The 56893-nt window shown below is 61.4% G+C and carries 53 protein-coding genes, 1 tRNA gene and 1 riboswitch (1 of these 55 cut by a window edge); of the genes, 36 read left to right on the top strand and 18 right to left on the bottom strand.

The window, feature by feature from the left end:
• The 11 genes from phnK to phnN form a co-directional block, all read left to right on the top strand.
• Nucleotides 1-767, top strand: the 3' portion of a protein-coding gene (phnK, locus tag JTP94_RS03175; RefSeq protein ID WP_034512073.1) for a phosphonate C-P lyase system protein PhnK. Its footprint begins 10 nt before the window's first position; only the last 767 of its 777 coding nucleotides appear in the window; its start codon lies off the left edge, out of view; its stop codon occupies nucleotides 765-767.
• A 9-nt stretch (nucleotides 768-776) separates the two neighbouring features.
• The gene (gene phnL, locus JTP94_RS03170; RefSeq protein WP_204849116.1) at nucleotides 777-1484 is read left to right on the top strand and encodes a phosphonate C-P lyase system protein PhnL; all 708 of its coding nucleotides are present in this window, start codon (nucleotides 777-779) and stop codon (nucleotides 1482-1484) included.
• Nucleotides 1481-2098: a DapH/DapD/GlmU-related protein gene (locus tag JTP94_RS03165; protein ID WP_204849115.1), complete on the top strand. Its 618-nt coding sequence runs from the start codon at nucleotides 1481-1483 to the stop codon at nucleotides 2096-2098. Before phnL ends, JTP94_RS03165 begins: the two co-directional genes overlap by 4 nt.
• 92 nt (nucleotides 2099-2190) lie before the next feature.
• Nucleotides 2191-2745: a pyridoxamine 5'-phosphate oxidase family protein gene (locus JTP94_RS03160; RefSeq protein WP_204849114.1), complete on the top strand. Its 555-nt coding sequence runs from the start codon at nucleotides 2191-2193 to the stop codon at nucleotides 2743-2745.
• 226 nt (nucleotides 2746-2971) lie between these two features.
• Entirely contained in the window at nucleotides 2972-3826 is an 855-nt protein-coding gene (gene phnC / locus JTP94_RS03155) for a phosphonate ABC transporter ATP-binding protein (protein ID WP_204849113.1), read from the top strand.
• A gap of 93 nt (nucleotides 3827-3919) precedes the next feature.
• Nucleotides 3920-4825, top strand: a complete 906-nt coding sequence (gene phnD / locus JTP94_RS03150) for a phosphonate ABC transporter substrate-binding protein (protein WP_204849112.1) — start codon at nucleotides 3920-3922, stop codon at nucleotides 4823-4825.
• A gap of 64 nt (nucleotides 4826-4889) precedes the next feature.
• Nucleotides 4890-5870: a phosphonate ABC transporter, permease protein PhnE gene (gene phnE / locus JTP94_RS03145; RefSeq protein WP_204849111.1), complete on the top strand. Its 981-nt coding sequence runs from the start codon at nucleotides 4890-4892 to the stop codon at nucleotides 5868-5870.
• 7 nt (nucleotides 5871-5877) lie between these two features.
• Nucleotides 5878-7224 carry a phosphonate ABC transporter, permease protein PhnE gene (gene phnE / locus JTP94_RS03140; RefSeq protein ID WP_204849110.1) on the top strand — a complete coding sequence of 449 codons (1347 nt, stop codon included), beginning with the start codon at nucleotides 5878-5880 and terminating at the stop codon, nucleotides 7222-7224.
• 190 nt (nucleotides 7225-7414) lie between these two features.
• Nucleotides 7415-8101, top strand: a complete 687-nt coding sequence (locus tag JTP94_RS03135) for a DUF1045 domain-containing protein (protein ID WP_204849109.1) — start codon at nucleotides 7415-7417, stop codon at nucleotides 8099-8101.
• Nucleotides 8102-8117: 16 nt separating this feature from the next.
• The gene (locus tag JTP94_RS03130; RefSeq protein ID WP_204849108.1) at nucleotides 8118-9257 is read left to right on the top strand and encodes an alpha-D-ribose 1-methylphosphonate 5-triphosphate diphosphatase; all 1140 of its coding nucleotides are present in this window, start codon (nucleotides 8118-8120) and stop codon (nucleotides 9255-9257) included.
• A complete protein-coding gene (gene phnN / locus JTP94_RS03125) occupies nucleotides 9254-9859 on the top strand; it encodes a phosphonate metabolism protein/1,5-bisphosphokinase (PRPP-forming) PhnN (protein ID WP_204849107.1) in 606 nt (201 codons plus the stop codon). The genes JTP94_RS03130 and phnN overlap by 4 nt, the downstream gene beginning before the upstream one ends.
• 227 nt (nucleotides 9860-10086) lie before the next feature.
• Here the strand turns inward: phnN and polA are convergent, their stop codons facing one another.
• The gene (gene polA, locus JTP94_RS03120; RefSeq protein ID WP_204849106.1) at nucleotides 10087-13089 is read right to left on the bottom strand and encodes a DNA polymerase I; all 3003 of its coding nucleotides are present in this window, start codon (nucleotides 13087-13089) and stop codon (nucleotides 10087-10089) included.
• A gap of 435 nt (nucleotides 13090-13524) precedes the next feature.
• Here polA and JTP94_RS03115 point away from each other — a divergent pair, with 435 nt between their 5' ends.
• The gene (locus JTP94_RS03115) at nucleotides 13525-13941 is read left to right on the top strand and encodes a MarR family winged helix-turn-helix transcriptional regulator (protein WP_204849105.1); all 417 of its coding nucleotides are present in this window, start codon (nucleotides 13525-13527) and stop codon (nucleotides 13939-13941) included.
• Here the strand turns inward: JTP94_RS03115 and JTP94_RS03110 are convergent.
• Nucleotides 13938-16280 (bottom strand): EAL domain-containing protein, encoded by a 2343-nt coding sequence (locus tag JTP94_RS03110; RefSeq protein ID WP_204849104.1) that lies wholly within the window; start codon nucleotides 16278-16280, stop codon nucleotides 13938-13940. The genes JTP94_RS03115 and JTP94_RS03110 overlap by 4 nt on opposite strands.
• Before the next feature lie 197 nt (nucleotides 16281-16477).
• Here JTP94_RS03110 and JTP94_RS03105 point away from each other — a divergent pair, with 197 nt between their 5' ends.
• The 8 genes from JTP94_RS03105 to JTP94_RS03070 all read left to right on the top strand — a co-directional run bounded on the left by JTP94_RS03105 (nucleotide 16478) and on the right by JTP94_RS03070 (nucleotide 25585).
• The gene (locus tag JTP94_RS03105; RefSeq protein WP_204849103.1) at nucleotides 16478-17866 is read left to right on the top strand and encodes a dipeptidase; all 1389 of its coding nucleotides are present in this window, start codon (nucleotides 16478-16480) and stop codon (nucleotides 17864-17866) included.
• A gap of 199 nt (nucleotides 17867-18065) precedes the next feature.
• A complete protein-coding gene (locus JTP94_RS03100; protein WP_204849102.1) occupies nucleotides 18066-19136 on the top strand; it encodes a LacI family DNA-binding transcriptional regulator in 1071 nt (356 codons plus the stop codon).
• Between the two features lies 1 nt (nucleotide 19137).
• Nucleotides 19138-20160, top strand: a complete 1023-nt coding sequence (locus JTP94_RS03095) for a polyamine ABC transporter substrate-binding protein (RefSeq protein WP_204849101.1) — start codon at nucleotides 19138-19140, stop codon at nucleotides 20158-20160.
• Between the two features lie 85 nt (nucleotides 20161-20245).
• Nucleotides 20246-21076: an ABC transporter permease gene (locus JTP94_RS03090; RefSeq protein ID WP_204849100.1), complete on the top strand. Its 831-nt coding sequence runs from the start codon at nucleotides 20246-20248 to the stop codon at nucleotides 21074-21076.
• Complete coding sequence (locus JTP94_RS03085; protein ID WP_204849099.1) at nucleotides 21073-21852, top strand: ABC transporter permease; 780 nt, start codon at nucleotides 21073-21075, stop codon at nucleotides 21850-21852. Before JTP94_RS03090 ends, JTP94_RS03085 begins: the two co-directional genes overlap by 4 nt.
• Nucleotides 21845-22873: an ABC transporter ATP-binding protein gene (locus tag JTP94_RS03080; protein WP_204849098.1), complete on the top strand. Its 1029-nt coding sequence runs from the start codon at nucleotides 21845-21847 to the stop codon at nucleotides 22871-22873. The genes JTP94_RS03085 and JTP94_RS03080 overlap by 8 nt, the downstream gene beginning before the upstream one ends.
• A 4-nt stretch (nucleotides 22874-22877) precedes the next feature.
• A complete protein-coding gene (locus JTP94_RS03075; protein ID WP_204849097.1) occupies nucleotides 22878-23801 on the top strand; it encodes a nucleoside hydrolase in 924 nt (307 codons plus the stop codon).
• A complete protein-coding gene (locus tag JTP94_RS03070) occupies nucleotides 23798-25585 on the top strand; it encodes an adenine deaminase (protein ID WP_204849096.1) in 1788 nt (595 codons plus the stop codon). Before JTP94_RS03075 ends, JTP94_RS03070 begins: the two co-directional genes overlap by 4 nt.
• A 113-nt stretch (nucleotides 25586-25698) precedes the next feature.
• Here JTP94_RS03070 and JTP94_RS03065 read toward each other — a convergent pair whose 3' ends face one another.
• The 5 genes from JTP94_RS03065 to JTP94_RS03045 all read right to left on the bottom strand — a co-directional run bounded on the left by JTP94_RS03065 (nucleotide 25699) and on the right by JTP94_RS03045 (nucleotide 31821).
• Nucleotides 25699-26874, bottom strand: a complete 1176-nt coding sequence (locus JTP94_RS03065; protein WP_204849095.1) for a M20 aminoacylase family protein — start codon at nucleotides 26872-26874, stop codon at nucleotides 25699-25701.
• 82 nt (nucleotides 26875-26956) lie between these two features.
• Nucleotides 26957-28018: an ABC transporter ATP-binding protein gene (locus tag JTP94_RS03060; protein WP_204849094.1), complete on the bottom strand. Its 1062-nt coding sequence runs from the start codon at nucleotides 28016-28018 to the stop codon at nucleotides 26957-26959.
• Nucleotides 28015-29568 carry an iron ABC transporter permease gene (locus JTP94_RS03055; protein ID WP_204849550.1) on the bottom strand — a complete coding sequence of 518 codons (1554 nt, stop codon included), beginning with the start codon at nucleotides 29566-29568 and terminating at the stop codon, nucleotides 28015-28017. The genes JTP94_RS03060 and JTP94_RS03055 overlap by 4 nt, the downstream gene beginning before the upstream one ends.
• A 232-nt stretch (nucleotides 29569-29800) precedes the next feature.
• Nucleotides 29801-30817: an iron ABC transporter substrate-binding protein gene (locus JTP94_RS03050; protein WP_204849093.1), complete on the bottom strand. Its 1017-nt coding sequence runs from the start codon at nucleotides 30815-30817 to the stop codon at nucleotides 29801-29803.
• 119 nt (nucleotides 30818-30936) lie between these two features.
• The gene (locus JTP94_RS03045) at nucleotides 30937-31821 is read right to left on the bottom strand and encodes a LysR family transcriptional regulator (protein ID WP_204849092.1); all 885 of its coding nucleotides are present in this window, start codon (nucleotides 31819-31821) and stop codon (nucleotides 30937-30939) included.
• A gap of 100 nt (nucleotides 31822-31921) precedes the next feature.
• On the opposite strand from JTP94_RS03045, the gene JTP94_RS03040 reads away from it, so the two are divergent.
• Nucleotides 31922-32329 (top strand): CidA/LrgA family protein, encoded by a 408-nt coding sequence (locus JTP94_RS03040; protein WP_204849091.1) that lies wholly within the window; start codon nucleotides 31922-31924, stop codon nucleotides 32327-32329.
• On the top strand, nucleotides 32316-33020 hold the full coding sequence (locus tag JTP94_RS03035; RefSeq protein WP_034512119.1) for an LrgB family protein: 705 nt from the start codon (nucleotides 32316-32318) through the stop codon (nucleotides 33018-33020). The genes JTP94_RS03040 and JTP94_RS03035 overlap by 14 nt, the downstream gene beginning before the upstream one ends.
• A 57-nt stretch (nucleotides 33021-33077) precedes the next feature.
• Here the strand turns inward: JTP94_RS03035 and JTP94_RS03030 are convergent, their stop codons facing one another.
• Entirely contained in the window at nucleotides 33078-34415 is a 1338-nt protein-coding gene (locus JTP94_RS03030; RefSeq protein WP_204849090.1) for an MFS transporter, read from the bottom strand.
• 392 nt (nucleotides 34416-34807) lie between these two features.
• Between JTP94_RS03030 and cyoA the strand changes: the two genes are divergently transcribed.
• The 5 genes from cyoA (at nucleotide 34808) to JTP94_RS03005 (ending at nucleotide 39970) form a co-directional block, all read left to right on the top strand.
• Nucleotides 34808-35926 carry a ubiquinol oxidase subunit II gene (gene cyoA, locus JTP94_RS03025; RefSeq protein WP_204849089.1) on the top strand — a complete coding sequence of 373 codons (1119 nt, stop codon included), beginning with the start codon at nucleotides 34808-34810 and terminating at the stop codon, nucleotides 35924-35926.
• 46 nt (nucleotides 35927-35972) lie between these two features.
• Complete coding sequence (gene cyoB, locus JTP94_RS03020; RefSeq protein WP_204849088.1) at nucleotides 35973-37976, top strand: cytochrome o ubiquinol oxidase subunit I; 2004 nt, start codon at nucleotides 35973-35975, stop codon at nucleotides 37974-37976.
• Nucleotides 37977-37981: 5 nt separating this feature from the next.
• On the top strand, nucleotides 37982-38611 hold the full coding sequence (gene cyoC, locus JTP94_RS03015; protein ID WP_204849087.1) for a cytochrome o ubiquinol oxidase subunit III: 630 nt from the start codon (nucleotides 37982-37984) through the stop codon (nucleotides 38609-38611).
• Nucleotides 38608-39012, top strand: coding sequence for a cytochrome o ubiquinol oxidase subunit IV (gene cyoD, locus JTP94_RS03010; RefSeq protein ID WP_037200882.1), 405 nt, complete (start codon nucleotides 38608-38610; stop codon nucleotides 39010-39012). The genes cyoC and cyoD overlap by 4 nt, the downstream gene beginning before the upstream one ends.
• A gap of 193 nt (nucleotides 39013-39205) precedes the next feature.
• Nucleotides 39206-39970 (top strand): SURF1 family protein, encoded by a 765-nt coding sequence (locus JTP94_RS03005; RefSeq protein WP_204849086.1) that lies wholly within the window; start codon nucleotides 39206-39208, stop codon nucleotides 39968-39970.
• A 3-nt stretch (nucleotides 39971-39973) separates the two neighbouring features.
• On the opposite strand, the gene JTP94_RS03000 is transcribed toward JTP94_RS03005, so the two are convergent.
• On the bottom strand, nucleotides 39974-40540 hold the full coding sequence (locus JTP94_RS03000) for a histidine phosphatase family protein (protein WP_204849085.1): 567 nt from the start codon (nucleotides 40538-40540) through the stop codon (nucleotides 39974-39976).
• Between the two features lie 100 nt (nucleotides 40541-40640).
• Nucleotides 40641-40713: riboswitch (cobalamin riboswitch) on the top strand.
• Between the two features lie 59 nt (nucleotides 40714-40772).
• Between JTP94_RS03000 and JTP94_RS02995 the strand changes: the two genes are divergently transcribed.
• From JTP94_RS02995 to JTP94_RS02985, 3 genes are read left to right on the top strand one after another with little or no spacing between them, the layout of a single operon-like run.
• Nucleotides 40773-40982 carry a CbtB-domain containing protein gene (locus JTP94_RS02995; RefSeq protein ID WP_204849084.1) on the top strand — a complete coding sequence of 70 codons (210 nt, stop codon included), beginning with the start codon at nucleotides 40773-40775 and terminating at the stop codon, nucleotides 40980-40982.
• A gap of 12 nt (nucleotides 40983-40994) precedes the next feature.
• Nucleotides 40995-41735 (top strand): CbtA family protein, encoded by a 741-nt coding sequence (locus tag JTP94_RS02990; protein ID WP_204849083.1) that lies wholly within the window; start codon nucleotides 40995-40997, stop codon nucleotides 41733-41735.
• Between the two features lies 1 nt (nucleotide 41736).
• Nucleotides 41737-42396, top strand: coding sequence for a hypothetical protein (locus JTP94_RS02985; protein WP_204849082.1), 660 nt, complete (start codon nucleotides 41737-41739; stop codon nucleotides 42394-42396).
• A gap of 140 nt (nucleotides 42397-42536) precedes the next feature.
• Here JTP94_RS02985 and JTP94_RS02980 read toward each other — a convergent pair whose 3' ends face one another.
• Nucleotides 42537-42839 (bottom strand): GCG_CRPN prefix-to-repeats domain-containing protein, encoded by a 303-nt coding sequence (locus JTP94_RS02980; protein ID WP_204849081.1) that lies wholly within the window; start codon nucleotides 42837-42839, stop codon nucleotides 42537-42539.
• 271 nt (nucleotides 42840-43110) lie between these two features.
• On the opposite strand from JTP94_RS02980, the gene JTP94_RS02975 reads away from it, so the two are divergent.
• Nucleotides 43111-44718: an inorganic phosphate transporter gene (locus tag JTP94_RS02975; protein WP_204849080.1), complete on the top strand. Its 1608-nt coding sequence runs from the start codon at nucleotides 43111-43113 to the stop codon at nucleotides 44716-44718.
• Nucleotides 44719-44885: 167 nt separating this feature from the next.
• Here JTP94_RS02975 and JTP94_RS02970 read toward each other — a convergent pair whose 3' ends face one another.
• The 5 genes from JTP94_RS02970 to JTP94_RS02950 all read right to left on the bottom strand — a co-directional run bounded on the left by JTP94_RS02970 (nucleotide 44886) and on the right by JTP94_RS02950 (nucleotide 50299).
• Entirely contained in the window at nucleotides 44886-45395 is a 510-nt protein-coding gene (locus JTP94_RS02970) for a MucR family transcriptional regulator (RefSeq protein ID WP_246754646.1), read from the bottom strand.
• 112 nt (nucleotides 45396-45507) lie between these two features.
• Nucleotides 45508-46098, bottom strand: coding sequence for a helix-turn-helix domain-containing protein (locus tag JTP94_RS02965; RefSeq protein WP_210384022.1), 591 nt, complete (start codon nucleotides 46096-46098; stop codon nucleotides 45508-45510).
• A 112-nt stretch (nucleotides 46099-46210) separates the two neighbouring features.
• Nucleotides 46211-46999 carry an EAL domain-containing protein gene (locus JTP94_RS02960; RefSeq protein WP_204849079.1) on the bottom strand — a complete coding sequence of 263 codons (789 nt, stop codon included), beginning with the start codon at nucleotides 46997-46999 and terminating at the stop codon, nucleotides 46211-46213.
• A gap of 335 nt (nucleotides 47000-47334) precedes the next feature.
• Entirely contained in the window at nucleotides 47335-48183 is an 849-nt protein-coding gene (locus JTP94_RS02955) for a sugar phosphate isomerase/epimerase family protein (protein WP_246754645.1), read from the bottom strand.
• Nucleotides 48184-48421: 238 nt separating this feature from the next.
• Entirely contained in the window at nucleotides 48422-50299 is a 1878-nt protein-coding gene (locus JTP94_RS02950) for an adenine deaminase (RefSeq protein WP_204849078.1), read from the bottom strand.
• A 268-nt stretch (nucleotides 50300-50567) separates the two neighbouring features.
• Between JTP94_RS02950 and JTP94_RS02945 the strand changes: the two genes are divergently transcribed.
• Genes JTP94_RS02945 through JTP94_RS02930 form a run of 4 tightly spaced genes read left to right on the top strand, consistent with a single transcriptional unit; the run spans nucleotide 50568 to nucleotide 54335 of the window.
• Nucleotides 50568-51605 carry an ABC transporter substrate-binding protein gene (locus JTP94_RS02945; RefSeq protein ID WP_204849077.1) on the top strand — a complete coding sequence of 346 codons (1038 nt, stop codon included), beginning with the start codon at nucleotides 50568-50570 and terminating at the stop codon, nucleotides 51603-51605.
• A gap of 47 nt (nucleotides 51606-51652) precedes the next feature.
• Complete coding sequence (locus JTP94_RS02940; RefSeq protein ID WP_204849076.1) at nucleotides 51653-52477, top strand: ABC transporter permease; 825 nt, start codon at nucleotides 51653-51655, stop codon at nucleotides 52475-52477.
• A 4-nt stretch (nucleotides 52478-52481) separates the two neighbouring features.
• On the top strand, nucleotides 52482-53270 hold the full coding sequence (locus JTP94_RS02935; protein WP_204849075.1) for an ABC transporter permease: 789 nt from the start codon (nucleotides 52482-52484) through the stop codon (nucleotides 53268-53270).
• Nucleotides 53271-53276: 6 nt separating this feature from the next.
• The gene (locus JTP94_RS02930; RefSeq protein ID WP_204849074.1) at nucleotides 53277-54335 is read left to right on the top strand and encodes an ABC transporter ATP-binding protein; all 1059 of its coding nucleotides are present in this window, start codon (nucleotides 53277-53279) and stop codon (nucleotides 54333-54335) included.
• 74 nt (nucleotides 54336-54409) lie between these two features.
• Here JTP94_RS02930 and JTP94_RS02925 read toward each other — a convergent pair whose 3' ends face one another.
• Entirely contained in the window at nucleotides 54410-54577 is a 168-nt protein-coding gene (locus JTP94_RS02925; RefSeq protein ID WP_204849073.1) for a XapX domain-containing protein, read from the bottom strand.
• A gap of 20 nt (nucleotides 54578-54597) precedes the next feature.
• Nucleotides 54598-55149 (bottom strand): NADPH-dependent FMN reductase, encoded by a 552-nt coding sequence (locus JTP94_RS02920; protein ID WP_204849072.1) that lies wholly within the window; start codon nucleotides 55147-55149, stop codon nucleotides 54598-54600.
• A gap of 129 nt (nucleotides 55150-55278) precedes the next feature.
• Between JTP94_RS02920 and JTP94_RS02915 the strand changes: the two genes are divergently transcribed.
• Nucleotides 55279-56025, top strand: coding sequence for a helix-turn-helix transcriptional regulator (locus JTP94_RS02915; protein WP_204849071.1), 747 nt, complete (start codon nucleotides 55279-55281; stop codon nucleotides 56023-56025).
• Nucleotides 56026-56315: 290 nt separating this feature from the next.
• Here the strand turns inward: JTP94_RS02915 and JTP94_RS02910 are convergent.
• A tRNA-Met gene (locus JTP94_RS02910) sits at nucleotides 56316-56392 on the bottom strand.
• Between the last annotated feature and the right edge of the window lie 501 nt (nucleotides 56393-56893).

Here is a 56893-nt window from a genome sequence, read left to right as displayed (position 1 = left end):
CACCGCTTCTCAAGGTCAAGGACATCTCGAAATTCTACGGCAGCCGTATCGGGTGCCGTGACGTATCCTTCGAGCTCTGGCCCGGCGAGGTTCTGGCCATCGTCGGCGAATCCGGCTCCGGCAAGACGACACTGCTCAACTGCATCTCGACCCGGCTGCTGCCAACGACCGGCAGCGTCGAATATCATATGCGCGACGAGACCTATCGCGAGCTGTTCCGCATGAGCGAGGCCGAGCGCCGCTTTCTGATGCGTACCGACTGGGGCTTCGTGCATCAAAACCCCGCCGACGGCCTGCGCATGACGGTTTCGGCTGGCGCCAATGTCGGCGAGCGGCTGATGGCGATCGGCAACCGCCACTATGGCAACATCCGCAACACCGCCATCGACTGGCTGGAGCGCGTCGAAATCGATGCCGACCGTATCGACGACCAGCCCCGCGCCTTCTCCGGTGGCATGCGCCAGCGCCTGCAGATCGCCCGCAATCTTGTGACCGGCCCGCGCCTGGTGTTCATGGACGAGCCGACCGGCGGCCTCGACGTGTCGGTACAGGCGCGCTTGCTCGACCTCGTGCGCGGTCTCGTCAATGATCTCGGCCTGTCGGCGATCATCGTCACGCATGATCTCGCCGTCGCCCGGCTTCTGTCGCATCGCATGATGGTGATGAAGGATGGATACGTCATCGAGCATGGTCTGACCGACCGCGTGCTCGACGATCCGCGCGAACCCTATACGCAACTGCTCGTCTCTTCGATCCTGCAGGTCTGAGGAAGTATCATGGCAACCCCACTCGTCGTTTCCGAAGTCTTCAAGAGCTTCACCATGCATCTGCGCGACGGCATCCGCCTGCCTGTCGTCGCCGACGTCTCGTTCTCCGTCGCCGCGGGCGAATGCGTCGTGCTCGGCGGTCCCTCCGGCATCGGCAAGAGCTCGCTGCTGAAAATGATCTATGGCAACTATGCCGTCGACAACGGCCAGATCCTCGTCACGCACAATGGCAAGATCGTCGATCTCGCCACCGCCGATCCCCGCACCGTGCTTGAGGTGCGCCGTCAGACCATGGGCTATGTCAGCCAGTTCCTGCGCACGGTGCCGCGCGTCCCCGCCCTCGATGTCGTCGCCGAGCCGCTGCTGGCCCGCGGCGTCGCACCCGCTGATGCCCGCGAAAAGGCGGCCGGGCTGCTTGCGCAGCTGAACCTGCCGAAAGAGCTTTGGCAATTGCCGCCCGCCACCTTCTCCGGCGGCGAGCAGCAGCGCGTCAATATCGCGCGCGGCTTCATTACCGACCACGCCATCCTCCTGCTCGACGAACCCACAGCATCGCTCGACGCCAAAAACCGTGCCGTCGTGGTCGACATGATCGAGCAGAAGAAGAGAGCCGGCGTCGCTCTTCTCGGCATTTTCCACGACGAAGAGGTGCGCGAAGCCGTCGGCAGCCGCATCCTCGACGTTTCGCAATTTTCGCCGAGAAAGGCCGCAGCATGAGCCGCAAACTGGGCGAAACGCCCTTCATCAGTGCCTCGGCGAGCGTCAACAATTCGACGCTCGGCCGCTATACCGAGGTGTCCGACCGCTGCCGCATCGACGAAACCGAAATCGGCGACTATTCCTACATCATGCAGGACGGCGCGGTCTGGTGCACGACCATCGGCAAGTTCGTCAACATCGCCGCTGCCGTGCGCATCAACGCCACCAACCACCCGACATGGCGGGCGACGCTGCACCACTTCACCTACCGTGCCGCCGACTATTGGCCGGATGCCGATATGGAAACGGACTTCTTCACCTGGCGGCGCGACCACCGCGTCATCATCGGCAACGACGTGTGGATCGGCCATGGCGCCACCATCCTGCCGGGCGTCAAGGTCGGCAACGGTGCCGTCATCGGCGCCGGTGCGGTGGTCTCGAAGGATGTCGCTCCCTATGCGATCGTCGGCGGCGTGCCAGCCAAGCTGATCCGCGAGCGCTTCACCGCCGAGGTCGGGGCACGCATGGATAGGCTGTCCTGGTGGGATTGGGATCATGATCGCCTGCGCACGGCGCTTGCCGACTTCCGCGCCCTTTCCGGCGAGGAATTTCTGGATCGCTACAGCGCCTGAGGACGTTTTCTGCCCAGATCGGGCTTGCATGGGGCCGATGGGCGATCCAACCTCGGGCGATCTGTCGAGCCCGGGATAAGGGAGGCCTGTTCATGGCAAAGCAGTTTTCCAGCATCGACGACCGGCTGCGCGATTTCATCGCGCGGCAACACATCTTCTTCACGGCATCCGCGACCGCCAATTCGCGCGTCAATATTTCGCCGCGCGAAACGCTGTGCCTGCGCATCATCTCCCCGAACACGGCCATCTACCTCGACCGCACCGGCAGCGGCAACGAAACATCGGCCCACATGAAGGCCGACGGCCGGCTGACCATCATGTTCTGCGCGGTCGAGGGGCCGCCGACGATCCTGCGTCTTTACGGCCGCGGCAGGATCATTCATCGGGCATTACCAGAATACCGGGAATTGCTGCATGGCCACTACGCCGGAGACGAGCCGCTGGGCGCACGGCAGATCGTTTGGCTGGACATCGATCTCGTGCAGACGTCATGCGGTTTCGGCGTGCCGCTCTTTTCCTATGAGGGCGAAAGACCGAGCCTCGATCAATGGGCCAAAGCCAAAGGTCCTCACGGTATTGAGGAATACAGGCGCGAGAAGAATGTGGTCAGCATGGATGGTTTGCCGACGGGTTTGTTTGACGGCTAAAAGCAACCAAAGCTCTCAGCCGGCTAATCGTACAGGATAGCCGGGGATTGTAACAGCACTTACACAAAACTGACATTGGAGCTTCACGAAGCGGGACTAATGCGTTGCCTTGTACTTGGCGTGTGCTCCTCTCGAAACTCCCTTCGAGGTAGGGGCGTGCGCCCGTTCATGGTGCCGGATCGGATGCATTTTTGCCGCTCCGGCGTAGCCGCGAAAGGGAAACTTCATGTTCGAACTCAGGAATGTCTCACGCCGGTTTGGAAACAAGCTCGCCGTCGATTCTGTGACTTTGGACATTCCGCAGGGACAGATGGTCGGCGTCATCGGCCGCTCCGGCGCTGGCAAGTCGACGCTGCTGCGCATGATCAACCGTCTGGCCGATCCGAGCTCCGGCTCCATCCATTTCTCCGGCGTCGAGGTCTCCAAGCTCAGAGGCCGCGCGCTGCGCAGCTGGCAGCGCGACTGCGCCATGATCTTCCAGCAGTTCAATCTCGTTCCCCGGCTCGACGTGCTCACCAACGTCATGCTCGGCCGCCTCAATCAGCGCTCGACCGTCATGAGCCTCCTTTCCGTCTTCACCCGCGAAGAGCGCATCGAAGCCATCGCCGCATTGGAGCGCCTCGGCATCGAGCAGACGGCATTGCAGATGGCCGGCACGCTTTCCGGCGGCCAGCAGCAGCGCGTCGCCATCTGCCGCGCCCTGATGCAGCAGCCGAAGATGATGCTCGCCGACGAGCCGATCGCCTCGCTCGATCCGCTCAACGCCAAGATCGTCATGGACGCACTGCGCGATATCAACGAGCGCGAAGGCATCACCGTCGTCACCAACCTGCACACGCTGGATACGGCCCGCAACTATTGCGAACGCATCATCGGCATGGCAGCCGGCCGCGTCGTCTTCGACGGCAAGGCGGCCGATCTGACGGCTGCAGCTGTCAAGGAAATCTACGGCACCGACAAGGACGGCGCCGGGATCGACGAAACCATGACGTCGACAGCTATCAATTTCGCCGATCCGGCCGCGCAAGCCGCGGCAATCGAATCTGCCGGCCCGCAACCGCTGGCACTGGCCGGTCTCTGAGAGGGACGGCCGGGATCGAGAGCCCGCGTCAAGGGCACATTTTTTCTAGACCGAAGGCATCCGGGGACACCGGTTAATCAGGAGACGAACCCAATGTTGAAGAAGACCCTTCTCGCTGCCACGGCGCTTCTCGCGCTTGCTGGCGGCGCTGTCGCTCAAGACCTCAAGGAATTCCGCGTCGGCATTCTCGGTGGCGAAAACGAAGCCGACCGCCTGCGCAACTATGCCTGCCTCTCCGACCACCTGAAAAAGGAATTCGGCTTCGAGAAAGTATCGCTGTTTCCGGCGGCCGACTATGACGGCGTTATCCAGGGCCTGCTCGGCGGCACGCTCGACTTCGCCGAACTCGGCGCTTCCGGCTATGCAGCCGTCGCCATCAAGGACCCGAAGGCCGTCACCCCGATCCTAACCACGCAGCAGGAAGACGGCTCGACCGGCTATTACTCGATCGGTCTCGCTCTAAAATCCTCCGGCATCAAGACCATCAAGGATGCCAAGGGCAAGAAGCTCGGCTACGCCGATCCGGACTCCACCTCGGGCTATCTCGTTCCGCTGACGCAGATCCCGAAGGACACGGGCATGCCCAACGACAAGTTCTTCGCCTCGACCCAGTTCAACGGCGGCCACGAAAACAACCTGCTCGCCGCCTATGACGGCAAGGTCGACGTTGCCGTGGACGATTCCTCGGGCCTCGGCGACTTCAAGGACGGCTACACCTCCGGTACCTTCCGCAAGGAAGTCGACAAGGGCGCCGTCGACCCGAACAAGCTCGTCGAAGTCTGGCGTTCGCCGCTGATCCCGAACGGCCCGCTCGTCGTCCGCAATGCGCTCGGCAGCGAATGGCAGACCAAGCTGACCGACTTCTTCATGAAGCTCCCGACGACCGACGCCAAGTGCTTCGCAGCCATCGAAGGCGGCGACTTCAAGGGTTACGTCAAGGTGAAGCCGGACTTCTACAACGCCGTTATCGACGTTCGTAAGGCTGCTATCGGCGGCTGATCCGCATTCTCAAGACAGGGCGGCCGGCAACGGCTGCCCTTTTGCTATCAAAAGGGCAGGATTCATGACGATTGCCGATACGCAGCTGAAGATGCACGGCGCGCCACAGAGCGCTGGGGATATCGGCGACGCCTGGAGCAAGATGGTGGCACGCCGCCGCCTCTATACGGGCATCGGCCTGCTCATTCTGCTTGTTGCCTTCGTCAGCTCCGTCCGCTTTGCCGACGAAAGCAATGCCGGCCACTTCTTCGACCGTCTGCCGCATCTCTTCGACTTCCTGAGCTGGCTCATCCCCAAGGACTGGGCCGACGTCTATCGCGCGCTTTTCGACCTGCCGAGCCCCAACGGTGCCAATGGCGTCGGCGGCGAGGAATTCAACTTCCCGCTCGGCCGCGTCTATGTCTGGGGCGATTTCTATATCCCCGAATATTTCGAGCTGATGATCATCACGATCAATGTAGCCCTGGTATCGACCATCGTCGGTTTCGTCTTCGCGCTGCCACTCAGCTTCCTTGCCGCGCGCAACCTGTCGCCTTCCAATCCTATCCGCCTGGTGGCGAAGCGCATCATGGAATTCCTGCGCGCCTTTCCGGAGATCGTCATCGCCGGCCTGTTTTCGGCGATCCTGTCGATCGGGCCGATCGCCGCCATCATCGCCGTCGGCCTGCACACGATCGGCGCGCTCGGCAAGCTGTTCTACGAAGTTGTCGAGAATATCGACATGAAACCCGACGAGGGCATGCGCGCCGTCGGTGCGAGCTGGACGGAGCGCGTCCGGTTCGGCGCCCTGCCGCAGGTGATGCCGAATTTCATGTCCTATGCACTGCTGCGCCTCGAGATCAACGTTCGCGCCTCCACCATCATCGGCGCCGTCGGCGGCGGCGGTATCGGCGAGGAGCTGAAACTCTCGATCTCGCGCGGCTTCGGCGCCAAGACCGTGGCGCTCGTGCTGCTCCTCTTCATCACCATCATCGCCGTCGACCAGTTTTCCGCATGGCTCCGCCGCCGTCTCGTCGGCGAGCATGCCTTCCTTTTGCAGCATTGAGGTTCCCATGTCCGTCATCGACGCCGGCCGTATGCAGGAAATCGAAGCGCGCTACCCGGAGATCCTTCACCGGTCCTTCCGCCAGCGCTTCGGCGCGCTGATGATCTTCATCGGCGTCATCCTCTATGGCTTCTATGCGGTGTGGTTCTTCGACCTGCCGAAAGTCATCGCGGAAGCGCATTGGGAACGCGTCGGCATCTATCTCAGCGAATGGATCAGCTATGATGTCCAGCCGGAATTCCGCATCTCCGGCGACAAGATCAGCATCAAATATCCACGCTTTTCGCCTCTGGGCGACAACCCCAACCCGGATTGGGTGAAGACCGCGCCTGATGGCAGCATGACCGTTTCGGTCAGCGGCACCAGCCGCATGGTCACAATCACCAAGACGCAGGCCATCCTGACGGCGCATGGCGTGACCATCCCGATCGACATCACCGGCGACATGCCGAAGATCGTCGGATCGCAGCCGGTGCCGAGCTGGATGACCGTCTATGACGACAATATCCTTGCCAATATGGGCTTTGCCGGCGATGTCAGCATTTCCACGGACCGCGTGAAGATCCGCAAGCGTTTCATCGGCTGGGCCAATTTCGTCTTCGACACGCACTCGCCCTTCTTCGACAAGCCGGCGGGCGAAGTCATAAGCCTGATCGTTTCCGGACCGCGGCTGGAGCCGGACCAGTCCAACCTCTCATTGGCCTTCGACAATATCTGGAACAACGGCGCGTGGCAGCATGGCGATGTCTGGACCAAGCTGTTCCAGACCATCGTCATGGCCTTCCTCGGCACGCTGCTCGGTTCGCTCGCCGCCTTCCCGCTCGCCTTCCTGGCCGCCCGTAACATCACGCCGAACCGGTTGCTCAATCAGGTGCTGAAGCGCTTCTTCGATTTCCTGCGCTCGGTCGATATGCTGATCTGGGCGCTGTTCCTGACCCGCGCCTTCGGCCCAGGCCCGCTCGCCGGCAGCGGCGCGATCTTCCTCACGGAAACCGGCACGCTCGGCAAGCTCTATTCCGAAGGTCTCGAGAACATCGACAACAAGCCGCGCGAAGGCGTGAAATCCACCGGCTCTTCAACGATCCTCGTGCATCGCTATGGGATCGTACCGCAGATCGTCCCCGTCATCGTCAGCCAGACGCTCTATCAGTGGGAATCGAACGTGCGCGGCGCGACCATCATCGGCGCCGTCGGCGCGGGCGGTATCGGTCTGAAACTCTGGGAAGCCATGCGCACCAATGCGAACTGGGAAAACGTCGCCTACATGGTGTTGTTGATCCTGCTCGTCGTCTTCCTGTTCGATGCCGCGTCCAACGCTCTGCGCTCGCGCCTGATGGGCACACGGGTCAAATAAAAAAGCCCGAATATAAATCGACACGCATCATCATTTTGTCACGGGAATCCGGTAGCGCAGGCCCGGTAGGATCGCATCGATCGAGTCGGGTTTAGCCGGATTCGATAGGTTGCTGCCTTGCCGCTCTTGCGGTTTGTCGCAAATCACCCAACAGTGTCGCGCGCAGCCGATTTTTCCAAGGAATACAGCATTGCGCTATGCTCTCTATTTCACGCCGCCCAAAGACGATCCGTTGACGTCGCTTGCCGCCCGCTGGCTCGGTCGCGATGCTTTTTCCGACGAGATTTTTTCCGATAGGGCCATCGGCCCGGTGCCGGAAGACCATGCCGAGCTGACGGCAGATCCGCGCCGCTACGGTTTTCACGCCACGCTGAAGGCGCCCTTCGCGCTTGCCGCCTCGGTGAACGAACGCGACCTGCTTGAGGTTGCCGCCGAATTCGCCGCCAGCACGAAGGCATTCGTCATTCCCGAGCTGGTTCTTGGCCAGCTCGGCCATTTCTTCGCCCTCGTACCGGGCTCGCTCCATCAGCCCTTGCAGGATTTCGCCTCCCGCGTCGTCAAGACCTTCGAGCCGTTCCGCGCACCGCTTTCGCAATATGACATCGCCCGGCGCAACCCGGAAGGAATGACCGAACCGCAGCGCGCCAATCTGCTGCGCTGGGGCTATCCTTACGTTAACGACGAGTTTCGTTTCCATATGACATTGACGGGGCGCGTCCCGGCCAATCGCCAGGCTGAAATGCACGAGGTGCTGCGCGAACGCTTTGCCGAGCATATCGGCAAGCCGCTCGACATTTCCGGCCTCGCCATCTTCGTCGAAGAAGAGAGTGGGGCACCCTTTACCGTCCGTTCCTGGCTGCCGCTTGCCGGCGCCTAAAAGTGAAAGACCTGACATGACCAAAGAAACCGTCCTCTCCAACGCCCGCATCGTCCTTGAAGACAAGATCGTCGAGGGCTCCGTGCTGATCCGCGACGGTCGGATAGCCGGCATCTCCGAAGGCAAGTCCGATATCGGCGAGGATTTCGAGGGCGACTTTCTGATCCCGGGCCTGGTCGAGCTGCATACGGATCATCTGGAAGCCCATTATTCGCCGCGCCCCGGCGTGCGCTGGAACAAGACGGCCGCCATTCAGGCGCATGACGCCCAGATCGTCACCTCAGGCATTACGACCGTGTTCGATTGCCTGCGCATGGGCTCCGACGAGGACGGCGGTTTCGAAAAGGGCGAGATGCGTGATATGGCCGACGCCATCCAGGCGGCACAGCGCGAGGACCGGCTGCGCGCCGACCACCTGATCCACCTGCGCTGCGAAGTCTCTTCCGACAACGTCCTCGATCACTTCCACGATTTCGAGAAGGATGATTATGTCCGTCTGGTCTCGCTGATGGACCATGCTCCCGGCCAGCGCCAGTTCCAGACCATGGATCAATATATCTTCTACTACCAGAAGAAGCGCGGCCTGAGCGACGAAGCCTTTGCCCGCTTCGTTGCCAAGCGCCAGGAGGAATCGGCCAAATACGCGACACCGAACCGCGATGTGATTTCCAAGGTCTGCTCCGAGCGCGGCATCACCGTTGCCAGCCATGACGACGCGACGCTCGCCCATGTCGACGAAGCCATCGCCTACGGCGTTCGCCTGGCGGAATTCCCGACCAGCGTCGATGCAGCGAAGGCGTCGCACGGCGCCGGCATGAGCGTGCTGATGGGCGCGCCGAACATCGTGCGCGGCATGTCGCACTCCGGCAACATCGCCGCCCGCGATCTGGCCGAACTCGGCGTGCTGGACGTGCTCTCCTCCGATTACGTGCCGCTCAGCCTGCTGCATGCGCCGTTCATCCTGGCCGATGAAGTCGAAGGTATTTCGCTGCCGCAGGCCATTGCCATGGTGACGGCAACGCCGGCGAAAACTGTCAGCCTGAACGATCGCGGACGCATCGCCGAGGGCCTACGTGCCGATCTCGTGCGCGTTCGCCGCGATCAAGGCGTGCCGGTCACGCGCTCGGTCTGGCGGGAAGGACGGCGGGTCGCATGACGCCGGAAGTCAACATAAATCCGGCTAACGACAGCCTGTCGGATAGCGCAACGGGTATTATGGCCGTTGTCGTTGGTCCGAGCGGCGCCGGCAAGGATACGCTGATGAACCTCGCCGCCCGGCATTTCGCCGGCCGGCCGGACGTTCATTTCGTCCGCCGCGTCATCACCCGCGAGGGGGATGCCGGCAACGAGGATCACAGAAGCGTTTCCGAAGCCGATTTCGACGCCATGGAGCAGGCCGGCGCTTTCGCCGTCTCCTGGGAGGCGCATGGCCTGAAGTACGGCATTCCCGCCGAAGTCACCGACGAGCTTGCGCGCGGCAATCTGGTCATCGCCAACGGCTCGCGTTCGGTATTACACCGTTTCCAGGCGACCTTTCCAAGGCTGAAGATCATCAACGTCACAGCGCGGCGCGAGGCACTGGCGGAACGGCTGATGGCACGCGGGCGCGAGAGCCGCGAAGACGTGATGAGGCGACTGGAGCGCAGTTCGCTCACCGTTGAGGGCAGTTACGACGTGGCCGATATCGACAATAGCGGCACGCTGGAGGATGCGGAACACGCCATCGTCGCCGTGCTGGAAGCGCTGATCCGGAAATAGGCGTTCGGTGTTCTGCTCGGGTTATCCAGACGCTTATACGTTCATGCCAAATCGCGGATCTCTCACCACCTCATGCTGAGGTGCCTTGGCGCGACAGCGTCAAGGCCTCGAAGCACGAGTTGGCCCGGTAGCAATACCCCACCCGCCCTCGTGGTTCGAGGCTCCGGCCTTTCAGGCCTCCGCACCTCACCATGAGGACTAATCTCTTCGCTACGCCGGATATTGCCTCAGTGCGCCTCATCCCAATTGTTGGCAGCGCGTGCATCGACCTTCAGAGGCACCGCCATATCCACCGCCGGCATGGCTGCATTTTCCATGACTGAGACGATGATCGGCGTCGAGGGCTCGACATCGGCATCCTCGACTTCGAAAATCAGTTCGTCATGCACCTGCAGCAGCATGCGCACGCGGTCGCCGAGGCCGGCCGTAGCGAGCGCTGGCTCCATCTTGATCATCGCGCGACGGATGACGTCGGCGGCAGATCCCTGGATCGGTGCGTTGATCGAGGCGCGTTCATTGAAGGCACGCACAGAGGGATTGGAGGAGCGAATTTCCGGAAAATGTACGCGGCGGCCGAAGATCGTCTCGACATAGCCGTTCTCACGCGCCGTCTGCTTGGTGCCTTCCATATAGTCGCGGATGCCCGGAAAACGCTCGAAATACTTCTTGATGTAGTCGCCCGCTTCCGAGCGCTCGATGGAGAGCTGGTTGGCCAGGCCGAAGGCGGAAATGCCGTAGATGATACCGAAATTGATCGCCTTGGCGCGGCGGCGTACCTCGCTCGGCATGCCCTCTACCGGCACGCCGAACATTTCCGACGCCGTCATGGCGTGAATGTCGATGCCATCTTCGAAGGCCTGCTTCAGCTGCGGGATATTGGCGACATGCGCCAGCACGCGCAGCTCGATCTGGCTATAGTCGGCCGAAACCAGCTTGTGGCCAGGTGTCGCGATGAAGGCCGTGCGGATCTTGCGGCCTTCCGCCGTGCGCACCGGGATATTCTGCAGGTTCGGCTCGGACGAGGAAAGGCGTCCGGTCGTGGTTGATGCCAGCGAATAGGAGGTGTGAACGCGCTTCGTTTCCGGATGGACATAGCCCGGAAGCGCGTCGGTATAGGTCGATTTCAGCTTGGTGAGCTGACGCCAGTCGACGATCTTGCGCGGCAGCTCGAAGCCGGCGGCCGCCAGGTCTTCCAGCACCTGCGCCGAGGTCGACCATTGGCCCGTCTTGGTCTTGCTGCCGCCTGATAATCCCATCTTGCCGAAGAGGATATCGCCGAGCTGCTTCGGAGAACCGATGTTGAAGCGTTCGCCGGCAAGCGTATAGATCTCATCCTCCAGCCGCGCCGCGCCCTGCGCCAACTCGCCGGAAAGGCGCGACAGGATCTGTCGGTCGATGGTGATGCCGCGCTCTTCCATATGGGCGAGCACCGGTACGAGAGGCCGCTCCAGCCGCTCGTAGACGGCCGACAGCTTTTCCGCCGCAAGTCGCGGCTTCAGCACCAGCCAGAGGCGCAGAGTCACGTCCGCATCCTCGGCGGCATAGGCCGTCGCGCGGTCGATATCGACAAGGTCGAAAGTGACATTGGATTTGCCGCTTCCGGCCACATCCTTGTAGGCGATCGGCTTGTGGCCGAGCCAGCGTTCGGACAGGCTGTCCATGCCGTGAAGGGCATTGGAGCCGCCATCGAGCACATAGGACAACAGCATTGTATCGTCGAAGGCCTTGGTCTCGATGCCATAGCGCTTCATCAGCAGGTAGTCGTATTTCAGGTTCTGCGCGATCTTGAGGATGGAGACGTCTTCCAGCAGATCCTTCAATCTCGCCAGGGCATCGCGCAGCGGGATCTGATTGTCGGCGAGCCCGCCGCCGAGCAAATCGCCCACGCCGTTCTTATGGCTGAGCGGGACATAAGCGGCGCGGATGGAAGCACCGGAAGGGTCGTTGCGGTTGTCGGCGATCGCCAGCGAAAAGCCGACGATCTCGGCTTGCATGACATCAAGCGACGTCGTTTCCGTATCGAAGGCGACGATGCCGGTTTCGCGCGCATCCGCGATCCACGCGTCGAGGGTGGCGACGTCGCGGATGGTCACATATTTCGAATGATCGATCGGCGCGGTGGCGAAGCCCGCCGCGCGCGCATTGGCGAGGTCGGCGGGCTCCGTCAGCCCCTCGACAGCCAAACGCGGCTTTACCGCCGGTGCCGGAACGGAAGAGCCCTCGGCCGCAACCGTGCTGCCAGCAACGAGCTCGACATTGTCTTCGGCATCGAGATCCGGGCCATGCGCGGTGTCACCAAGTTCGACCTTGATCTCGGACGGCTCTATCGTCGCGGGATCGCAATCGCAGGCATCGGCGACGCGGCGCGTCAGCGAGGTGAATTCCATCGCCTTCAGGAAGCCGATCAGCTTCGGGCCGTTCTGCGGCTCGAGCACCAGTGCGTCGAGCTCAAGGTCCAGCGGCACATCCGTCCTGAGCGTCACCAGCTGGCGGGAAATCCTAGCTAGATCGGCGTTGGCAATGATGTTCTCGCGGCGCTTCTGCTGTTTGATTTCCTCGGCACGGGCAAGCAGCGTATCGAGGTCGCCGAATTCTTCCAGAAGCTGCGCCGCCGTCTTCGGACCAATGCCGGGAATGCCGGGGACGTTGTCGACCGAATCGCCGGTCATGGCCTGCAGGTCGATCATCTTGTCCGGCGACACCCCCCACTTCTCGATGACGTCGGGAATGCCGATCTGCTTGTCCTTCATGCTGTCATACATGTGGACCATGGAGGTGACGAGCTGCATCAGATCCTTGTCGGACGAGATGATGGTGACATCGGCGCCGGTGGCCTCGGCCTTTCGAGCATAAGTGGCGATAATATCGTCAGCCTCGAAGCCGTCGGTCTCGATGCAGGGCAGGTTGAAGGCGCGGGTCGCCTCACGGATGAGCCCGAATTGCGGGATCAGCTCTTCCGGCGGCGCGGAGCGGTTTGCCTTGTAATCGGGGAAAATTTCCTTGCGGAAGGTCTTCGAGGAATAATCGAAGATCACGGCGAAATGCGTCGGGGTGACGCCCACCGATGTATCACGCGCCGAGGTCAAAAGCTTCCACAGCATGTTGCAGAAACCGGAGACCGCGCCAACCGGCAATCCGTCGGACTTGCGCGTCAGCGGCGGCAGGGCGTGAAAGGCCCGGAAAATGAAGCCGGAACCGTCGACGAGGAAGAGATGATCACCTTTTTTCATGGAAGCATGGATAGCGTGGCGCACCTGGAACGTCCATATAAACTTCTATTTCGCAGGGTCGCCAGGGGCCAAATCTCTCACCGAAATGTTACTAAGTTTTAATCAATCTAATCTGCGCATTCCCTTGAAAAACCATATTTGAAATCACAAATCATAGTCACCGGCGATTGTTACGCCGAGGGTCTGACAACCGGCCTGTCCCCCGCCATGTCAGACTTGGACAAAGGCCTATCCCCTCTCCGGGCCTTTGTCCCCCTTTTCTAAGCCGCCATGGTGCCCTCCAGGCCATGGCGGCTTTTTCATGAAGAAAACTACCCTTAAAACGTGTAAAAAACATCGCTGAAGTTGCTGGTTTCGGAGCCATCTCTACCCAAGATTTGCTGATTGTCTTGGTTTTGAATTATCGGCATACTTGCAATCATGGGATTTAATCGGATGGACTCCGCGGCCTACCTCGCCAGTCAAATGGCGAAGGGATTCGCTCGCGCGTTACAACAACGCGCGGCTAAGCTTGGTTTTTCCCCCGGCCAGTTTCCGATCCTTCTCGAATTGTGGTCCGAGGATGGCCTGACACAGAAGCAATTGCTGGAGAGGGTCGATATCGAGCAGGCGACAATGGCCAACACGCTGTCCCGCATGGAGCGCGACGGATTGGTGGAACGTCGGCCGCATCCCTCCGACAAACGGGCGCAATTGATCTTTCTGACCGACAAGGCGGCAGCCATACAGGCTGAGGCCATCGAGGCCGCAATGGCTGCCGACACGGATCTTCTGAAGAATTTCCGCAGTTTCGAGCGCGAGCTGCTCCTGGAATATATCCGGCGCATCCTGGAAAACTCCAGGCATCTCTAGGCTTGGGCCTCGACCTTTTCCAGGACCAGAAGCCGGCTGCTCGGCCCGACATCCGGCTTGCCGAAAAGCATGCCCTGAAGCTGGGCGCAACCTTCCTCGATGACGATGCGGCGCTGGGTTTCCGTCTCAACGCCTTCCGTCACGACCGGCATGTTCAGGCTGTGTCCAAGGCCGATGATGGCGCGCACGATGGAGCGCGCCGCGGGATCATGTTCCAGCGCGCCGGTGAAGCTGCGATCGACCTTGATCTTGTCGAAGGGGAAGGAGCGCAGGTTGCTGAGCGAGGAGAAGCCGGTGCCGAAATCGTCCATGACCACCCGGACGCCGAGCCGGTGCAGCCGCTGCAGTGTTGCGATCACCACCGTGCGTTCACGCATCAGCGCGGTTTCGGTAATCTCCAGCTCCAGCCGCCGCGGATCGAGACCGGTTTCCTGCAGGATCCGTGCGATCTGATCGTAAAGCGTCGAGATCATGAATTGCAGCGGCGAAACGTTAACGGCGACATTTGCCGGCTCGCGCCATTGCACCGCTTCCCGGCATGCCTGTTCCAGCACCCATTCACCGATCGCAACGATGGAACCGCTTTCCTCGGCGATGGGAATGAAGGTTTCTGGCTCTATCGCTCCTCGATCCGGATGGCTCCAGCGCAGCAAAGCCTCGTAGCCGGTGACGCTGCCGATGCCGACATCGAAGATCGGCTGGTATTCGAGATAGAGCTGCTTGCGAAGAATCGCCTGGCGCAGATCGCTCTCGAGCTGACGCCGTGTGCGTACCGCCTTATCCATCTCGGCATCGAAGAAGCAGGCGTTGCCGCGGCCGCCGCGCTTGGCGCGATAGAGCGCGGTATCCGCATTGGCGTAGAGCTGTTCGGCATTGGCGCCATCACGCGGATAGATGGCGATACCAAGGCTGACGCCGACGGCGGTCGGATCGCGAGCGGTGTCCATCTCGGCGGCGAATTCCGCAAGAATGCGCTCGGCAAGACGCGTAGCGCCTTCGGGCTGCGAACGCATGGGCTGGACCACGGCGAATTCGTCGCCGCCGAGCCTTGCGACCGTATCTCCCTCTTCGACCGTGCGCCGCAGGATCGCGGCGACCTTGCAAAGGATCCGATCACCCTCGGCATGGCCGAAGACATCATTGATCGCCTTGAACCGATCGAGGTCCAGGCATACGATGGCGACCTCGCCGCCCTTTCGGCCAGCCATTTGCAGCGCCTGGCGCATACGCTGATCGAACAGCGAGCGGTTGGGCAGGTCGGTCAATATATCGTGGTGAGCCAGGTGCTCGATCATCTGCTGCGCCTGGCGCCGCTCCGTCAGATCGCGCACGACCAGAACGCTGCATTCGTGACCACGATAGGTAATGGCACGACGCACCGTCTCGACTGGAATGGCCTCGCCATTACATCCCGACAGCGTCGTCTCGAGCGGCACGACCGTTTCGGTATCGCCATCCATGTCGAGCGTCAGGAATGTTTCGGGCGCTGCACCAACCACTTGCTGAAGAGACCAGCCGGAAATGGCGGAGAAGCGCTCGTTCGCGTCGATCACCCTGCCGTCGCGAAGGATAAGCAGTCCCTCGAGCGAAGCATTGGCAAAGCCACGCAGGTCGGTGAGGTGACGGTCGATGAAGATGGCGCCGAGCGCGATGAGGATCAGCGCCGTTGCGGCGGCCATGACGATGCCGGCAAGGATGCTGCGGTCGATGGAGAGGGCCTCAATCGACGTTTCCGCCTCCGGAGTGAGCGTGACGCCGCTCATCGACGTGAAATGCAGGGAGCAGATCGCCAGCACCAGAAGAACGGCGCCGGCAACGATCCGCGAGGCGCCGGGCAGGCTGCGAAAGGCGAGGAAGGCCAACGAAGAAAAGCCGGCACCGACAGCAACGGAGGCAATCGTGCGGGGTGTGCTGTACGAGAGCGCTGCCGATGCCTCGATCGCCTGCATGCCGGTGAGATGCATGGCAGCGATCCCAAGCGCCATCAGCACGCCGCCGACGGCAAAGGAGACGGCGTTGTCCCACTCGAAGGCAACAGCGATGGCAAGCCACGAACCGAGAATCGCCAGGACCACCGAAAGCACGGTGAGCGAAAGACCATAAGAGATCGGCACGCTGCCTTCATATGCCAGCATGGCGATGAAATGCGTCGCCCAGATGCCGACACCGCTGGCAAAGGCTGCGGCAGCGATCCAGTAGCGCCGCTGGTGCGACTGGCATTCCTGTGCACGGGAGAGGAGGAGCATGGTGGCGAGGCTGCCTATCAGGCAGATGACCGCAGCGACGAAAATCAGCCGGATGTCATGGTTGTCGCGAATGCATGCAAGTACTGAAAACATCTCGCTCTCCAAAATGCTCTTCCGGATTGAGATTAATTTCAATCATCTAAAAAACTTGTAAACTACATACGCAACTAATCACATACGAACGACCGCCGACAGACACGGCAACATGCGGGAAATTTTCGGTTTTGCCGCCTCGAAACCGACAGGGCTTTGGTCTATCGTCCGGCGAATTCTCATGTAAGGAGTCGGATATGACCGATCTATCGCCCGTTCTCGATCGCGCAGACAAAAACCTCCCATCCAGCCTCGACAATCTTTTCGAGCTGCTGCGCATCAAATCCATTTCCACGGATCCGGCCTTCAAGGCGGAATGCCGCAAGGCGGCGGAATGGCTGGTCGCCTATCTGAACTCTCTCGGCTTCACCGCTTCTGTCCGCGACACCCCCGGCCATCCGATGGTGGTCGCCCATCATGATGCCGGCAGCGCCGACGCGCCGCATGTGCTTTTCTACGGCCATTACGACGTGCAGCCGGTCGATCCCATCGAGCTGTGGGAGAGCGATCCTTTCTCGCCTGAGATCAAGGACATGGGCAACGGCCGCAAGATCCTGACCGGCCGCGGCACGTCCGACGACAAGGGCCAGCTCATGACCTTCGTCGAAGCCGTGCGCGCCTACAAGGAAATCAAGGGCACGCTTCCGGTGCGTATCAGCATCCTGTTCGAGGGCGAGGAGGAATCCGGTTCGCCCTCGCTCAAGCCCTTCCTCGAAGCCAACGCCGCCGAGTTAAAGGCGGATTTTGCCCTGGTCTGCGACACCGGCATGTGGGACGGCGATACGCCGGCGATTTCGGCTGGCCTGCGCGGGCTGGTGGGCGAAGAGATCACCATCACTGCGGCCGACCGCGACCTGCATTCGGGCCTCTTCGGCGGCGCTGCCGCCAATCCGATCCATATCCTCACCGATATCCTCGCCGGTCTGCATGACGAGACCGGCCGCATTACGCTGCCGGGCTTTTACGACGGCGTCGAGGAAACGCCCTCGAACATCAAGGCCTCCTGGGAAAAGCTGGGTCTCACCTCCGAGGAATTCCTCGGCGAAGTCGGCCTGTCGATCCCCTCGGGCGAAAAGGGCCGTTCGGTGATGGAACTCACCTGGGCGCGGCCGACGGCCGAGGTCAACGGCATCTGGGGCGGCTATACCGGTGCCGGCTTCAAGACCGTGATCGCCGCCAAGGCATCGGCCAAGGTTTCGTTCCGTCTCGTCGGCCAGCAGAACCCGGCGGCGATTCGCGAAAGCTTCCGGGCCTATGTACGCTCGAAGATCCCGGCGGATTGCTCGGTGGAATTCCACGAACACGGCGGCTCGCCGGCCATCCAGCTCTCCTACGACTCGCCGGCCCTGACCAAGGCGAAGACCGCACTTTCAAACGAATGGCCGAAGCCCGCCATCGTCATCGGCATGGGCGGCTCGATCCCGATCGTCGGCGATTTCCAGAAGATGCTCGGCATGGAATCGCTGCTCATCGGCTTCGGTCTTTCCGACGATCGCATTCATTCGCCGAATGAGAAATACGAGCTGCGATCCTACCACAAGGGCATCCGCTCCTGGATCCGCATCCTCGACGCGCTCGCGGACTAAAAAGAATAGGGTGTTTGTGCCGTGAAGGGACTGAGATGCAGCCCTTACCTCGTCCCTAGCGTGCGAGGTAAGGGCTGCATTTTGCGCCAGGCCCGCAACCTCACCAGCGACTTCAATTTGCATTCGACAAACGCTCGCGATTGCTGTACGCGTTGATTAAACGATTAATCAACGCGTTTATCGATGGTGCAGCGACCAGATGGCAACCACGCGCTCCGGACCCAATCTCAATAGGATCGCCACAGCACTCGGTGTCTCCGTTGCCACGGTGTCTAACGCGCTCTCCAACAAGGGACGGGTTTCGGCGGAGCTGGTGGAGCGCATCCGCACGACGGCAGCAGCCCTCGGCTATGTGCCTAGCCAGGCAGGCCGGGCGCTCAGGACCGGGCGCAGCGGCGTTCTCGGCCTGGTGCTCCCCGATATCGCCAATCCGCTTTTTCCGCAAATCGCCCAGGCGATCGAATATGCCGCCTCCGTCGCCGGCTACGGCGTGCTTATTGCCGACTCCCGCGGCGATATCGGCATGCAGACGGAAGCGATCAGCCGGCTGGTCGAGCGCGGCGTCGACGGCATGGTGATCGTGCCGCGGCGCGGCACTCGCATTGCCGACGCCGGATGCCCAGTCGCGGTCATCGACACGTCCTCGACGCCGGGCAATACGGTCTCCGCCGACCATTGGCAGGGCGGCGCCGAGATCGCCAGGCATCTTCGCGACCTCGGCCACCGCAAGATCCTGCTGATCGGCGCAAGCAGCGCTTCCAACGTGCAGAACGATCGTATCGGCGGCATCAAATCCGCTCTCGACGCCACGGTGAAGACCGAGGTCCTGTGGATCGAAAAGATCGAGGAACGGGGTGGTCCGGGCTGTCTCCTGGGATTGGCGGACAAGGTGCAGCAGGGCTTCACGGCCTTCGCCGCCGTCTCCGACCTGCATGCGCTGCGCGCGCTTACCGAGTTGCAGCGAGCCGGCGTCAGCGTGCCGGACAGCGCCAGCGTCACCGGCTTCGACGATCTCATCTGGGCGCCGGTCGTGAGCCCGGCGCTCACCACCATCCGGATGGACATGGCGACGATTGCCGAAATCGCCATCACGGCACTGGTCAACGCCATCGAAAAAGGGGGGCCGGGCGAAGCGTTAGCGGACGAGCCGCCGCCCGGCAGCCGGCTCGTCACCGCGGAGCGATCCCGCGTGCCGATGCAGCTTGTCGTCCGTCAATCCTCCGGCCCGCCCAGGCCGGCAAAAACGAACCTCTCAGCGGAGAACTCCTGACATGAAACGACTGCTCTTGGCTTCGGCTACCCTGCTTGCCCTTTCCGCGCTTGGCGTACAGGCGCAGCAACGGACACTCACCATTTCCGTCTACGCCTTCGCGCAGGACGACTATAAGAAGCTCGTCTACGATCCTTTCGAAGCCAAATGCGGCTGCAAGCTGGTGGTCGAAACCGGCAACAGCGTCGAGCGTCTGGCGAAGATGCAGGAAAACAAGGCCAACCCGGTCGTCGACATGGCCGTCGTGTCCATGGCGGACGCGCTGCAAGCTTCCCGCGCCGGCCTGATCGACAAGATCGACACCTCGAAGCTCAGCAACTTCGACAAGCTTTACGACGTCGCCAAGGACCCGAACGGCGACGGCATGAGCGTCGGCTACACCTTCTACGCCACGTCGATCGCCTATCGTTCAGACAAGATGAAGATCGACTCCTGGACCGATCTCCTGAAACCTGAATATGTCGGCCATGTCGCATGGCCGAACGTCACCACCAACCAGGGACCGCCGGCGCTCTATATGCTCGGCCTCGCCCTGGGCAAGGATACGCCTGACCTCGCGGCCCCCATTGCCGCCATCGGCAACCACAAGAGCGATATCGTCACCTTCTACGAAAAATCCTCGCAGCTCGTGCAGCTGATGCAGCAGGAAGAAATCTGGGCCGCTCCGATCGGCCGCTTCTCCTGGGCCGGCTTCACCAAGCTCGACGTTCCCGTCTCCTGGGCGACGCCGAAGGAAGGTCAAACGGGCGGCATGAACGTCATGGTCCTCACCAAGGGCTCGAAGAACCAGGATCTCGCCATGCAGTTCATGGACTTCTGGCTCTCGACCGAGACGCAGACGGCGCTCGCCATGAAACTCGTCGACAGTCCGGCGAACAAGGACGTGAAGTTGCCCGACAATATCGCCAACAACCTGACCTATGGCGAGGCTACGGCCAAAAGCCTGAAGCTAATCCCCTCCGCCGTCGCGCTCGATCAACGCAATGGCTGGGTCAAAGAATGGAATGACAAGGTCGGCCAGTAAGGCCATGCCGAACCGATATCCCGGCCTGAAGGCCGGGATATTCCCTTACTGTTTTGTTTGCATCCTTTCGCGAAGGTTGGTCTCGATGTTCCAGAATAAGGCCGAAGCTCTGGCGCTTGCCCTGCCCGCGGCGATCTTCGTCGCGGTGGTCTTTCTTGCGCCGGTACTGATCCTGCTGTCGGAAGGCTTTCACACCGCCGTGAACGGCTGGACGCTCTCGGCCTACACCGGCTTCTTCTCCGAGACTCTGAACCAGACCGTCTTCCTGCGGACGCTCAGGCTCGGCGTCGAAGTCACTGCCGTTTCCGCCGTTATCGGCTATGCCGCCGCCTTCGCCATCGTTAACCTGCCGCCGAAGGGCAAGGGCCGCGTGGTCGGTCTCGTGGTGCTGCCGCTGATGATCTCGCCTGTCGCGCGCACCTATGCCTGGATCGTCATCCTTGGCCGCACCGGCATCGTCAATCAGGCGATCCAGGGCCTTGGCCTCAGCGGCGAGCCGCTGCGCCTGTTGTTCAGCGAGACGGCCGTCTTCATAGGCCTGCTGCAGCTCTTCCTGCCGTTGATGATCCTGTCTTTGATCAGCGCGCTCGAGAACATGCCGAAGGATGCCATTCCGGCCGCGCGCGTGCTCGGCGCCAACTGGTTCCAGGTTTTCTGGAAAGTTGTGCTGCCGCTGACCCGCGAGGGGCTGGTAGTCGGCGGCACGCTGGTCTTCACCGGCTCGCTGACGGCCTATATCACGCCCGCCATTCTCGGCGGCTCGAAGGTGCTGATGCTGGAAACACTGCTCTACCAGCGCATCTCGGTTTCCAACGACTATGTCTCCGCCAGCGTCATCGCCTTCATCCTCATCGTCATGAGCTTCGGCGCCAATCTGGTGCTGAAACGGCTTGCCACCGCGAGGAGCCGGGCATGATGCGCCGCCTGTTTTCACCGCTCATCCTGTTTCTGGTACTGGCGTTCCTGATCGGCCCGTTCTTCATCATCGTCGCGGCGTCTCTGTCGGGGGGCGAGACGCTGGCCTTTCCACCGCAGGGCCTGTCCCTGCGCTGGGTGGCGAAGGTCTTCACGGTCGACAGTTTCCGAGCAAGCTTCGCCATGTCGATGTTCCTGGCGATCGGCGGCACGCTGTTCGCGCTGATCCTCGGCATCCCCGCCGCCTACGCGCTATCGCGCTACAGGCTGCCCGGCGGCGAGGCGATCCGCACCATGGTCTCGGTTCCGATCATCGTGCCGGGTATCATCGTCGGCCTGGCGATCCTGCGCTATCTCGTCGTGCCCTTCTCCTTCGACGTCACGCTGGCGCTGTTCTTCGCCCATACGGCGCTGGTGCTGCCCTATGCCGTGCGCGTGGTTTCGGCCAGCCTCAACAATCTGCGTTCCGATATGGAAGAGGCCGCCGTGCTCCTCGGTTCGTCGCGGCTCGGCGCCTTCTTCCGAGTCGTACTGCCGAATATCCGCAGCGGCGTTCTCGCTGCCTTCATCCTGGGCTTCGTCACCAGCTTCAATCAGGTGCCGGTGTCGCTGTTCCTCGCCAAGCCCGGCGTCCAGACGCTGCCAATCGACATGCTCGGCTATATGGAAACGACCTACGATCCTTCCGTTGCCGCGCTGTCGGCTCTGCTCGCCTTCCTCTCCATCGGCATCGTCTTCCTTGCCGAGCGCTTCCTGGGATTTTCGCGCTATGTCTGACTCCTCCTATCTCATACTGGACAGGTTGACGCTCGCCTATGGCGATACAGTCGCTGTTCGGGATCTCGATCTCACCATCGGCCGGGGCGAACTGGTCGCCCTGCTCGGTCCTTCCGGCTGCGGCAAGACGACGACGATGCGGGCGATCGCCGGACTACTGACGCCCGCCTCCGGCAAGATCAGCCTCGACGGTGCCGATATCACCCGCGTTTCCGCCAACAAGCGCGCCGTCGGCCTGGTCTTCCAGTCCTATGCGCTTTTTCCGCATCTGACCGTCTATGAAAACGTCGCCTTCGGCCTGCGGCTAAAGGGCCTGCGCGGCAGCGATCTCGATGCCCGCGTCGGTGCCAGCCTGAAATCCGTGGGGCTCACCAATTTCTCCGGCCGCAAGCCCGCCGAACTTTCCGGTGGCCAGCAGCAACGCGTGGCGCTCGCCCGCTCGATGGTGATGGAACCGAAGGTGCTGCTGCTCGACGAGCCGCTGTCCAACCTCGACGCTCGCCTGCGCCTGGAAATGCGCACCGAACTGCAGCGGGTGCAGAAGGAAACCGGCGTGACAATGATCTTCGTCACCCACGATCAGGTGGAGGCACTGGCGCTCGCCGACCGCATCATCGTCATGCTTAACGGCGGCATCGAGCAAATCGGCACGCCGGAGGATATCTACAACAGCCCGGTGTCAGCTTTCGTCGCCGATTTCGTCGGCTTTGAAAATGTCTTTGCGCTCGAGAATGGCAGGCTGAAGACGGCAAACGGTCCCGTCTCGCTTTCCTCTCCGGCACCCGCATCCGCGTCAGGGCTCGCCTGGCGCCCGCGCACCGTAACCCTTGGTTCCGGTCCTTTCCAAGGCACCGTGCGCGGCACATCCTTCGCCGGCAACAGCCGAGAATATCTGCTCGACACGCCGCTCGGACCCATAAAAGCCGAAGTGGACGCGGCTGCCGCCGTCCACGCCATGGGCAGCGAGCTCGCTTTCGACCTGCCGGTTGTTGCCGCCGCCTCGCTTGCAAAATACGGATAGGATCATGGGAATCTGGATCGATACCGACATGGGGTTCGATGACATCGCCGCCATTCTGGTGGTCGCGCATTCGAATCTTACCATCGACGGCGTTTCGCTGGTGAGCGGCAATGCGCCGCTGTCCCATGTCCGCGCCAATGCGGCCAGTGCTGCCGCCGTCTTCGGCTGGAAATTCCCCATCCATACCGGCCGCGAATTGCCCGTGGTGTGCAAGCTGGAGACAGCGCAGAACATCCTCGGCCAGAGCGGCATTCCGACCACGGGCCGGAGCCTGCCGCCGACCGATCCACTTCCGTTCAGCAATGCCTTTGTCGCGCTCAGCGACTGGCTTGCCGATGGCGCAGGGCCGAAACGCATCCTCGCGCTTGGTCCGCTGACGAACATTGCCGCCGTGGCGCTTGCCCGACCCGAGCTTGCGGCACGCATCGACGAATTGACCTGGATGGGCGGTGGCGTCACATCGGGCAATCACACCGCCTCTGCCGAGTTCAACGCCTTTGCCGATCCCGAGGCGCTGGCGATCGTGCTGGCGCATGGTCTGCCGTTGCGCATGATCGATCTCGATATCTGCCGGAAGGTGCTGGCCTGGCCCGAGGATGTCGCCCGTCTCCGCCAGACGGCCGGCGAAAAAGCGCAGCTGCTCGCCGATCTTCTGGAAGGCTACGTCAACATCGCCATCAGCCGCGGCCGGCCGGCCATGGCACTATACGACCCGACGGCGGCGGCAATTTTCGTTGCGCCCGAGATATCAACACTTCGACACGCGCGGATCGACGCCGAATTGCAGGGGCAGCATACGCGCGGGCGCACCGTCGTCGAGACACGCGCCTCTCATGCTGAGTTCAATGCCCATTTCGCAGCCGAGATCGACGCCGACAAGGCACGCTCCATCATATTCGACGCCCTGCTTCAGGAGGCCAGCCGATGACCAGAGACTTGTTCGGCGAGCCTGCCGATCTCAACACTCCCGAGCTGCGGGCGCGGGCAGTCGCCGCCGCTCGAGGCGATCAACCCTTCGATCTGCTGATCACCGGCGGCCGCCTTGTCGATATGGTCACCGGCCGCATCCGCGCCGCCGATATCGGCATCGTCGGCCCACTGATTGCAAGCGTGCATGCGCCGGGCAGCCGTATCGATACGGCGCAGACGATCGACGCCGAAGGATGCTTCCTGTCGCCCGGCCTGATCGACACGCATATGCACATCGAAAGCTCCATGGTGACGCCGGCTATCTACACCGAGGCTGTCCTGCCACGCGGCGTGACGACCATCGTCTGGGATCCGCACGAACTCGGCAATGTCCACGGGCTGGAAGGCGTGCGCTGGGCGATCGAAGCGAGCCGCCAACTGCCGATCCGCGTGATACCGCTGGCGCCATCCTGCGTGCCCTCCGCACCGGGACTCGAGCTGGCGGGCGCCGATTTCGACGGCACTGACATGGCCGAGATGCTCGCCTGGCCTGAGATCGGCGGCATCGCGGAAGTCATGACGATGCGCGAAGTGATCAACGGCGATCCGCGTGGCAGCGCGATCATCAATGCCGGGCTGCGTTCGGGTAAAATGATCTGCGGCCATGCCCGCAGCCTTGAGGGCAGCGATCTCAACGCCTTTATGGCCGCCGGCGTCACCTCGGACCATGAGCTGACGTCCGGAGCCGATCTGCTGGCCAAACTGTCGGCGGGCCTGACGATCGAGCTCCGCGGCTCGCATGACCATCTGATGCCGCAATTCGTCGAAGCGATCAAGGAACTCGGCTTTCTGCCGCAGACCGTGACGCTCTGCACCGACGACGTCTTTCCCGACGAACTCCACGACGGCGGCGGCCTCGATGACGTGGTGCGCCGCCTCGTGCACTACGGGCTGAAGCCCGAATGGGTGCTGAGGGCAGCGACCTTGAATGGCGCCATGCGGCTTGGCCGCAACGATCTCGGCCTGATCGCGGCCGGACGCCGTGCCGATATCGTGCTGTTCGAAGACTTAGAGAGCTTCAAGGCACGGCTTGTGATCATCAACGGCACGCTGGCGGCCGAGGCGGGCCGGATTGTCGGCGCGAGTGCCGAAATCGATCCAGAGCCGCTGCGCAATTCCATCAAGCTGGCGACGCTCGGCGAGGACGATTTCCGTGTGCCGGCGACAGGCAGCCGCGTACGGCTTGCGACCATCGATCGGCCGCGCTTCACCCAATGGGGTGAGATCGGGGCCGATGTGGAGAACGGCTTCGTCGTGCCTCCGACTGGCACCACCATGCTCGCCGTCGCCCATCGCCATGGGAAAGCCGACGGCCGACCGCGTATCGGTTTCCTCACCGGCTGGGGCGAGTGGCGCGGTGCCTTCTGCACGACGGTTTCGCACGACAGCCACAATCTCACGGTCTTCGGCGGCAATGTGCGTGACATGACAATTGCCGCCAATGCCGTCATCGCTGCCGGCGGCGGGCTGGCGGTCGCACGCGACGGCAGGATCGAGGCGCTGTTGCCGCTGCCGCTCTCCGGATTGGTGAGCGACGCGCCGCTCGAGGAAACCGCCAACGCCTTCCGCGCCATCCGCGGGGCGATCGACGCCATCGTCGACTGGAGCCCGCCCTACCTCGTCTTCAAGGCCTGCTTCGGCGCCACACTCGCCTGCAATGCCGGACCGCATCAGACGGATCGCGGGATTGCCGATGTTGCGACGGGACGGGTGTTGGAGACGCCGGTGCTTGGGGAGGTTTAGGCTTCTTTGCCTAAACTCGCCTCTATATCTATGGATGGCGCACGTCTGCTACCCCCCTCTGTCCCTTTCGGGACAGAGGGGGGTAGCAGACGTGCGCCATGCTCAGAGCCACTTCAGCCTTGGTCCCCCAACTCCTGCTGCACCAACGTCGCCCAAAACGCCACGCCCGACGCGATCGCGTCATCGCTGAAGTCATAAGCCGTGTTGTGATGCAGCGCTCCGTCCACGGCCGGGCCATTGCCGAGCCAGACGTAGCAACCGGGAGCCTTCTGGCCGAAGAAGGCGAAATCGTCACCGGCGGTCGAGGGTGGGAAGCGGGTGAGCACCTTCTCGCCGAAGACGGCCGTGGCGGTTTTCAACGCCCGCGCGGTGGCATCTGGATCGTTGACGACGGGGGGGATGCGCCGCTCGAACTGATAGTCGACCGCGATCCCGTACATGGCCGCCGTGCCATGCGCCAGGCGTCCGATCTCCTGCTCGAGCTGATCGCGAACCTCGGGCGTATAGGCCCGCGCCGTGCCGCCGATATCGACGGTATCGGGAATGACGTTCAGCGCCTTGGGATCGCCCGCCTGCAGCGAGCAGGCGCTAACGACGGCCGGCTGAAGCGGATCGACGACACGGCCGACGATGGTCTGCAGCGAAGACAGGAATGTCGCTGCCGCCGTGATCGGGTCCTTGCCGAGATGCGGCTTGGCACCGTGGGTGCCGGTACCCCGGAAGGTGATGCGCCAGCTATCCGAAGAAGCCAGCTGCGGCCCCTCGACGACAGCCATCTCATCGACGTCGAGGCCGGGCATATTGTGCAGGCCGTAGACGGCATCGCAGGGAAACAGATCGAAGAGGCCGTCCTCCACCATGCGCTTGGCACCACCGCGCCCTTCTTCGGCCGGCTGGAAGATGAAATGCACCGTGCCGGAAAAACCGCGCTTGGCGGCGAGATGGCGGGCGGCACCGATCAGCATGGTCGTATGGCCGTCATGGCCGCAGGCGTGCATCTTGCCGGGAATGGTGGACTTGTAAGGTCGGTTGCCCTTTTCCGGCATGGCCAGCGCATCCATGTCGGCGCGAAGGCCGATGCGACGGGTGCCGTTGCCGACCTGCAGCGTGCCGACGACGCCGGTCTTGCCGAGGCCGCGATGCACCGTCAGCCCTGCCTCCTCAAGCAACGTCGCGACGATACCGCTGGTGCGCTCCTCCTCAAAGCCGAGTTCGGGGTGGGCATGAAGGTTATGACGAAGCGACGTCAGGAATGGGAGATCCTGGGCGATCTGATCGAGCAAAGACATGGGCGTTCCTTCGGCATAGGGGCGCGATGATAGGCTCGCTCTATCTTCCTCAAAGCTCCCGCGACTTCAACTCAAATGATGCTCAAGCGCCGAGCTTGTCGAAGATGTGCGCCTTTCCGAGGACAGTAACGGAGACCACGCTGCCGACCTCTGGCAAGCCGACACCAGAACTTTTGATGTTCAACGTCTCCAGGCCATTAGCGTTGGAAAGGACAACCGTCACCGTGCAGACCGCGCCACCGAATTCAATGTCGGTGACTTTGCCGATGCAAACGGCGTTCGTGCCGGCATCAGCGACAACACTGAGGCGCAATTGTTCCGGCCGCAGCATAATGTCTGCACGCCCCTGCCGACCTTTGGTATCAGCCGGAATCCGCCCCAAGACGCATGAGACAGCGTCATCGCCAAGGTCCGCCGGCAAGACGATGGCATCTCCGAGAAAGATAGCGGTCTCGCGGTCTTTTGGACTGAGGTAGAGCGTCTGCGGGGTTCCCGCCTGTATCAGCCTGCCGTCGCGCAGAACCGCTACCTGGTTGGCGAAGGATAGCGCCTCCACCTGATCGTGCGTCACCAGAACCGCGGTGATGCCCGCAATTTGCAGCACGCGGGCGACCGCTTTTCGCATGTTTTCACGCAAACCCGTGTCGAGCGCAGAAAAGGGCTCATCGAGCAGCATCAGCCTCGGCTTACGGCCAAGGGCGCGCGCGAGAGCGACACGCTGTTGCTGGCCGCCAGAGAGTTGATGCGGGCGGCGATCGAGCATGCCGCGATCGAGCTCCACCATGTCGATGAGCGCGTTGATCCGCTGATCACGGTCTTGCGCGCCGCGCTCCATGCCGAAGCCGACATTCTCGGCCACGCTCAGATGCGGAAACAAGGCGCCGTCCTGTGACACGATGCCGATGCCGCGGCGATGCGCTGGTACGATGGCAGCCCCGTCCGCCAGTGTCTGGCCTTCCAGCGTCACCTGGCCCTCGTCGGGAATCTCGAAACCGGCGATGATGCGCAGCAGCGTCGTCTTGCCGGAGCCGGAGGGACCGACGATCGCAGTGCGGCTGCCGGCGGCCACCGCAAGTTCGATGTCGTCGAGCGCGTGCACCTGGCCATAGTGTTTGCTGATATTCTTGATCGCCAGAAAGGTCATTGTCCGGCCGTCCGCTTGGATTGTACGTAAAGAAGGAGGGTGAGAGGCAGCGACAACACGACCATCATGAAGGCGTAGGGCGCGGCGGAAACATAGTCGATCTCGCTGGTCAACGACCAGAATTTCGTCGCCAGCGTTTCCGTGCCGTTGGGCGACAGCATGAGCGTCGCCGTCAGCTCGTTGGTGATACCGAGCGCCACAAGCGCGACGCTGGCAGCAAAACCGGGCGCGGCCAGGCGCATGGTGATCTGCCGTACGGCTTGGGCAGGCGTGCGGCCGAGCGCCATGGCTGCGCGCTCGAGCTCGACCGGCGCCTGGGCGATGCTGGCGCGCAGGCCGACCAACGCACGCGGCAGGAACAGCAGGACATAGGCGAGCAACAGCGTGGCGAACGTCTGGTAGAGCGGCAGGATCAACCGGACCGTGATCGAAACCAGGGCCAAGGCAACGACGACACCCGGCAGCGAGCCAACATAGTAGTGGCAGGCTTCGAGGATGCGCTGCAGCCGTCCCGGCGCCCGCACCGACAGCCACGCCATGGGGACCGCAGCTATCGTGGCCAGCAGACCGCCGGCAATCGCCAAGACGATTGTCTGCAGCAAGGCAGAGCCAACGGTATCGATCCGCCAGATGCCGGCGCCGCCAAGATAAAGCCAGCGCCCCAGGGTCACAAAGGGAACACCGAGCGTCAACACAGCGGTCAAGACCGGGAGCACGATGGCTGGAATGACAAACCAGCCCAGACGACGACGATCGGCCGGGCGCGCGGCGCCGGAACCGACGCGGGCGTAGCGCTCGTTGCCGCGTACCAGCACTTCGATGCCGAGCAACAGCAGGCAGCAGAAAACGAGAACACCGCCGAGCATATTGGCTGCAGGGCTGTTATAGGCAGACTGGAACTGATCGACGATCGCGGTCGAGAAGGTGTCGAAACGGATCATCACGTAGAGGCCGTATTCGGCCAGGAGATGCAGACCGATCAGCAGCGAGCCGCCGCAGATGGCGAGGCGAAGCTGCGGCAGGACCGCACGGAAGAACACGCGCCAGGGGCCGAGGCCGAGCGAGGCGGCAGCATCCTCGATCGCCGGATCGAGGCGGCGCAGGGCTGCGGCGACCGGCAAATAGAGGAACGGAAAATAGGCAAGCACCGACACCAGCACGCCGCTCCACAGCCCATGCATGCTCGGCACGAGGCTGACCCAGGCATAGCTGTGCACGAAGGCGGGCACCGCAAGTGGCGCGACAGCCAGCCAGGACCAGATGCGGGCACCCGGTATATCGGTGCGCTCCGTCAGCCAGGCGAGCGTCACCGCCAGCAGGATGCAGAGCGGGATGGTGCAGAGCTCGAGCAGGACGGTATTGACGAGCAGTTCGCCGACACGATTGCGAAAAATCAGCGCGATGACTTCGGCCCAGCCGGTATCGATCGTGATCCAGATGATAAAGCCGAGCGGCACCAGACTCAAAAGGGCGACGATGGATGCAAAGGCGACGACGGAAGCATGCCGAACGCGACTGCGGGGAGCAGCCGTCAACTGGGGCATTCGCATGGCGGCGGCCTGACCGGCCGGCGCGGCATATGTGTTCTTCTGCAGCAAGTCCTAGCTGCCTTTCACGCCCTGAAATAGGAAGGCAATCGCCGTTGAAAGGCGATTGCCCGATCGATCGGCCTGAAGGCCATTCGCATGCCCCTAGCAGGGCATGCGACAGTGATGCAAGAGCCAAGCCCGGGATAAGCCTATCCGAAAACCGCGGAAAGGCGTCTCGGCCCGGGCTTTTGCCTTAGATGAGCCCGGCTTCCGTCATCAGGTCGGTGACCTTCTTGCTGTTCAGCTTGGAGGGCTCGACCTTCGGTGCCTGCAGGTCCGTCAGCGGCACCAGCTTCGCATTGGAAGCGTCGCCATTGCCGACGGCATATTCATAGGAGTCGCCATCGCGCAGTACGGCCTGGCCGCCCTTGCCGGTGATCCACTTCAGGAATGCCTGTGCTTCCTTCTGATGCTGGCTGGACGCCAGAACCGCACCGCCGGAGATGCTGACGAACGCGCCCGGATCCTGGTTCTTGAAATAGTGCAGGGCAACGTTCTTGCTGTTTTCGCCGGTCTTGGCCTGATCGCCGAACCAATAGTAGTGATAGATCACCGCGCCTTCGATTTCGCCGGCATTGACGGCTTTCATGGCGACGCTGTTGCCCTTGTAGAAGCTGGCGTTTTCCTTCATCGCCTTCAGCCAGGCGCGCGTGGCATCCTCGCCCTTCAGCTCGAGAAACGCACTGACGATCGCCTGGAAATCGGCGCCGGCCGGCGAAGCGCCCCAACGGCCCTTCCACTTGGCATCGGCCAGATCGAGCATCGACTTCGGCAGGTCGCCTTCCTTCAGCTTGGTCTTGTCATAGGCAAAAACCGTCGAACGGGCGGCAACGCCGACCCAGTCGCCATCGGCTGCCTTGAAGGTTTCCGGCACCTGGGCGAGCGTGGCGGCATCGACCGGAGCAAAGAGCTTGTTGGCGTCGACCAGCGTCATGCCAGGCGAATTTTCCGTCAGATAGACGTCAGCGGGGGAAGCGGCGCCTTCCTGGATGATCTGGTTGGCGAACTGCATGTCGCTACCGTTGCGGATCGTGACCTTGATGCCGGTTTCCTTGGTGAAGCCATCCGCCCATGCCTGCGTCAGCGTCTCGTGCTGGGCATTGTAGACCACGATGCCTTCGGAATCGGCGGCATTCGCCATCATCGGAGCAACGGCAAGGCCAGCCGCAAGCGCCAGCGCGCTGGTGAGGTGAGAAAAGGAAAAAGCCATAAGTCCTCTCGCTTGAAAGTCGCCGCCCCCGGCAGCGATGCGATAGCGTATATTTTTCCTGAGCATTATTTTCAAGTTTACACTCGCGCCCTGCTTATCACAAAAGTTTTACAACGGAGTCAAGTTTTCACCGACACCTCTGCGGCAAGCTCGAGCCAAGCACGGCCGGCCTGCGACAGGTAACCGCCCCGCCGCCAAATCCATGCCATATGCCACTGCATTTCAGGCTCGACGACGAGCGCGTGGCTGATGCCGGGGCGCAGGCGTTGCTCGGCGATCAGCCGCGGCAGGAAGCCGACACCGAGACCGGCGGCGACCAGCTCGACGATGAAATTGATCTGGCTTGAACGTGCGACAATATCGGGCGCGAAGCTGGCGGTGCGACAGGCATCGAGAATGATGCCATTAAGGGCAAAGCCGGTCTCGAACAGGATGAAGGGATTGCCTTGCAGCGCCGCGAGCGAAACCGTCTCATGGCCGGCAAGCGGATGCGCTGATGGCAGCAGCACATGCATCGGCTCGCAACGCACGCTCTGCCACTCGAACGCATCGAGCGTCGGCAGAAGCGAGGCGCCGAGATCGACCTCGTCGGAAAGCACCATCTCCTCCAGCCGCTTGGCGCCCTGCTCCACTAGCTTGATCTCGATGCCGGGATAGCGGCTGCGGAAGACGGCAAATACCGGCGCGAACAGCGCATCGTTGCCGATCGGCGGCAGGCCGAGCCGCAGAGTGCCGCGCGCGAGGCCGCGCAATTCGGCGAGTTCGGCGAGGAGATCGTCGCGCCCGGCAAGGAGCGTTACCGCCCGGCGATAGACGACCTCGCCGGCATCCGTGAGCGTCGTGCGATGGCCGATGCGATTGAGCAGCGGCAGACCAAGCTCGTCCTCGAGCTGTCGCACGGCCTTGCTTACGGCGGACTGGGTCGCGAACACCACCTTGGCGGCTTCCGAAAAGCCTCCCTGGCGCACCACCTCGACAAAGGCTCGCAGCGTTCGAAGTTCCATCACTATTCCATACAGGACTGAATTTGATGAAATCAATTCATTTTATTCATAAGGAGGAAGGGCTTATCGTCAGGCCATCCGAATTTTCCCGAGTTTCTCCATGCACATCGATCTGCAAAACCGTCCGAAACTAAGCCGCCTGGCTCAGATCTTCCTGCTGCTGGCCTACTGGCAGGCCGGTGAAGGCATCGTGCGCCTTGCGCATCTGCCCATTCCCGGCGCTATCGCCGGCATGCTGCTGGTGCTGGCGCTGTTTGCGAGCGGCAAGGTCAGCATGACGAGCATGCAGCGCGGCGCGGAGTGGTTTCTGGCCGAAATGCTGCTGTTCTTCGTACCGGCCGTGCTGGCCGTGCTCGATCATGGCGAATTCCTCGGGATCGTCGGGCTGAAGGTGCTTGCCGTCATCTTCGTCGGCACCGTCATCGTCATGGGCGTCACCGCGATCTCGATCGACTTCGGCTACCGGCTGATGGTGCACCAGGGAGCATCCCGTCATGTCCGCAATTGAAACGATCGCACCGGGCCTGTTCTGGCCGCTGGCGACGATTGGCCTCTATTATTTTTCCAAGGCGCTTTATCGCCGTTGGCCTTCGCTGTGGCTCTCGCCGCTGGTGGCGGCGCCGGCGGTTCTGATCGCCATCGCACTCGTCCTGCATGCGACCTATCGGGACTATATGCACGACAGTCGCTGGCTGCTCGCTCTGCTCGGGCCGGCGACAGTCGCCTTCGCCGTGCCGATCTACGAACAGCGCGACCTGATCAGACGTTATTGGCCTTTGCTGCTATTCGGCGTGACGGTCGGTAGCACCACGGCCATGCTCTCGGCCTGGGGCCTTGCCAGCCTTTTCGGTCTCGACGAAAGCCTGCGTCTCAGCCTGATGCCCCGCTCGATCAGCACGCCTTTCGCCATGGTGGTGTCGGACGATATCGGCGGCGTGCCCAACCTGACCGCCGTCTTCGTCGTCATCACCGGTCTGTTCGGCGCCGCCGCCGGACAGACGCTGCTGCGGCTGTTGCCGCTCAAATCCGGCATCGCCCGCGGCGCGCTCTTCGGCATGGGGGCGCATGGTGTCGGCGTCGCGAAGGCCCATGAGATCGGCCGCGAGGAAGGATCGATCGCCGGGCTGGTCATGGTGCTGGTGGGATTGACAAACGTGCTGGCGGCACCGCTGATCGCCTGGCTCATGCATTCAGCCTGAACGAAAAAGGGCCGCGGCATTCGCACGCCGCGGCCCTTTTCAATTCGAAAATCCGGCTCAGGTGTCTTTCGTCTCCAGCGTCTTGCTGAAGAAGATCGCGACCAGCGTGCAGACGACGCCCGACAGCAGATAGAGGCTGGTATAGACGAGGCCGAACTGGCTGGAGAGGCTGAGCGCCACGAAGGGCGCAAAACCCGCGCCGATCAGCCAGGACAGATCCGAGGTCAGTGCCGAGCCGCTGTAGCGATAATTGCGGCTGAAGCGCGAGGCGCTGGCGCCTGCTGCCTGGCCGAAGGAGAGGCCGAGCAGCGTGAAGCCGAGAACCACATAGATGTGACGACCGGTGACGCCGCCGTCGAGCAGCCATGGCGCGACGAAAGCGAAGCAGGCGAGCAGCACCGCACCGACGGCAAGCTGATTGCGACGGCCGATCCTATCGGCCAGCAAGCCGGAACAGATGATGGCGAGGATACCGCAAATGGCACCGAGGAATTCCATCAACAGGAACGAGCCGGGAGTCTGCTCGCTGTAAAGCGTCACCCAACCCAGCGGGAAGACGGTGACGAGATGGAAGGTCGCAAAGCTTGCGAGCGGCACGAAGGCGCCGATCAGCACGTCACGGCCATGCACCCGCAGAAGCTCCGTCATCTTGACCGGCTCCAGCTCATGGCGCTCCAGAAGCGTGCCGAATTCCGGCGTGGCGACGAGGCGAAGCCGGGCGAAAAGCGCCACGACGTTGACCATGAAGGCGCAGAAGAACGGATAGCGCCAGCCCCAATCGACAAAGTCGGCGGTCGACAGGCTCATGACGAAGTAAGCAAAGAGCGCACTTGCCAGCATGAAGCCGATCGGAGCGCCGAGCTGCGGGATCATCGCATACCAGCCGCGGTGTTTGGCGGGCGCATTCAGCGCTAGCAGCGAGGCCAAGCCGTCCCAGGCGCCGCCGAGCGCAAGACCCTGGCCGATACGGAAGATGGCGAGCAGAAGGATCGCATAGCCGCCGATCTCATTATAGCCGGGCAGGAAGCTCATCGACGCAGTCGAACCGCCAAGCAGGAACAGCGCGATCGTCAGCTTGACGCCGCGGCCATAGGTGCGGTCGATCGCCATGAAGATGAACGAGCCGATCGGGCGGGCGATGAAGGCAAGCGCGAACACCAGGAAGGAAAGCAGCGTTCCATGCAACGGGTCAGCAAAGGGGAACATCAGCTTCGGGAAAACCAGGACCGATGCGATGGCGTAGACGAAGAAATCAAAAAACTCGGATGTGCGACCGATGATCACACCGATGGCAATGTTGCCAGGGGCAACCGAACCGCCAGCATGCATGCTGCGGGCATCGCTCTCGAGGGTTGAAGATGTAGGGTTCAGTGTTTCATGTGTCACGCTGACCATGTACGGGAGCCTCCCTCTCCGAGCGCGAACTCCTCCATGAATGCGCGCGTAACAAAGATGTCGATCAAACGTGCGAACATATCAAGTGTCGAGCATGAAATAATTCGCAAATTAGCCATCAAACCCGGCCTTTCCCGCCTCTGGCGCTGCATCATGCGTAGCTAGGGAAAGGCCAGCGGTGGTCATTTGTTCCGATCCGGGTATATTGGCCGCGATAAAAGCGAATGATCGGCGGAAAACCTTCTGGATTTTGCAGGGTTTTCCCGATAGGTGGGACCGCATTCCATACCGCATTGCACTCGCGCTTGCTGCGGTGCGACGAAACACCTCATATCGTTCATGACCACCGTCCTTTAGTCGCGGTAGGGTCGAAACAAAAAGAGCTTTAAGACGTGCTAAGACTAGCGAAGATTTTCAGCCGCTTTTCTGTCATCCCGCTGATTTTGCTGCTATCGGGCTGCAACATGGTGGTGATGGCTCCCTCCGGCGACATCGCCGTTCAGCAACGCAACCTCATCATCATCTCGGTCGTGCTGATGTTGATCATCATCATCCCGGTGATCTTCCTCACACTGTTCTTCGCCTGGAAATATCGCCAGTCGAACGAAGAGGCGGCCTACGAGCCGGATTGGCATCATTCGACACGTCTCGAACTGGTCATCTGGTCCGCCCCGCTCGCCATCATCATCGCGCTCGGCGCCGTGACCTGGATCAGCACCCATCAGCTTGACCCCTACCGGCCGCTCGACCGCATCGCCGAGGACAAGCCGCTCAGCGCCGACGTCAAGCCGCTGAGCGTCGAAGTCGTCGCGCTCGACTGGAAATGGCTGTTCTTCTATCCGGACTACGGCATCGCCACGGTCAACGAAATGGCCGCCCCGGTCGACAGGCCGATCAACTTCAAGATCACGGCCTCCGCTGTGATGAACTCCTTCTTCATCCCGGCGCTGGCAGGCCAGATCTACGCCATGCCGGGCATGGAGACGAAGCTGCACGCCGTCATCAATCATCCCGGCGAGTATCAAGGCCTATCCGCCAACTACAGCGGTGCCGGCTTCTCGCACATGCGCTTCAAGTTCCATGGCCTGAACCAGGCGGATTTCGACCAGTGGATCCAGAAGGCCAAGAGCCAGGGCACGGCGCTCGGCCGCCCGGAATACCTGGCCCTCGCCCAGCCGAGCGAACGCAATCCGGTGCAGTACTTCAATGCCGTCGACGATGGCCTCTATAACGCCATCCTCAACATGTGCGCCGACCCGAGCAAGATGTGCATGAGCGAAATGATGCATATCGACGCCAAGGGCGGCGGCGGCAAGGAAAGCCAGGAAAACCGCGAGCGTCTGATCTACGACAACCGCGACGCCGGCCACGCGGACGCAACGCCCGTGAAGGCCGACGGCTCCGCGGGTCATACCATGCAGCATGGCGATAACTCGATGCAGGGCATGGATATGGGCAACGGCTCTTCTTCAGATTCGTCGACCGGTTCGGTGCAGCACCAGGATCACTGATCCGGTGCGCTTAGTAACAAGACATTTATAAGGACAGAGGCAATCCATGTTTTCCAACCCGGACCTCTATAAGTTCATCTTCGGTCGGCTGACGCTCGACTCCATCCCCTATCACGAGCCGATCCTGGTCATAACCTTCATCGGCGTCGCCATCGGCGGTATCGCCGTTCTCGGCCTGCTGACCTACTTCCGTCTCTGGGGCTATCTCTGGAAAGAGTGGTTCACCAGCATCGATCACAAGAAGATCGGCGTCATGTACATCGTGCTGTCGCTGATCATGCTGCTGCGCGGCTTTTCCGACGCGCTGATGATGCGAGCCCAGCAGGCGCTCGCCTTCAACGGCTCGGATGGCTTCCTGCCGCCGCACCACTACGACCAGGTATTCACCGCCCATGGCGTCATCATGATCTTCTTCGTGGCGATGCCGATGGTTACGGGTCTCATGAACTTCGTCGTGCCGCTGCAAATCGGCGCACGCGATGTGTCGTTTCCGTTCCTCAACAATTTCTCCTTCTGGATGACGACGGCCGGCGCGATCATCATCATGATCTCGCTATTCATCGGCGAGTTCGCAAAGACCGGCTGGCTCGCCTATCCGCCGCTTTCCGGTATCGCCTACAGTCCCGATGTCGGTGTCGATTATTACATCTGGGGCCTGCAGGTCGCGGGTATCGGCACGCTGCTGTCGGGCGTCAACCTCGTCGCGACCATCGTCAAGATGCGCGCGCCGGGCATGACGATGATGAAAATGCCCGTCTTCACCTGGACCGCGCTCTGCACCAACGTGCTGATCGTTGCCGCCTTCCCGGTGCTGACAGCCGTTCTCGCCCTGCTGTCGCTCGACCGCTACGCCGGCACGAATTTCTTCACCAACGACCTTGGCGGCAATCCGATGATGTATATCAACCTCATCTGGATCTGGGGTCACCCGGAAGTCTACATCCTGATCCTGCCGGCCTTCGGCGTGTTCTCGGAAGTCGTCGCCACCTTCTCCGGCAAGCGCCTCTTCGGTTATGCCTCGATGGTGTACGCCACCGTCGTCATCACCATCCTGTCGTACCTGGTCTGGCTCCACCACTTCTTCACCATGGGTTCGGGCGCCAGCGTCAACTCCTTCTTCGGCATCACGACGATGATCATCTCGATCCCGACGGGTGCGAAGCTGTTCAACTGGCTCTTCACCATGTATCGCGGCCGTATCCGCTACGAAGTGCCGATGCTGTGGACCGTGGCCTTCATGGTCACCTTCACGATCGGCGGCATGACCGGCGTCATGCTTGCGGTTCCGCCGGCAGACTTCGTGCTGCACAATTCGCTGTTCCTGATCGCCCACTTCCACAACGTCATCATCGGCGGCGTGCTGTTCGGCATGTTCGCCGGCATCGCCTACTGGTTCCCGAAGGCCTTCGGCTTCAAGCTCGATCCGTTCTGGGGCAAGATGTCCTTCTGGTTCTGGGTCGTCGGCTTCTACTTCGCCTTCATGCCGCTCTACGTGCTCGGCCTGATGGGCGTCACCCGCCGCATGTCCCAGTTCGACGATCCGTCGCTGCAGATCTACTTCGTCGTCGCCGCACTTGGCGCCGTGATGATCGCCATCGGCATCGCCTCCTTCATCATCCAGCTCGTCGTCAGCTTCATCAAGCGCGAAGAGCTTCGCGACGTCACCGGCGACCCATGGAACGGCCGCACGCTGGAATGGTCCACATCCTCGCCGCCGCCGGAATACAACTTCGCCCTGACGCCGATCGTCCACGACAACGACGCCTGGTGGGACATGAAGAGCCGCGGCTACGTCAGGCCGACGGAGGGCTTCATTCCGATCCACATGCCGAAGAGCACGGGTACGGGCATCATCCTCGGCGTTCTCTCCATCGCCTTCGCATTCGGCATGATCTGGTACATCTGGTGGCTCGCCGCCATCACCTTCGCCGCGATGATCATCACCACGATCGGCCATACCTTCAACTATAAGCGCGACTTCCACATTCCCGCCGAGGAGGTCGTGAAGACCGAGAACGAGCGTACGAAGCTGCTCGCAGGACAGGTATAAGACCTATGACGACCCAAACCGCACATGCTCCCAAGGACGGCGAAACGCCCGCCTTCTACATGACGGAAGAGTATCATCCGGAAGGCAGCACCATGCTGGGCTTCTGGATCTACATCATGAGCGACTGCCTGATCTTCGCAGTCCTCTTCGCGACCTATGCCGTGCTCGGCCATAACTACGCGGCAGGCCCTTCTCCGGCAGACCTGTTCGAGCTGCCGCTCGTCGCCCTCAACACGGCGATGCTGCTTTTCTCCTCCATCACCTATGGCTTCGCCATGCTGGAGATGGAGAAGGAGAATAAGTCGGGAACGATGATGTGGCTGGCGATCACCGGCCTGTTCGGCGCAGCCTTCATCTTCTTCGAACTTTACGAGTTCTATCACCTGATCCTCGACGGCGCCGGCCCGCAGCGCAGCGCCTTCCTGTCGGCCTTCTTCACGCTGGTCGGCACGCACGGGCTGCACGTCACCGTCGGCATCGTCTGGCTGATCACGCTGATGGTGCAGACCAGCCAGCATGGCCTGATCCCCGAGAACAAGCGCCGCCTGATGTGCCTTTCGATGTTCTGGCACTTCCTCGACGTCGTCTGGATCGGCGTGTTTTCCTTCGTCTACCTCATGGGAGTTCTCGGATGAGCTCGAACACGGACCATTCGCATCATTCCGCCGACGCCCACGGTCACGATCACCATGGCGGTCACGAAGCTGCCCACGGCACCTTCAAGAGCTACATGACGGGGTTCGTCCTCTCCGTCATCCTGACCGCCATTCCCTTCTGGCTGGTCATGGCCAAGGTCTTCTCCGATCCGGTCGTGACAGCCGCGCTGATCATGGTGCTCGGCGCGATCCAGATCATCGTGCACATGATCTACTTCCTGCACATGAACACCCGCTCGGAAGGCGGCTGGAACATGATGGCGCTGATCTTCACCATCGTGCTTGTCATCATCGCCCTTTCCGGCTCGCTCTGGGTCATGCATCACCTCAACTCGAACATGATGCCCATGTCGCCCGAGATGATGCGCAATATGCCTTGATCGCAAGCGGCGGGCCTTTGAAAAGAGGCCCGCCCTCTTTCCGGCGCGAGAGTTCCGCCGGATGCTGCGCGGCACAGCCCTCAGGACGCGCAAGGTTCGCAGCCCAATTTCCCAGACGACGCATGATCTTCCGCGAAGGCCGTTTCGCACCTCCCGAAATCATGCGGCAGCGCGTCCCCCGGAGACCAGCGCCATGACCGATACTCCTTCGACCACGTCTCCCGATAAGCCCCGCTCGGTGCTCACGCTCGCCATCTGGGTGATGTTGCTCCTGCTGCTGACCGCGCTCCTGATCGGCCTCGGCACATGGCAGGTGCAGCGGCTGCATTGGAAGCTCGATCTGATCGCCAAGGTCGATTCCCGCGTGCACGCGCCGGCGGTTGCGGCGCCTGGGCCGACGCAATGGGCTGACGTGACGGCCGAGAACTCCGAATACAAGCATGTGCAGGTGAGCGGCACTTTCCTCAACGACAAGGAAACGCAGGTCTATGCCTCGACCGTGCTTGGCCCCGGCTATTGGGTGCTGACGCCGCTGAGGGAGGCCGACGGGACGATCGTCGTTGTCAATCGCGGTTTTGTTCCCACAGAGAAGCGCAAGCCGACGACGCGTCCGGCCGGCCAGCTCAGCGGCGAGACGACCGTTACCGGCCTGCTGCGGATCAACGAGCCCAAGGGCACGCTGCTGCGCTCCAACGTGCCGGCGGAAGAGCGCTGGTATTCACGCGACGTCAACGCAATTGCCGACGTGCGCGGCCTGCAGAACGTGGCGCCCTACTTCATCGACGCGGACGATACGAAAAATCCGGGCGACCTGCCGGTGGGAGGGCTGACGCAGATCGTCTTCCACAACAGCCATCTCGTCTATGCCATCACCTGGTACGGACTGGCCGCGATGACGTTCGGCCTCGCCGTATTCCTCGTCTATTTCGAACGGCAGCGGGCAAAAGCAGCCCGCTGACCGCTACTCCGTCATCTTCGGGAAGCGGAGCTGCCAGCGGCGGCCGTCGCTCGTCATTTCGACCATGCCAAAGGGCTCGACGTCGATTGTCCAGAATGCCATAGGCGGGGCCTGCAGCAAATGCAGGACGGCGGCGCGGATGACGCTCGCATGGGTGACGACGACGGTATGACCGGCATCATGAAGATGGTTTCCCATCCATTCGCCGATGCGCAGCACGACCGCCGACAGAGATTCGCCGCCATGCGGCGCGGCATCCAAATCCGTCATCCATAGCGCCAGGGATTCCGGATCGCTTTCGTAAAGTTCGGCGAGCGATTTTCCGCACCAATCGCCGTAGTCACATTCGCGCAAGGCAGTTTCAAGGATCGCGTCATGACCGAGGATAGCAGCCGTCTGGCGCGCGCGCAGCGCCGGGCTCGTCCAGACCCGATCGATCGTTCCGAGCTTTGCAACAGGCAATTTGGCTCGCCGCGCCGCTTTCGCCTCCAGCGGCTCGTCATCCGGAAAGCAGCCGTTTCGATTGGCTTCCGTCGGCCCATGACAAATCCAGCTCAGGCGACCCCTCATGACACTCGATATCCCCATGCCTTGTCGCGATCTAACATCGCAATGGCGTTTGATTGACAACCATCTTTGCGGACAGATATAAACTTGCACTTACGGGTGTGGAAGCCGGTGAAATCCCGGCGCGGTCGCGCCACTGTAATCGATGACGGAAGCTTCGCCCTCGAGAGCCAGACCCTTCCCGTAAAGAACCCTTCCGCAAATGGAACGCGCTTTTCTTAAAGAGGGAACTACAATGTCTGATACCGCTTTCGCAGCATCCGCAATCCCGCAGCCGATCCCGCTCGGCCAAATCCTGCCCTGGGCTGTCTTCGCCGGCCTGTTGATGCTGCTGGCGATCTATTTCGTCGGCGCCGAGGAAGGCGCAACCTCGCTGATTTCAGGCATGTATGTGCACGAATTCGTGCATGATGCCCGTCACCTTCTCGGTTTCCCCTGCCACTAAGGGATCAGGCACATGGTTGGACGTCTTTTGCTCCGCGGCATGATCGTCGGGGCCCTTGCTGGCATTCTCGTTTTTGCCTTCGCCCACACTTTCGGCGAGCCGCTGGTCGATTGGGCGATCGGCTTTGAAGAAAAGGCCGCGCAGGCGGCAGGCGAAGCGCCGGAACCGGAAATCGTCAGCCGCGCCACACAGGCAGGTATCGGTCTTTTCACCGGCAGCATCATCTTTTCGACGGCAATCGGCGGGTTGTTCGCGCTGGTCTTCTCCTTCGTCTACGGCCGCATCAGCCCCCTCGGCGCACGTGGTACTGCGGCATTGCTCGCCATCGCGGCTTTCGTGACGATTTCGCTCGTTCCCGACATCAAATATCCCGCAAACCCCCCGGCAGTCGGCAATCCGGACACGATCGGCGCCAGAACCGAGCTATTCTTCATCATGATCGTTGCTTCGATCGTCGGCATGATCGTCGCGGTCGGACTGGGTCGCCGGCTGGCGGCACGTTACGGATCATGGAACGGGGCGATCCTTGCCGGCATCGGCTACATCTTCTTCATCGCACTGATCCAGTATCTGCTTCCGTCGATCAACGAAGTGCCGGAACAGTTCTCGGCCGTCGTGCTCTGGCGGTTCCGGATTGCATCGCTCGGGATGCACGCGATCCTGTGGACCACCCTCGGGCTTGCCTTTGGAGCCTGGGCGGAGCGAGAGCTGCCGCAGATACGCTACCGCAACCCGGCGCTGCGCCGAGCCTAGCATGGCAAATCCATCGCATCCCGCGCATGATCTCGTGCGCGGGAAACGCCGGCACGGAAGCGGCGCCTTGCTCGCCGCGCTCTGCCTCATGCTGTCATGTTGGCCGACAGTGCTTGCCGCCCATGGCGGCAGTTCCTCGGGAAACCAAACCGGCATCCCGATACCAAGCCTCACACATGGTGAAATGGCTGTCATCGCGCCCTATTACGGGCGCATCGTGGCGCTCGCGGAAAATGTATCGGATACCGACGAGACGTTTCGCCGCCTGCTGAATTTCGCGCAGATCCAGCGTGCCTATTGTCTCTGGGGGATGATGCCCGGCAGCGTGAGCGACGAGCAAAGCCCGTTCAACGAATGCTCGCACGCCTATCTCGCGGCGGCCAAGGCGGTGCTGCTTCACATGCGGACGATGAAGAATGAAACAGCGCCTGTCGGCGATCTCGTCTCAGAAATCGATGCTGTAATGGTGCGCAGCAATCTCTCGCTCATCCTGTGCAAATTCAGCGGCGAAAGCTTCAATACGGCCGACCTGATCCGGCCGAAGCTCGCTGACATCGTCCTGCACGTCGGAAGCCTCATGGCCATCCTGTCGGCCGTGCTGGCAACCGTCGCCGGACTATGGCTGACGGCGCGGGCCTTGCGGACAGACCCCCGTCTCTAGAGCGGTTACGCGTTTCACGGGACTGCTTTACCGCTCCATGTTATTGTTTTTGCGCAATTCCGGACGGAAAACCGCTACGCAGTTTTCCTGGAAGTGCTCTAACAAAACACCGCCGCAAAGCTTGCGGCGGTGTTTTTATTTTACCAGTCGCGATGACGGCGCCAGCGGTCTCCACGCCAGCCATCGCGATACTCGCGATGACCGTGCCAGCCCCAGGGCGGTGGCGGTCTATGCCCCCAGCCATAACGCCGCGGCGGCGGTCCCCACCGGTTCGGGCGGCATTCGCCCCAGCGGGTCACATGCCAGCCACGACCGCAGGCATAGTCAACTTTCACGACCGGCACGGCAGCCGTTGTCCCGACAGCGGGGATAGGCATTGCTTCTGCCGAAGATACTGCCAGGCCACCAAGCAAAGCAGCGATGGCAAACACGGACGATCTCATTTTTGGTGGTCCTCTATCCAAGTCCCTTACATGCGGGATTTAAAACCCAAGCGGATGAACACGGGCTGAACCGAAAAAGGCGTTTTGACGGCGAAATCGAGAGCTGCAAAGATTGCCCGTCCGGAGCGAGGATCTCTTCCGCCGCATCGTCATCTTTCCATGAAGGAATCGCGGCCCATTCGGAAAATGCCTATCGGCCTTTACAGGCGTCACGAGAGTTTCATCAACGGCGCTTAAATCAGGGATATCATTTGCCATAAGGGAGTTTGAGATGGTGGACGTCGTTTCAAACAGTACGGAGGGTGGCAACGCCAATCACCCAATTCACGGCGCAAGCGGTTCGGCGAAATGGTTTCTGCCGCTCTTCGGTGTCGTCGTGCTCGGCGGTCTCGCCTATGTGGGCTATGCTCTCGGCAGCGACCTTGCCGAGGCCGCAGCGGTTCCGTGGATCCTGCTCGGTCTCGCCCTGCTGATCGCGCTGGGTTTCGAGTTCGTCAACGGCTTCCACGATACGGCCAATGCGGTCGCCACCGTCATCTACACCCGCTCGCTGCCGGCCGAATTCGCGGTGATCTGGTCCGGCTTTTTCAACTTCCTCGGCGTGTTGACGTCTTCCGGCGCCGTCGCTTTCGGCATCCTGGCGCTTTTGCCGGTCGAACTGATCTTGCAGGTCGGCTCCGGCTCTGGCCTTGCCATGGTCTTCGCACTGTTGACCGCCGCAATCATATGGAACCTCGGCACCTGGTATCTGGGCCTGCCGGCGTCGAGCTCGCATACCCTCGTCGGCTCCATCATCGGCGTCGGCCTCGCCAACCAGTTCCTTGCACCCGCCGGCTCCGCCACCAGCGGTGTTGACTGGTCGCAGGCCAGCAGCGTCGGCATGTCGCTGCTGCTGTCACCGATCATCGGCTTCGGCGCCGCCGCTTTGCTGCTGCTGGTCTCCAAGGTGCTGATCCGCAATAAGGAGCTTTATGAAGCGCCGAAGGGCAATGCGCCGCCGCCGGCCTGGATCCGCGGTTTGCTGATCTTCACCTGCACCGGCGTCAGCTTCGCTCATGGCTCGAATGACGGTCAGAAGGGCATGGGTCTGATCATGCTCATCCTCATCGGTCTGGTGCCGACTGCCTTCGCTCTCAATAAGACGCCCGATATCAACTATCTCGAGGCCTATAAGGCCGCCTCGGCACAGGTTGAGACGGTGCTCGGCAAATATGTGAAGCCCGGTGTGACTGCGCCTGCCGATCCGAAGGCCGCCGTCAGCGATGCCGTGAAGAGCAAGACATGGTCGGATGCGACGACGCCGGCACTGCAGGCGTATATCCACGCCACCAGCGCCGAGATCGCCGCCTATCCGAGCGTCGAAAAGCTGCCGAACGGGCTCGTCGGCAACGTCCGTAACGACATCTATCTGATCGGTGAATCGCTGAAGCTGATCGACAAGCAGAAGCTTCTGCCGATGAGCGCTGACGATCTGAAGGCCGTGACCAACTATCACGCCGCCGTCGACCACGCGACCAAGTTCATCCCGCTCTGGGTGAAGGTCGCCGTGGCGCTGGCACTCGGTCTCGGCACCATGGTCGGCTGGAAGCGCATCGTCGTCACCGTCGGTGAAAAGATCGGCAAGACACACCTGACCTATGGCCAGGGTGCAGCCGCCGAGGTCGTCGCCATGCTGACGATCGGTGCCGCGGACCAACTCGGCCTGCCGGTTTCCACGACGCACGTGCTGTCCTCCGGCGTCGCCGGCACCATGGCGGCGAATGGCTCCGGCCTGCAATGGTCGACCGTGCGCAACATGCTGATGGCCTGGATCCTGACGCTGCCGGCCTCGATCGCGCTCGCCTTCATCCTGTTCCTCGTACTCCGTCAGGTCTTCTGATCGACATGCTTGATCGGCCGTGCCGATTTTGCCCGACAATGACCCAAAAAGATAATGGCGCCCCCTCGTAGAGCGCCATTATCCTTGCAGCGTAGCGCCGCGTAGCTGTACGGCGAAACGCTCGCAATCCGCTCGTCGTGATCCGCACGCTTTCTCACGCGGACGTGCTAGCGAACAGTTTCCTTCCTGTTGCCATTGGCGCCAAGACCGGAAAGCTTGGCGAGTTCCGACCGACGATTCGCATAATTTTGTGCGACCATCGGATAATTTGGCGCCAAACCCCATTTCTGGCGATATTCCTCAGGCGTCATGCCATAGTGCACGCGCAAATGACGCTTCAGCGTTTTGAAGCGTTTGCCGTCCTCGAGGCAGACGATATAGTCGTTCGTCACCGATTTCTTCAAATCCACCGCCGGCACCAGACTGCTCCGTTCGACAACGGAAGCAGAGCTGTCCAAAGCTTGCAGCGCGCCGTGGATGTCCTTGATCAGCTTGGGAAGGCTGACGGCCGAAACGGCATTGTAAGTCACATAGGCCGAAACAATCTTCACACAGCCTTCGAATAGAAAACGCGTTTGCCGTGGTGGTGCGGGGTCTTTTCTCTCACTGAACGAATCCATGATCTTTTCCCGGATCTCATTTGGTTTCTCGTGCGCCGCCCCGCGCGATTGCGTCATATGCGAAGCCCGTTCCAAGGCCCGCATCGGTTCGAATTGCGCCGTCTTCCTGGCGCCGGTTTCCCGGCATGGTAGCTGGGATAGAATACGTTCGCACCAGGTGCGCCCGTGATCATGGTCGGCCGCCCACCGCTCTCCGGCCTGCACCGGTCGGTGCTTCCGGCAGTTTCCTGGCGGAGTCCGCAAAATACACCGCCAGTTTGTTACAGAGGACAACGAGTGGCATGCCGAGCATGAATGCCGTGTGAGTGGGGTCTCCATCGCAGTGATGAAGCGTCTGCAGGATAAGCTTGCGCTCGACATCTTCGATCGTCTGGCCGACGAGAACGCTGACGGCCGCGTCGATCGTTTGCGGCACCGGACTGTCGCCGCCAAGATGGAGGGCGATCTCTTCGATCAATCGATTTTCGTTCGCCGTCGCCAAGACAATATCGGTTGCGCGGCAGCCGAGTTCACAAAAAACAAACAGGCCGCTTTCGGCGTCGATCGTTATGCGCGCGGAGATTCCTGCCGTTTCATCGCGAATGGTAACATGGGGCTCGGTGCCGCCCGTGAAGATGACGGACAGCGGAAAGCCGGCATCGGAGAACAGATCGCGAAGACGACACACCAAGGCACGCAACAATGTCTTGGCCTTGAGATCACACGTGGCGCGGGCGGCGGCGGCTTCATAGTCGGCGGCAGAGAGCGGATACTTGATCATGGCAGCACCCGCGCGGCCAATATGAAGACCTCTTTGATACGAACCGCGCATGCATTCCGCATATCGCGTATCCGGATTCCGACGCCGCACGGCTGGGCAACAGCAGGAACGCTCATCCTACCCCCCTCAGGCCAGCCCTGCCCTTGGGTCGCCGAAGCTGCGCCAGCGCAACCGGCATCGACAACAGGAAGCCCTGTGCATGCGTCGCGCCGGCCGTTCGCGCGGCCTCCAGCTGCGACTCCGTCTCGATACCTTCGACGACGACCGAAGGGGCGAAACAGGCGGCAAAACCGACAATATGTGAAAGACTGTTGTGGCCATCGCGGCCTGGCCTGTTGTCGCGGATGAAGGCGGCGTCGATTTTGACGATATCTGCGGCGACCTGAAGCAGGGATTCCGGCGTGGCAAAACCGGAACCGAAATCGTCGATCGCGACGAGACAACCGAGCGCGCGGATCATCTTCAAGCGCTCAATGGACGCACCTTCGATCGGATAGGTTTCGGTGATCTCCACGACAAGCCGGCAAGCAAGCTCCTGTTGGCGGGTGATTCGACCGAAAATACCGGCAAAGTGTTCGGGATGAGATAGGCTGGCGACGGACAGATTGCAGCCGAGCACAAGGGCTGGGTCCGCCGCCAAGGCTGACAACACCATGTCGAGAATGCGTAAATCGAGATCGAACCAGCGATCCTGTTGCTCGAGAAGCGAAACGAACGTTCCTGCCGTATGAACGACGCCATCGGAATCCGTTACGCGCGCCAGGCTTTCCGCATAGGCCACCTCTCCGATATTCTCGACGTCATGGATCCACTGCGCCGCAAAGCTCAGGCCACCCTCAGCGATCGCCTGTAAAATCAGAGCGCTATGCCCCTCCTCGCTGCGAATCCCACTACCGATCATCAAACCTCCCTTGGCCAGGGACACGCCCACGAACGGATAACCGGAACCAAAAAGCGATGACTGAAAGCGGCGCGCGCGCCTGCGATGCATCGGATTTCTGGTGCCTAGAATCCGTTCCTCCCATCTTCCAGACACCTCAAACCCCATGTCACCGAGGTCCCCTTCAACGAGCCGGAGATATTGCGCTGAAGACGATAGTCAACCCAACGCTGATGCGCCAATAATATATATAGTTACTTTATGCTAATACACTAATTAACAAACCATTGCAAAAGTCAATCGCCGCGCGTTTTTCTTATTTCTAATTCAACTAAATTACTAATGAACTTCGCCAGTCACTCCTCGGCGGCCAGCGGAGACCACCAGCCGTTTCGCCTTGCCGCTTGAAGGGCCAGATCCAACGAGGGCAGTTCGACGTGCCACAGCTTCTCCCATTCCAGGCTCATGACGCCGTCATAGCCATCGGTGGCGAGCGCGGAACGCAGCGCAGCTATTGGAAATTCGCCGCTGCCCGGCGGCACATAGCTATATGGCAGCTTCGGCCCCGGTTTGGAGATGCTATCCTTCACATGAAGATGCCGGGTATTGCCCCGCACCTGCTTCCAGGTCTCGACAGGATCCTGCCCGCCCTTGCGCCAGGTGTGGTGGGTATCCCAGAGGAGCGCGCAATCGGGTGCTCCTTCCAGAAGACGGGCGATGGCATCCGGCTGCACGAGAAAGTCATGCGTTTCGACGATCATCTCCGCGCTGAAACCCTCGCGGTCGGTCGTTTCACGCCACCATTGCAGCGTCGACAGAGCCTCGGCCACTTCTCCGGCATCTCCGCTATTGCCGCCATCGAAAACCCGCAGCGACTTGACGCCGGCGGCCTCCGCCCAAGGCAGATAGCGCAGGAACTCTTCCTTTGCCTGAGATGTCGCGCCGACGAGACGCAGCGAAGTATTGAAGGCGCAGACGCGCACGGCAGACGCTTCCAGTGTGCGGGCAAGACTGGCCGGCGAACCGAATCTTTCGCTGAAATAAGTCGCCAGATCGATCGTACCGCCAAGCGCACGAATTTCGATGGCATCGAGACCATGGCGCGCCGCCAAGGCAAGGGCTTCGCTCAATTCGAGGTCGGCGCATCCCAGCGTCGAAAATGCCAACGTCATGCGCGGCCCATCATTGTCAACGGCAATCACCATGGCCTCCTCCGCCTGGTTTCCCGATCTCAGCCGGCGAGACCGAAAACAAGGTACGCTCCACCTTGTTCCCATCACCTGCGGCACGGTACAAGTAACCAAACGGATAATTACGAAGCAATGTTCGGCCGTCAAGAGCCGGCGGTGTCACTGACGAGCAGACGCCGATTGCACCCATTCGCCAGATTATCGATACCCGCGCATCAGGCGGGATATCCGATAGCTGAAATAAGGCTATCCCTTACCAGACGATGGGATGCGTCTCTCCAGTGGCAACATTGACGAAGCCTTCCGGCGCTCGCTCCGACGGTGCCACAAGAACCCAGCGCCATGGCGCACAGGTCAGCGTCGCAAAGGAGAGACGCTCGGGAAAGCCAGGCCACCAGCGCGGCGAGAAAGTCGGCTCGTACATCCAATCGATCCCGGCGCCGGCAGCATAGAGCCTCTGCATTTCCACATCGAGCTCCTCTGCCGATCGTGCCGTCATCAGGCCGCCGACCTCGTAGCGGACGCGGGCGATCACCTTTCCGCCCGATACAAGCACCCAGCCTCCCTGCTGTTCATTGAGCGCATTGGCGACCATTGCCATGGCTTCATCGGAGGAACCGACGACCCAGATATTGTGCTTGTCATGGCCGAGCGTCGCGCCAAGCGCCGTATCCGGCGTGCGCGGCCCGGTGCCCAGCCAGAACATGCGGGAAACCTTGGCCTCGCCCGAAAACCGGTCGACGATCGCGAACTTGGTGACATTGCGATCCGGATCGCGCTGGACGGCGCCATCCCGGACCGGCAAATCCATGATGATGAAATCATCGGCCCAATGGAACGGCCGCAACAGCGCGGCCTTTGCAGTCGCCGCATCCGATGGAGCGGCAATGCGAAAATCCTCCGGCGTGACGACCCTGTCGATCCGGACCGTCTTCGTCGCCCAATCCGGCCAGTCGATCTCGGGGCGGACACCGAGGAAGGTCTTGCCTTCGGAAGCCGGCTTACCATCAGCCCAGACCTTGGCGATCGACAGCCTCTTCACATCATCCAGAAGCACGATATCGGCAAAACGACCGGGCGCGATCGAGCCGACCCAGGGCGTGAGCCGCATATGCCGCGCCGGGTTGATCGTTACGCATTGAATGGCGATCTCAGGCGCCAGCCCGTTTTCGATCGCAAGCCGGACATTGTGGTCGGTGGCCCCGATTTTCAGCGTATCGGAGGCGCTGCGGTCATCCGTGACGAAAGCGATCTGCGACCAGTCGGACAGGCCCTTTTCGATCAGCCCCTGAATCACCTCGGGCAAGGAATGCGGCCGAAGCTCTATGAACAGGCCATGCGTCAGCTTTTCCCATATTTCGTCCAGGAACCAGCCTTCATGATCGGAGGCGAGGCCTGCGCCGGCAAAGGCATTGATCGACGCCAGATCGCGTAAGCCCGCCCCATGACCCTCGACGACGCCGCGCTGCTCGAAAGTGGCGCGGATCATGCCCCAGAGGCGGTCATAGGCGGGATTGTCCGGATTGCTGACCGAAGGCCAATCCATCACTTCGTCAAGGCCAGCGACCATCAGGCTTTCGCCGAGAAAGGCTTTCTGCTCGTCATAGCCGAAATGGCCGCCGCCCCATTCATAAGCGGTCGGCGGCACGGCCGAACCCGGCAGGGGAAAGATCTTCATCGGCGATCCGCGACGGCGTGGCTCAAGCCAGAATTCGAGATTGCGGGCGCCGTTCACATTGGAAAATTCATGGCTCGCCTCGCAGGTCCAGGTGACGCCATGCGGCATGACCAGGGCGGCCTCCCATTCCGGCGTCAAGTGCGAGCTCTCGATATGTTTGTGCGCCTCACCGAAGCCGGGAACGGCCGCAAGATGCGGCTCGTGCACGCGCTCGCCGACCTCGCCCTCATAGCTGCCGGCCGGGCCGACATAGGCGATGCGCCTGCCCTTGATGACAATCTCCTGATCCTCGAGCCAGGTGCGGCTATGGACGTCGAGCAGCCGGCCAACGCGCAGCAAGCGGTCGGCAGGACGGCGACCGAGCGCGGTGAGCGTCAGATCCTGGCGGATCAACACCTCGTCAGCCGCGTTCACTAGCAGATCGTCGGGGAGATTTATGGTCGGAGATGTCATGATAGGTATGCCTGCGAGAATTCGATCGGCCGAGGGTAGAGATGGCGATCCGGTGTGTAAAGCGGCCTGTCTTGCTTGAAGGAAACCAAATTATCTCAATGGGTTGCATTCCCGGCTATCATGCGCGCCGGAATACGTGGCCTGCCAATGCAGCGGCGGAAAAACTGTCCCGTGCTCAATTGTTGGGCTTGTAAAGCCGGTGCTCGAAAAATAGTATCCTGCAAGCTTGAAGCATATGCCTGATTTCATTGACCAAAGGATTTCGATAATGAAGGGCCTCACTCTTGCCCATGTCGCGGGCTTTGCGATTCTTGCTGCCACTGCCGCCTTCCCGGCCTATGCCCAGGCAAAAACGCTGACCATTTCCTGGTGGGGCTACAATGGCGAGAAGATGCAGGCCAACATCATCGAGCCTTTCAAGAAGATCTGCGGCTGCGACGTCGTTTTCGAAACCGGCAACAATGCCGACCGCCTCAACAAGTTGAAGCTGCGCGGCGGCAAGGGCGTCGATGTGATCTACCTGACCGACAGCTATTCGCAGGTCGGCATTCAGCAGGGTCTCTTTCAGGAGCTCGACCGCAGTAAAATCCCGAACCTTGCCGATCTCTACGACCTCGCCAGGGCGCCGCAGGGCAATTACGGCCCCGCCTATACCATCGGCCGCGTGGGCATCGTCTACGACACAGCAAAAGTCGTCACGCCAATTACCTCCTGGAACGATCTCTGGCGCGACGACTTGAAGGGCGCCGTCACGCTTCCGGGCATCACCACGACGGCCGGACCGCTGACGGTGCTTCAGGCCGGCAAGCATGCAGGCGCCGATCCCTATGACGACGCCGACAAGGCCTTCGAAGCGATCAGCGCGCTGAAGCCGAATGTCGTGAAGAATTACAATACCGGCTCCGAGCTGGTGAACCTGATCTCGACGGGCGAGGCCAAGGTGGCGCTGGCGCAGGACTTCACCTTGGCATCGATGCAGGCTGCCGTTCCCACCATGGCCTGGGCCAGTCTCAAGGAAGGCGATGTCGCCACCCTCAATACCGTCAATATTCCCAAGGGCTCCGAAAACGTCGAGCTCGCCCACCAGTTCATCAACTTCATCCTGTCGAAGGACGTCCAGCAGGCAGAAGCCGAACAGGGCGTCGATGCGCCTGTTTCCACCAAGGTCGTACTGACGCCCGAAAAGGCCAGGCTCTGGACCTACGGCCCCGACATGATCGCAAAGCTCAGCCGCATCGATTATGCCAAGCTGAATGAAGCGCAATCGGACTGGATCGATCGCTGGAACGAGATCTTCGGCATGTAACAGGGCGTGCCGCGGCGACCCTGCGGCATCCTTACGGAATTCGTTTGATGAAGCATCTTGCAAAATGGGGTTTGACGGCGCCGGCGATGACAGCCGTGGTGCTGTTCCTTCTCGTCCCCGTGATCATCACGATCGCGGCGACATTCGCCGAACCCAAGGGTGTGTTTTCCCCCTATGTCGCCTTCTTCACCAGCGGCTTCCGCCGCACGGTTCTCTACAGGACGATCGAGGTCGCGCTGGTGACGACGGCGATCTCCCTCGTCGTCGGGTTCATCGCCGCCTATGTGATCGCGCAAATGCCGGATCGCGCAAAAAGCCTGATGATCATCGCCGCCGTTTTCCCCCTGCTGACCGGCGTCGTCGTGCGCTCCTTCGCCTGGCTAATCATTCTCGGCAAGAACGGCATTCTCAACACCATCCTGCTCTCGGTCGGCGTTATCAGCGAGCCGCTCTCGATGCTCTATACCGAAGGTTCGGTCATCGTCGCGATGGTCTATCTGTTCGTGCCACTGATGATCCTCACCCTCGTCGGTGTGCTCGAGGGCATACCGCAGGACCTGATCCAGGCGGCGACTTCGCTCGGCGCGACGCCGGCGGCGACATTTAGGCAGGTCATCCTGCCGCTCGCCACACCCGGCCTCATCGTCGGCGCCGTGCTGGTCTTTACCGGCAGCTTCACCTCCTATGCCACGCCGCAGCTGCTCGGCGGCGAAAAGCAGATGATGATGGGCACTTTCCTCTACCAGCGCGCCATGGTCACCTTCGACTGGGTCGGAGCATCGACGATTGCCGCCATCATGGTCGTCGTGACGATCGGTATCGTGGCGATCATGAGCCGCATCGCCCGACGGCTGAACCCGATGGCGGTGTGACGATATGGCAAGATCCGTCCACCCCGCGCTCATCGCTTTCACGGCCTGCGTCTTCCTGTTTCTTTTGGCGCCGCTCGTCATCATCATCGGCTCCGCCTTCAGCAACACCAGCTACCTCACCTTCCCGCCGCAGGGGCTGACGCTGCACTGGTTCTGGAATATTTTTGAGATCGAGGCCTTTCGCACGACTGCCATTACCAGCCTCGAGCTCGCCTTGCTCGGAACAGCGCTTTCGCTGCTGATTGGCATCCCCGCCGCCTATGCCATCAGCCGATATCGGGTCGAGCTGCCGAGCTGGCTTTCGACGCTCTTCGTCCTTCCGATCCTCGTTCCGGAGATCGTCTTCGGCTTTTCGCTGATGAAGTCGGTCACCATAGGCCTCGGGCTTCCGATCTTCCCGAGCCTGCTGATCGGCCATGCGCTGCTGGTCCTGCCCTATTCCGTGCGCGTAGTGAGCGCCAGCCTCGCCAGCTTCGACTTCTCCATAGAAGAGGCGGCCATCAGCCTGGGCTGCCCGCCACTGAAAACCTTCCTGACGGTGGTGCTGCCGAATATCCGCGCCGGCGTCATCGCCGCCTTCATTCTCGCCTTCATCACGTCCATCAACGATGTCTCCGTCTCGGTCTTCCTGACGGGACCCGGCATCTCCACCCTTCCCATCCAGATCCTCGCTCACATGGAGCAGTTCTTCGACCCGACCATCGCCTCGGTGTCCGTGCTGTTGATGCTCGTGACCGTCGCCGTCATGGCGGTCGTCGAAGCGACCCTGGGCCTCACCTTCCTGACAAAGTAGCCGCCCGTGACCGTATCGCTTACCATCCAATCCATCAGCGCCCATTACGGCAAGACGCCGGTGCTGCAGGACCTCTCGCTGTCGGTCGCAGCCGGCGAGCTGGTCTCGCTGCTCGGCTCCAGCGGTTGCGGCAAGACGACGACACTGCGGCTGGTCGCCGGCTTCCTGCAGCCGACAAGCGGCACCATAAAACTGGGCGATCGCGACCTGACGACACTTCCGGCGCACGCGCGGGATATCGGCCTGGTGTTCCAGAACTATGCGCTGTTCCCACATCTGACCGTGCTTGAAAATGTCGCCTTCGGCCTGAAGCAGCGTCGCCTCGCGGCGCAGGAGCGCCGGCAGAAAGCCGCCGCCATGCTGGAACGCGTCGGGCTTTCCGGCCTTGGCGACCGGCTGCCCTCAGCACTCTCGGGCGGCCAGAAACAGCGCGTCGCGCTGGCGCGCGCCCTGGTCATCGAGCCGCCGCTGCTGATGTTCGACGAGCCGCTTTCCAATCTCGACGCCAAGCTCAGGATCGACATGCGCGTCGAAATCCGTCAGCTGCAGCGCGCCAACGGAACGACATCGCTTTACGTGACGCACGACCAGGAAGAAGCCTTTTCGATCTCGGATCGCGTCGCCATCATGAATGCCGGCCGCATCATGCAGCTCGATACGCCTGAGGTCCTTTATCGCAAACCGGCGAACAGCTTCGTCGCCCGTTTCGTCGGCTTCGAGAACCTGTTGCCTTTGCGAGCGATCGCGCGCGAGGGGGCTTTCGTGACGGCGGAAGGCGCGGGCAGCGCAAAGATTGCGCTTTCGCAGGATGATTTCGGCCCGATCCCCGACGACTTTGTCCTCGCCTGCCGCGCCGACGGCCTTTCCGTGCGGCGGCAAGGTGATGGCCTGCCGGCGGTTCTCGGAACAAGAACCTATCTCGGTCGCGCCTATCAATATCAATGCACCACGCCGGCCGGCGACATTGTCGCCAACGGGGCATTGTCCGAACCGATGGCGGCGGGCAGCGCGGCCGTGCTCGTACCGCTGCCGGAGCAATGCTGCATTCTCACTCCGGAGCGGTAGCCCGGGGATGTTCGCGGCATCGACGATAGGCGAGAGTGCGGTGATCGAGGGACCGTGCGATCAGTTGTGCGGGATCAACGCCCCAGCCACTGTTGCAACAGGCCAAATGACACGCTGCCCAGAAAGACGCCTGCGGCACCGATGATGCCGGTCAAAGTCGGCGGCGCAGGGAGCGGCAACCGCAGCCAGGAAAAGAGCAGGCCGACGGAAAGGCCAGCACAAAGGGCATAGAGATTTTGCATGTCGGGACCATCCTTCGCCGTCAAGCTCGTGCAACCGCGGCGAGGAAGCGCTGCAATATCGATTGAATATGCTTGAGCGTTGGCGCATCGACCAATCGATCCTGAGCGATCTTGCCGCCGATATGGGTGATGACAATTTCCGGTAGCGGCGTCAGTTTGCAAAGCATGGACGCCAGGGTTTCACGCAGTTGGGATTGCGCGCGCACGCCGCCAAGCGCGCCGGGCGACAGTGTTACGAACAGAACCGGCTTGTCGATAAGGCAACTGTCGAAAGCCGGTCGCGACAGCCAATCCAAGGTGTTCTTCAACACGCCGGGGATGCCGTGGTTGAATTCGGGCGTGACGATTAGAACAGCGTCGCTGGCTGCAACCATCTCCCGGCCGTAAGCTACCGGATCGGGCAGAACATCCTTTTCCAGATCTTCATTGTAGTGTGGCAACGATCCGATATCGATCGCCTCGAACTTGGTTCCATCCGGCAACATCTCGGCGATGGTTTCCAGTACCGTGCGCGAATAGGAGGCCGCGCGGAGACTGCCGACGAGGCCGATAATGCGAAGTGTTTGGGACATGAGATAGCTCACCTTGGCTTGTGAAACGACGATCTCTGTCATATAGACGAAAGCTGCAGCCCTTACCTTTGCAAAACGGTCAACATATTCAGCCTTTCTGCCATGTTCCCAAATTCGCCATCCCGCCCCATGAGTGCTTCGCTGTTCCGCCACGATGCAGGTGCCGTCGTCGCTGAACACGCGCATCCGCTCGGCCAGTTGACTGTCGTTACGGCGGGCACGATGACGCTCTTCAGCGAAAGCGGCTGGTGGCTTGCCCCACCGGGGAGAGGGGTGTGGGTGCCACCGGATGTCGCGCATAGCGCGCGCCATGCCGAGTCCTCCGTTCATATAAGGATATTGCTCAGTCCCGACATGGCAGCTGCTCTACCGAACCAATGCCAGACTATCGCTGTGACCAATCTCCTGCGCGAACTGGCACTGGAAGCCGTTCGGCTGTCCGCTGTGGCTGACCAGGAGGAGAACGCAACTCTAGTCGCGAGAATGATCGGTTATGAAGCCTCGAAGCCGACCTATGGTCCGGTACTTTTTGTCCCGCAGGGGCGCGACCCGCGATTGGTTCGGGTCATCGACCGGTTGAAGTCGGAGCCGGGTGATGATGCCACGCTCGAAGATCTTGCCGACCTCGCCGCCAGCAGCCCGCGGACATTGGCGCGGCTTTTTCTGTCCGAAACCGGCATGACCTTCGGGCGGTGGCGTGAACATCTGCGTATCGTTTCCGCCGTCGATCGCCTGGTGAGAGGACAATCCATCACCCAGACCGCACTGGAACTCGGATATCTCAGTCCAAACAGCTTCACGACCATGTTCACCCGTATTCTCGGCATGCCGCCGGCGCGGTATCTGAAGGAGATGCGGGAGGGGTCTTCCTCGTGAATTTGCGGCGAGTGGGCTGGTTAGGCGCCTGCTCCTGGTTAGCAAACATAAATTTAATGCAAAAAGGGCTCCGATTTTCCTCGGAGCCCTTTGATATCATTCGTAAATTCTGGTTGCGGGGGCAGGCTTTGCGCCGTTGGTTGCTTGACCAGTCCACTGGACTGTCCGATCGCGCTTTGCTCGAGCGCGCCTCACCCTTCAGGTTATGGTCTGCAGGACGATGAGCTACGATCGCCAGCGAAGATGAAGTCTTCGCGCCAGCGATAGTAGACCTGGAAAGGGGAAAGATTTGGTTGCGGGGGCAGGATTTGAACCTGCGGCCTTCAGGTTATGAGCCTGACGAGCTACCGGGCTGCTCCACCCCGCGTTACCAGCGTAAACCGCTTTGCGGTTTATCGCGCCGGGGCAAATCCGGAGGATTTGTCCCGTATTACCAGCGTAAACCCGAAGGGTTTATCGCGACCGAGCGAACTGCTTTGCAGTTCGTCTCGACGAAGCAAGCCGTGTTTCGGCTTGCGTCATCAGCGTAAACCGCTTCAGCGGTTTATCGCGTGTTATCAGCGTAAACCGCTTCAGCGGTTTATCGCGTGTTACCAGCGTAAACCGCTTCAGCGGTTTATCGCGTGTTACCAGCGTAAACCGCTTCAGCGGTTTATCGCGTGTTACCAGCGTAAACCCAAGGGGTTTATCGCGTGTGAGCACCCTTATTGTGGGTTCCCACCAAATTCCAGAAGCGTTTGTTGCTTGCTTTTCAGAAGCGACAAAGGCCGCTTTAAGCGGCCCATTGTAACACGGCTTGAGCCGTTATTCGATCAGAGAAGATTATGAGACGCATAAGCCGCAGATGCGGCTTAGCGTGAGGCATAAA

This window comes from Martinezella lusitana, from assembly GCF_016901135.1.
Taxonomy (GTDB): domain Bacteria; phylum Pseudomonadota; class Alphaproteobacteria; order Rhizobiales; family Rhizobiaceae; genus Rhizobium; species Rhizobium lusitanum_D.
This window is presented reverse-complemented; position numbering and strand designations above follow the sequence as displayed.

Coding starts and splice junctions, on each gene's coding strand:
- phnL (WP_204849116.1), top strand. CDS start 777: ATGGCAACCCCACTCGTCGTTTCCGAAGTCTTCAAGAGCTTCACCATG.
- JTP94_RS03165 (WP_204849115.1), top strand. CDS start 1,481: ATGAGCCGCAAACTGGGCGAAACGCCCTTCATCAGTGCCTCGGCGAGC.
- JTP94_RS03160 (WP_204849114.1), top strand. CDS start 2,191: ATGGCAAAGCAGTTTTCCAGCATCGACGACCGGCTGCGCGATTTCATC.
- phnC (WP_204849113.1), top strand. CDS start 2,972: ATGTTCGAACTCAGGAATGTCTCACGCCGGTTTGGAAACAAGCTCGCC.
- phnD (WP_204849112.1), top strand. CDS start 3,920: ATGTTGAAGAAGACCCTTCTCGCTGCCACGGCGCTTCTCGCGCTTGCT.
- phnE (WP_204849111.1), top strand. CDS start 4,890: ATGACGATTGCCGATACGCAGCTGAAGATGCACGGCGCGCCACAGAGC.
- phnE (WP_204849110.1), top strand. CDS start 5,878: ATGTCCGTCATCGACGCCGGCCGTATGCAGGAAATCGAAGCGCGCTAC.
- JTP94_RS03130 (WP_204849108.1), top strand. CDS start 8,118: ATGACCAAAGAAACCGTCCTCTCCAACGCCCGCATCGTCCTTGAAGAC.
- phnN (WP_204849107.1), top strand. CDS start 9,254: ATGACGCCGGAAGTCAACATAAATCCGGCTAACGACAGCCTGTCGGAT.
- polA (WP_204849106.1), bottom strand. CDS start 13,089: ATGAAAAAAGGTGATCATCTCTTCCTCGTCGACGGTTCCGGCTTCATT.
- JTP94_RS03115 (WP_204849105.1), top strand. CDS start 13,525: ATGGACTCCGCGGCCTACCTCGCCAGTCAAATGGCGAAGGGATTCGCT.
- JTP94_RS03110 (WP_204849104.1), bottom strand. CDS start 16,280: ATGTTTTCAGTACTTGCATGCATTCGCGACAACCATGACATCCGGCTG.
- JTP94_RS03105 (WP_204849103.1), top strand. CDS start 16,478: ATGACCGATCTATCGCCCGTTCTCGATCGCGCAGACAAAAACCTCCCA.
- JTP94_RS03100 (WP_204849102.1), top strand. CDS start 18,066: ATGGCAACCACGCGCTCCGGACCCAATCTCAATAGGATCGCCACAGCA.
- JTP94_RS03095 (WP_204849101.1), top strand. CDS start 19,138: ATGAAACGACTGCTCTTGGCTTCGGCTACCCTGCTTGCCCTTTCCGCG.
- JTP94_RS03090 (WP_204849100.1), top strand. CDS start 20,246: ATGTTCCAGAATAAGGCCGAAGCTCTGGCGCTTGCCCTGCCCGCGGCG.
- JTP94_RS03085 (WP_204849099.1), top strand. CDS start 21,073: ATGATGCGCCGCCTGTTTTCACCGCTCATCCTGTTTCTGGTACTGGCG.
- JTP94_RS03080 (WP_204849098.1), top strand. CDS start 21,845: ATGTCTGACTCCTCCTATCTCATACTGGACAGGTTGACGCTCGCCTAT.
- JTP94_RS03075 (WP_204849097.1), top strand. CDS start 22,878: ATGGGAATCTGGATCGATACCGACATGGGGTTCGATGACATCGCCGCC.
- JTP94_RS03070 (WP_204849096.1), top strand. CDS start 23,798: ATGACCAGAGACTTGTTCGGCGAGCCTGCCGATCTCAACACTCCCGAG.
- JTP94_RS03065 (WP_204849095.1), bottom strand. CDS start 26,874: ATGTCTTTGCTCGATCAGATCGCCCAGGATCTCCCATTCCTGACGTCG.
- JTP94_RS03060 (WP_204849094.1), bottom strand. CDS start 28,018: ATGACCTTTCTGGCGATCAAGAATATCAGCAAACACTATGGCCAGGTG.
- JTP94_RS03055 (WP_204849550.1), bottom strand. CDS start 29,568: ATGCGAATGCCCCAGTTGACGGCTGCTCCCCGCAGTCGCGTTCGGCAT.
- JTP94_RS03050 (WP_204849093.1), bottom strand. CDS start 30,817: ATGGCTTTTTCCTTTTCTCACCTCACCAGCGCGCTGGCGCTTGCGGCT.
- JTP94_RS03045 (WP_204849092.1), bottom strand. CDS start 31,821: ATGGAACTTCGAACGCTGCGAGCCTTTGTCGAGGTGGTGCGCCAGGGA.
- JTP94_RS03040 (WP_204849091.1), top strand. CDS start 31,922: ATGCACATCGATCTGCAAAACCGTCCGAAACTAAGCCGCCTGGCTCAG.
- JTP94_RS03035 (WP_034512119.1), top strand. CDS start 32,316: ATGTCCGCAATTGAAACGATCGCACCGGGCCTGTTCTGGCCGCTGGCG.
- JTP94_RS03030 (WP_204849090.1), bottom strand. CDS start 34,415: ATGGTCAGCGTGACACATGAAACACTGAACCCTACATCTTCAACCCTC.
- cyoB (WP_204849088.1), top strand. CDS start 35,973: ATGTTTTCCAACCCGGACCTCTATAAGTTCATCTTCGGTCGGCTGACG.
- cyoC (WP_204849087.1), top strand. CDS start 37,982: ATGACGACCCAAACCGCACATGCTCCCAAGGACGGCGAAACGCCCGCC.
- cyoD (WP_037200882.1), top strand. CDS start 38,608: ATGAGCTCGAACACGGACCATTCGCATCATTCCGCCGACGCCCACGGT.
- JTP94_RS03005 (WP_204849086.1), top strand. CDS start 39,206: ATGACCGATACTCCTTCGACCACGTCTCCCGATAAGCCCCGCTCGGTG.
- JTP94_RS03000 (WP_204849085.1), bottom strand. CDS start 40,540: ATGAGGGGTCGCCTGAGCTGGATTTGTCATGGGCCGACGGAAGCCAAT.
- JTP94_RS02995 (WP_204849084.1), top strand. CDS start 40,773: ATGTCTGATACCGCTTTCGCAGCATCCGCAATCCCGCAGCCGATCCCG.
- JTP94_RS02990 (WP_204849083.1), top strand. CDS start 40,995: ATGGTTGGACGTCTTTTGCTCCGCGGCATGATCGTCGGGGCCCTTGCT.
- JTP94_RS02985 (WP_204849082.1), top strand. CDS start 41,737: ATGGCAAATCCATCGCATCCCGCGCATGATCTCGTGCGCGGGAAACGC.
- JTP94_RS02980 (WP_204849081.1), bottom strand. CDS start 42,839: ATGAGATCGTCCGTGTTTGCCATCGCTGCTTTGCTTGGTGGCCTGGCA.
- JTP94_RS02975 (WP_204849080.1), top strand. CDS start 43,111: ATGGTGGACGTCGTTTCAAACAGTACGGAGGGTGGCAACGCCAATCAC.
- JTP94_RS02970 (WP_246754646.1), bottom strand. CDS start 45,395: ATGACGCAATCGCGCGGGGCGGCGCACGAGAAACCAAATGAGATCCGG.
- JTP94_RS02965 (WP_210384022.1), bottom strand. CDS start 46,098: ATGATCAAGTATCCGCTCTCTGCCGCCGACTATGAAGCCGCCGCCGCC.
- JTP94_RS02960 (WP_204849079.1), bottom strand. CDS start 46,999: ATGATCGGTAGTGGGATTCGCAGCGAGGAGGGGCATAGCGCTCTGATT.
- JTP94_RS02955 (WP_246754645.1), bottom strand. CDS start 48,183: ATGGTGATTGCCGTTGACAATGATGGGCCGCGCATGACGTTGGCATTT.
- JTP94_RS02950 (WP_204849078.1), bottom strand. CDS start 50,299: ATGACATCTCCGACCATAAATCTCCCCGACGATCTGCTAGTGAACGCG.
- JTP94_RS02945 (WP_204849077.1), top strand. CDS start 50,568: ATGAAGGGCCTCACTCTTGCCCATGTCGCGGGCTTTGCGATTCTTGCT.
- JTP94_RS02940 (WP_204849076.1), top strand. CDS start 51,653: ATGAAGCATCTTGCAAAATGGGGTTTGACGGCGCCGGCGATGACAGCC.
- JTP94_RS02935 (WP_204849075.1), top strand. CDS start 52,482: ATGGCAAGATCCGTCCACCCCGCGCTCATCGCTTTCACGGCCTGCGTC.
- JTP94_RS02925 (WP_204849073.1), bottom strand. CDS start 54,577: ATGCAAAATCTCTATGCCCTTTGTGCTGGCCTTTCCGTCGGCCTGCTC.
- JTP94_RS02920 (WP_204849072.1), bottom strand. CDS start 55,149: ATGTCCCAAACACTTCGCATTATCGGCCTCGTCGGCAGTCTCCGCGCG.
- JTP94_RS02915 (WP_204849071.1), top strand. CDS start 55,279: ATGAGTGCTTCGCTGTTCCGCCACGATGCAGGTGCCGTCGTCGCTGAA.